This window comes from Marinomonas maritima, from assembly GCF_024435075.2.
In the GTDB taxonomy this organism is placed as follows: Bacteria; Pseudomonadota; Gammaproteobacteria; order Pseudomonadales; family Marinomonadaceae; genus Marinomonas; species Marinomonas maritima.
Genome location: NZ_JAMZEG020000003.1, coordinates 346029 through 403699 on the forward strand (window position 1 = coordinate 346029; position 57671 = coordinate 403699).

At 42.9% G+C, this 57671-nt stretch carries 58 protein-coding genes and 6 tRNA genes; 30 read left to right on the forward strand and 34 right to left on the reverse strand.

What is annotated here, in order from left to right; all coding sequences use genetic code 11:
* Window positions 1-249 precede the first annotated feature (249 nt).
* The 7 genes from M3I01_RS13800 to rlmE form a co-directional block, all read right to left on the reverse strand.
* Window positions 250-335 (reverse strand) — tRNA-Leu (locus tag M3I01_RS13800).
* Window positions 336-389: 54 nt separating this feature from the next.
* A complete protein-coding gene (gene secG / locus M3I01_RS13805) occupies window positions 390-749 on the reverse strand; it encodes a preprotein translocase subunit SecG (RefSeq protein ID WP_255896462.1) in 360 nt (119 codons plus the stop codon).
* A gap of 3 nt (window positions 750-752) precedes the next feature.
* Complete coding sequence (gene tpiA / locus M3I01_RS13810; protein ID WP_255896463.1) at window positions 753-1502, reverse strand: triose-phosphate isomerase; 750 nt, start codon at window positions 1500-1502, stop codon at window positions 753-755.
* 89 nt (window positions 1503-1591) lie between these two features.
* Window positions 1592-2938 carry a phosphoglucosamine mutase gene (gene glmM / locus M3I01_RS13815; protein ID WP_255896464.1) on the reverse strand — a complete coding sequence of 449 codons (1347 nt, stop codon included), beginning with the start codon at window positions 2936-2938 and terminating at the stop codon, window positions 1592-1594.
* The gene (gene folP / locus M3I01_RS13820; protein WP_255896466.1) at window positions 2938-3771 is read right to left on the reverse strand and encodes a dihydropteroate synthase; all 834 of its coding nucleotides are present in this window, start codon (window positions 3769-3771) and stop codon (window positions 2938-2940) included. Before folP ends, glmM begins: the two co-directional genes overlap by 1 nt.
* A gap of 32 nt (window positions 3772-3803) precedes the next feature.
* The gene (gene ftsH, locus M3I01_RS13825; protein ID WP_275565139.1) at window positions 3804-5768 is read right to left on the reverse strand and encodes an ATP-dependent zinc metalloprotease FtsH; all 1965 of its coding nucleotides are present in this window, start codon (window positions 5766-5768) and stop codon (window positions 3804-3806) included.
* 60 nt (window positions 5769-5828) lie between these two features.
* Window positions 5829-6449, reverse strand: coding sequence for a 23S rRNA (uridine(2552)-2'-O)-methyltransferase RlmE (gene rlmE, locus M3I01_RS13830; RefSeq protein ID WP_112136851.1), 621 nt, complete (start codon window positions 6447-6449; stop codon window positions 5829-5831).
* A 99-nt stretch (window positions 6450-6548) separates the two neighbouring features.
* Here rlmE and M3I01_RS13835 point away from each other — a divergent pair, with 99 nt between their 5' ends.
* Window positions 6549-6851, forward strand: a complete 303-nt coding sequence (locus tag M3I01_RS13835; RefSeq protein WP_255896467.1) for a YhbY family RNA-binding protein — start codon at window positions 6549-6551, stop codon at window positions 6849-6851.
* 101 nt (window positions 6852-6952) lie between these two features.
* Window positions 6953-7795, forward strand: coding sequence for a hypothetical protein (locus M3I01_RS13840; RefSeq protein WP_255896468.1), 843 nt, complete (start codon window positions 6953-6955; stop codon window positions 7793-7795).
* Window positions 7796-7883: 88 nt separating this feature from the next.
* On the opposite strand, the gene erpA is transcribed toward M3I01_RS13840, so the two are convergent.
* The gene (erpA, locus tag M3I01_RS13845) at window positions 7884-8231 is read right to left on the reverse strand and encodes an iron-sulfur cluster insertion protein ErpA (protein ID WP_255896469.1); all 348 of its coding nucleotides are present in this window, start codon (window positions 8229-8231) and stop codon (window positions 7884-7886) included.
* Window positions 8232-8300: 69 nt separating this feature from the next.
* Window positions 8301-9887 carry a peptide chain release factor 3 gene (locus M3I01_RS13850; protein ID WP_275565140.1) on the reverse strand — a complete coding sequence of 529 codons (1587 nt, stop codon included), beginning with the start codon at window positions 9885-9887 and terminating at the stop codon, window positions 8301-8303.
* A gap of 486 nt (window positions 9888-10373) precedes the next feature.
* Between M3I01_RS13850 and M3I01_RS13855 the strand changes: the two genes are divergently transcribed.
* The 6 genes from M3I01_RS13855 (at window position 10374) to phnE (M3I01_RS13880) (ending at window position 17386) form a co-directional block, all read left to right on the forward strand.
* On the forward strand, window positions 10374-12266 hold the full coding sequence (locus M3I01_RS13855; RefSeq protein ID WP_275565141.1) for an ATP-binding protein: 1893 nt from the start codon (window positions 10374-10376) through the stop codon (window positions 12264-12266).
* The gene (locus M3I01_RS13860) at window positions 12267-13634 is read left to right on the forward strand and encodes a sigma-54-dependent transcriptional regulator (protein WP_255896472.1); all 1368 of its coding nucleotides are present in this window, start codon (window positions 12267-12269) and stop codon (window positions 13632-13634) included.
* 219 nt (window positions 13635-13853) lie between these two features.
* A complete protein-coding gene (gene phnD, locus M3I01_RS13865) occupies window positions 13854-14903 on the forward strand; it encodes a phosphate/phosphite/phosphonate ABC transporter substrate-binding protein (RefSeq protein ID WP_255896473.1) in 1050 nt (349 codons plus the stop codon).
* A 96-nt stretch (window positions 14904-14999) separates the two neighbouring features.
* Window positions 15000-15785: a phosphonate ABC transporter ATP-binding protein gene (gene phnC, locus M3I01_RS13870; RefSeq protein WP_255896474.1), complete on the forward strand. Its 786-nt coding sequence runs from the start codon at window positions 15000-15002 to the stop codon at window positions 15783-15785.
* A complete protein-coding gene (gene phnE / locus M3I01_RS13875; protein WP_255896475.1) occupies window positions 15773-16567 on the forward strand; it encodes a phosphonate ABC transporter, permease protein PhnE in 795 nt (264 codons plus the stop codon). Before phnC ends, phnE (M3I01_RS13875) begins: the two co-directional genes overlap by 13 nt.
* A 21-nt stretch (window positions 16568-16588) precedes the next feature.
* Window positions 16589-17386, forward strand: a complete 798-nt coding sequence (gene phnE / locus M3I01_RS13880; RefSeq protein ID WP_112136827.1) for a phosphonate ABC transporter, permease protein PhnE — start codon at window positions 16589-16591, stop codon at window positions 17384-17386.
* Window positions 17387-17653: 267 nt separating this feature from the next.
* On the opposite strand, the gene M3I01_RS18615 is transcribed toward phnE (M3I01_RS13880), so the two are convergent.
* The 8 genes from M3I01_RS18615 to lptM all read right to left on the reverse strand — a co-directional run bounded on the left by M3I01_RS18615 (window position 17654) and on the right by lptM (window position 22599).
* Window positions 17654-17953 carry a hypothetical protein gene (locus tag M3I01_RS18615; protein WP_449405573.1) on the reverse strand — a complete coding sequence of 100 codons (300 nt, stop codon included), beginning with the start codon at window positions 17951-17953 and terminating at the stop codon, window positions 17654-17656.
* 147 nt (window positions 17954-18100) lie between these two features.
* On the reverse strand, window positions 18101-18436 hold the full coding sequence (locus M3I01_RS18620) for a transposase domain-containing protein (RefSeq protein ID WP_449405574.1): 336 nt from the start codon (window positions 18434-18436) through the stop codon (window positions 18101-18103).
* A gap of 118 nt (window positions 18437-18554) precedes the next feature.
* Entirely contained in the window at window positions 18555-18881 is a 327-nt protein-coding gene (gene trxA / locus M3I01_RS13890; protein ID WP_255896476.1) for a thioredoxin TrxA, read from the reverse strand.
* Window positions 18882-18987: 106 nt separating this feature from the next.
* Window positions 18988-19701, reverse strand: a complete 714-nt coding sequence (locus M3I01_RS13895) for an HAD family hydrolase (protein ID WP_275565142.1) — start codon at window positions 19699-19701, stop codon at window positions 18988-18990.
* Window positions 19698-20363, reverse strand: coding sequence for a DUF484 family protein (locus M3I01_RS13900; RefSeq protein WP_255896478.1), 666 nt, complete (start codon window positions 20361-20363; stop codon window positions 19698-19700). Before M3I01_RS13900 ends, M3I01_RS13895 begins: the two co-directional genes overlap by 4 nt.
* Before the next feature lie 7 nt (window positions 20364-20370).
* On the reverse strand, window positions 20371-21201 hold the full coding sequence (dapF, locus tag M3I01_RS13905; protein ID WP_255896479.1) for a diaminopimelate epimerase: 831 nt from the start codon (window positions 21199-21201) through the stop codon (window positions 20371-20373).
* A gap of 10 nt (window positions 21202-21211) precedes the next feature.
* Window positions 21212-22465, reverse strand: coding sequence for a diaminopimelate decarboxylase (gene lysA / locus M3I01_RS13910; protein WP_255896480.1), 1254 nt, complete (start codon window positions 22463-22465; stop codon window positions 21212-21214).
* Between the two features lie 14 nt (window positions 22466-22479).
* Entirely contained in the window at window positions 22480-22599 is a 120-nt protein-coding gene (gene lptM, locus M3I01_RS13915) for an LPS translocon maturation chaperone LptM (protein WP_255896481.1), read from the reverse strand.
* Window positions 22600-22826: 227 nt separating this feature from the next.
* On the opposite strand from lptM, the gene M3I01_RS13920 reads away from it, so the two are divergent.
* A complete protein-coding gene (locus M3I01_RS13920; protein ID WP_255896482.1) occupies window positions 22827-23747 on the forward strand; it encodes a hypothetical protein in 921 nt (306 codons plus the stop codon).
* Window positions 23748-23816: 69 nt separating this feature from the next.
* On the opposite strand, the gene argH is transcribed toward M3I01_RS13920, so the two are convergent.
* The gene (argH, locus tag M3I01_RS13925) at window positions 23817-25223 is read right to left on the reverse strand and encodes an argininosuccinate lyase (protein WP_255896483.1); all 1407 of its coding nucleotides are present in this window, start codon (window positions 25221-25223) and stop codon (window positions 23817-23819) included.
* Between the two features lie 156 nt (window positions 25224-25379).
* Between argH and hemC the strand changes: the two genes are divergently transcribed.
* The 4 genes from hemC to M3I01_RS13945 are packed head-to-tail and all read left to right on the forward strand — an operon-like array spanning window position 25380 to window position 29547.
* Complete coding sequence (gene hemC, locus M3I01_RS13930; protein WP_255896485.1) at window positions 25380-26303, forward strand: hydroxymethylbilane synthase; 924 nt, start codon at window positions 25380-25382, stop codon at window positions 26301-26303.
* 28 nt (window positions 26304-26331) lie between these two features.
* A complete protein-coding gene (locus M3I01_RS13935; RefSeq protein WP_255896487.1) occupies window positions 26332-27084 on the forward strand; it encodes a uroporphyrinogen-III synthase in 753 nt (250 codons plus the stop codon).
* 1 nt (window position 27085) lies between these two features.
* Window positions 27086-28321: a uroporphyrinogen-III C-methyltransferase gene (locus M3I01_RS13940; protein WP_255896488.1), complete on the forward strand. Its 1236-nt coding sequence runs from the start codon at window positions 27086-27088 to the stop codon at window positions 28319-28321.
* Window positions 28318-29547, forward strand: a complete 1230-nt coding sequence (locus tag M3I01_RS13945) for a heme biosynthesis HemY N-terminal domain-containing protein (protein ID WP_255896489.1) — start codon at window positions 28318-28320, stop codon at window positions 29545-29547. The genes M3I01_RS13940 and M3I01_RS13945 overlap by 4 nt, the downstream gene beginning before the upstream one ends.
* 81 nt (window positions 29548-29628) lie before the next feature.
* Here M3I01_RS13945 and M3I01_RS13950 read toward each other — a convergent pair whose 3' ends face one another.
* The 3 genes from M3I01_RS13950 to M3I01_RS13960 all read right to left on the reverse strand — a co-directional run bounded on the left by M3I01_RS13950 (window position 29629) and on the right by M3I01_RS13960 (window position 32429).
* Window positions 29629-31176, reverse strand: coding sequence for a methyl-accepting chemotaxis protein (locus tag M3I01_RS13950; RefSeq protein WP_255896490.1), 1548 nt, complete (start codon window positions 31174-31176; stop codon window positions 29629-29631).
* Window positions 31177-31278: 102 nt separating this feature from the next.
* A complete protein-coding gene (locus M3I01_RS13955; RefSeq protein WP_255896491.1) occupies window positions 31279-32190 on the reverse strand; it encodes a hypothetical protein in 912 nt (303 codons plus the stop codon).
* A gap of 53 nt (window positions 32191-32243) precedes the next feature.
* A complete protein-coding gene (locus tag M3I01_RS13960) occupies window positions 32244-32429 on the reverse strand; it encodes a hypothetical protein (RefSeq protein WP_255896492.1) in 186 nt (61 codons plus the stop codon).
* A 91-nt stretch (window positions 32430-32520) separates the two neighbouring features.
* On the opposite strand from M3I01_RS13960, the gene yaaA reads away from it, so the two are divergent.
* Window positions 32521-33303, forward strand: coding sequence for a peroxide stress protein YaaA (gene yaaA, locus M3I01_RS13965; protein WP_255896493.1), 783 nt, complete (start codon window positions 32521-32523; stop codon window positions 33301-33303).
* 74 nt (window positions 33304-33377) lie between these two features.
* Here the strand turns inward: yaaA and prmC are convergent, their stop codons facing one another.
* The 3 genes from prmC to hemA are packed head-to-tail and all read right to left on the reverse strand — an operon-like array spanning window position 33378 to window position 36618.
* Complete coding sequence (gene prmC, locus M3I01_RS13970) at window positions 33378-34220, reverse strand: peptide chain release factor N(5)-glutamine methyltransferase (RefSeq protein WP_255896494.1); 843 nt, start codon at window positions 34218-34220, stop codon at window positions 33378-33380.
* 37 nt (window positions 34221-34257) lie between these two features.
* Entirely contained in the window at window positions 34258-35346 is a 1089-nt protein-coding gene (prfA, locus tag M3I01_RS13975; protein WP_255896495.1) for a peptide chain release factor 1, read from the reverse strand.
* 3 nt (window positions 35347-35349) lie between these two features.
* The gene (hemA, locus tag M3I01_RS13980; RefSeq protein ID WP_275565143.1) at window positions 35350-36618 is read right to left on the reverse strand and encodes a glutamyl-tRNA reductase; all 1269 of its coding nucleotides are present in this window, start codon (window positions 36616-36618) and stop codon (window positions 35350-35352) included.
* Window positions 36619-36839: 221 nt separating this feature from the next.
* Between hemA and M3I01_RS13985 the strand changes: the two genes are divergently transcribed.
* The 13 genes from M3I01_RS13985 to M3I01_RS14045 all read left to right on the forward strand — a co-directional run bounded on the left by M3I01_RS13985 (window position 36840) and on the right by M3I01_RS14045 (window position 44713).
* A complete protein-coding gene (locus M3I01_RS13985) occupies window positions 36840-38624 on the forward strand; it encodes a tetratricopeptide repeat protein (protein WP_275565144.1) in 1785 nt (594 codons plus the stop codon).
* Window positions 38621-39202, forward strand: coding sequence for a lipoprotein insertase outer membrane protein LolB (gene lolB, locus M3I01_RS13990; RefSeq protein ID WP_275565145.1), 582 nt, complete (start codon window positions 38621-38623; stop codon window positions 39200-39202). Before M3I01_RS13985 ends, lolB begins: the two co-directional genes overlap by 4 nt.
* Window positions 39187-40074: a 4-(cytidine 5'-diphospho)-2-C-methyl-D-erythritol kinase gene (gene ispE / locus M3I01_RS13995; RefSeq protein WP_255896500.1), complete on the forward strand. Its 888-nt coding sequence runs from the start codon at window positions 39187-39189 to the stop codon at window positions 40072-40074. Before lolB ends, ispE begins: the two co-directional genes overlap by 16 nt.
* A 58-nt stretch (window positions 40075-40132) precedes the next feature.
* Entirely contained in the window at window positions 40133-41080 is a 948-nt protein-coding gene (locus M3I01_RS14000; protein WP_255896501.1) for a ribose-phosphate diphosphokinase, read from the forward strand.
* Window positions 41081-41150: 70 nt separating this feature from the next.
* Entirely contained in the window at window positions 41151-41729 is a 579-nt protein-coding gene (locus M3I01_RS14005) for a 50S ribosomal protein L25/general stress protein Ctc (RefSeq protein ID WP_255896503.1), read from the forward strand.
* A gap of 19 nt (window positions 41730-41748) precedes the next feature.
* Window positions 41749-42333: an aminoacyl-tRNA hydrolase gene (gene pth / locus M3I01_RS14010; protein WP_255896504.1), complete on the forward strand. Its 585-nt coding sequence runs from the start codon at window positions 41749-41751 to the stop codon at window positions 42331-42333.
* 27 nt (window positions 42334-42360) lie between these two features.
* The gene (gene ychF, locus M3I01_RS14015; protein ID WP_255896505.1) at window positions 42361-43452 is read left to right on the forward strand and encodes a redox-regulated ATPase YchF; all 1092 of its coding nucleotides are present in this window, start codon (window positions 42361-42363) and stop codon (window positions 43450-43452) included.
* Window positions 43453-43566: 114 nt separating this feature from the next.
* Window positions 43567-43641: transfer RNA gene (locus tag M3I01_RS14020), tRNA-Gln, on the forward strand.
* An 8-nt stretch (window positions 43642-43649) separates the two neighbouring features.
* Window positions 43650-43726 (forward strand) — tRNA-Met (locus M3I01_RS14025).
* A gap of 11 nt (window positions 43727-43737) precedes the next feature.
* A tRNA-Gln gene (locus M3I01_RS14030) sits at window positions 43738-43812 on the forward strand.
* 35 nt (window positions 43813-43847) lie between these two features.
* Window positions 43848-43924: transfer RNA gene (locus M3I01_RS14035), tRNA-Met, on the forward strand.
* Window positions 43925-43944: 20 nt separating this feature from the next.
* Window positions 43945-44019 (forward strand) — tRNA-Gln (locus M3I01_RS14040).
* Between the two features lie 115 nt (window positions 44020-44134).
* Window positions 44135-44713: a porin family protein gene (locus M3I01_RS14045; protein ID WP_255896506.1), complete on the forward strand. Its 579-nt coding sequence runs from the start codon at window positions 44135-44137 to the stop codon at window positions 44711-44713.
* A 63-nt stretch (window positions 44714-44776) separates the two neighbouring features.
* Here M3I01_RS14045 and M3I01_RS14050 read toward each other — a convergent pair whose 3' ends face one another.
* The 5 genes from M3I01_RS14050 to rluD form a co-directional block, all read right to left on the reverse strand.
* Window positions 44777-45703, reverse strand: coding sequence for an IS3 family transposase (locus M3I01_RS14050; RefSeq protein WP_317133930.1), 927 nt, complete (start codon window positions 45701-45703; stop codon window positions 44777-44779).
* On the reverse strand, window positions 45604-46131 hold the full coding sequence (locus tag M3I01_RS14055) for a transposase (protein ID WP_255896507.1): 528 nt from the start codon (window positions 46129-46131) through the stop codon (window positions 45604-45606). The genes M3I01_RS14050 and M3I01_RS14055 overlap by 100 nt, the downstream gene beginning before the upstream one ends.
* Before the next feature lie 86 nt (window positions 46132-46217).
* Window positions 46218-48800, reverse strand: coding sequence for an ATP-dependent chaperone ClpB (gene clpB / locus M3I01_RS14060; protein ID WP_255896508.1), 2583 nt, complete (start codon window positions 48798-48800; stop codon window positions 46218-46220).
* A 124-nt stretch (window positions 48801-48924) separates the two neighbouring features.
* Window positions 48925-49671 (reverse strand): peptidoglycan editing factor PgeF, encoded by a 747-nt coding sequence (pgeF, locus tag M3I01_RS14065; protein WP_255896509.1) that lies wholly within the window; start codon window positions 49669-49671, stop codon window positions 48925-48927.
* Window positions 49672-49729: 58 nt separating this feature from the next.
* A complete protein-coding gene (gene rluD / locus M3I01_RS14070; RefSeq protein WP_255896510.1) occupies window positions 49730-50713 on the reverse strand; it encodes a 23S rRNA pseudouridine(1911/1915/1917) synthase RluD in 984 nt (327 codons plus the stop codon).
* A 161-nt stretch (window positions 50714-50874) separates the two neighbouring features.
* On the opposite strand from rluD, the gene M3I01_RS14075 reads away from it, so the two are divergent.
* Window positions 50875-51717, forward strand: a complete 843-nt coding sequence (locus tag M3I01_RS14075; RefSeq protein ID WP_255896511.1) for an outer membrane protein assembly factor BamD — start codon at window positions 50875-50877, stop codon at window positions 51715-51717.
* 21 nt (window positions 51718-51738) lie between these two features.
* On the opposite strand, the gene M3I01_RS14080 is transcribed toward M3I01_RS14075, so the two are convergent.
* Both M3I01_RS14080 and M3I01_RS14085 read right to left on the reverse strand, forming a co-directional pair.
* Window positions 51739-52416 (reverse strand): glutathione S-transferase, encoded by a 678-nt coding sequence (locus M3I01_RS14080; protein ID WP_255896512.1) that lies wholly within the window; start codon window positions 52414-52416, stop codon window positions 51739-51741.
* Between the two features lie 82 nt (window positions 52417-52498).
* Complete coding sequence (locus M3I01_RS14085) at window positions 52499-52711, reverse strand: cold-shock protein (RefSeq protein ID WP_112140838.1); 213 nt, start codon at window positions 52709-52711, stop codon at window positions 52499-52501.
* Between the two features lie 445 nt (window positions 52712-53156).
* On the opposite strand from M3I01_RS14085, the gene M3I01_RS14090 reads away from it, so the two are divergent.
* Together M3I01_RS14090 and M3I01_RS14095 are read left to right on the forward strand one after the other, a co-directional pair.
* Complete coding sequence (locus M3I01_RS14090) at window positions 53157-54368, forward strand: ammonium transporter (RefSeq protein ID WP_275565146.1); 1212 nt, start codon at window positions 53157-53159, stop codon at window positions 54366-54368.
* Window positions 54369-54502: 134 nt separating this feature from the next.
* Window positions 54503-54961, forward strand: coding sequence for a tRNA-uridine aminocarboxypropyltransferase (locus M3I01_RS14095; RefSeq protein WP_255896513.1), 459 nt, complete (start codon window positions 54503-54505; stop codon window positions 54959-54961).
* Here M3I01_RS14095 and M3I01_RS14100 read toward each other — a convergent pair.
* From M3I01_RS14100 to M3I01_RS14110, 3 genes are all read right to left on the reverse strand, one after another.
* Window positions 54951-55658 (reverse strand): fumarylacetoacetate hydrolase family protein, encoded by a 708-nt coding sequence (locus tag M3I01_RS14100; protein WP_255896514.1) that lies wholly within the window; start codon window positions 55656-55658, stop codon window positions 54951-54953. The two genes, M3I01_RS14095 and M3I01_RS14100, sit on opposite strands and share 11 nt — an antisense overlap.
* A 30-nt stretch (window positions 55659-55688) precedes the next feature.
* Window positions 55689-56327 (reverse strand): cupin domain-containing protein, encoded by a 639-nt coding sequence (locus tag M3I01_RS14105; protein WP_255896515.1) that lies wholly within the window; start codon window positions 56325-56327, stop codon window positions 55689-55691.
* A gap of 258 nt (window positions 56328-56585) precedes the next feature.
* The gene (locus M3I01_RS14110) at window positions 56586-57515 is read right to left on the reverse strand and encodes a porin (RefSeq protein ID WP_255896517.1); all 930 of its coding nucleotides are present in this window, start codon (window positions 57513-57515) and stop codon (window positions 56586-56588) included.
* Window positions 57516-57671: the final 156 nt, after the last annotated feature.

A 57671-nucleotide genomic window follows, 5' to 3' on the forward strand; every position in this document is an offset into this window, starting at 1 on the left:
TAACAGTGTAGATAACAAAAAACCCCATATAGGGGTTCTCAGCACTCGACCCAATAAAAATTGAGAGAGCATCCTTCAATAATGAAGGTCGTCAATCCTGACACTTAACACTAAGAACAAACTGGTGCGGATACCTAAAAAGGAAAACCATGAGAAAAGTTTCTATACAGAAGCTTAAAACTCGACAAACCAGATTGCCCTACATCAATATGTCGACATCATACACAAAATACAATATCAATTCAAGATTGGTGCGGATGGGGGGACTCGAACCCCCACGAGCAAAGCTCACCACCCCCTCAAGGTGGCGCGTCTACCAATTCCGCCACATCCGCAAAACACTTTTATCAAACAATAAAACGATTATCCAAATACACCAAAGTCAAAGACTATTCAGTTACTGGAATATCCGATGTTGCTTTTTTACTGCTGCCACCCAACTCAGGCAACCCTACCGTTTCTTCGACTTGAGGAGCCGAAGGAACATAATCAAGCGCACCAGAAACATTTTTTGCTTGCTGGCTGGCATAAAAAGCCAAACCAAAGCTCGTCAAAAAGAAAACCAATGCAAAAAGCGCAGTCATCTTTCCAAAAAAACTACTACCACCTTGACTCCCAAATACTGTCTGGGACGCACCGCCACCACCAAAAGAGGCACCAGCGTCTGCACCTTTACCTTGCTGTAACAAAACCAACGCGATAATAGCTACCGCCGCTAGTACATGCAAAACTAAAATAAGTGCTTCCATCAATTAACCCGCTGCCTTTACTATCGCTATAAATTCTTTCGCATCAAGAGATGCACCACCAACAAGAGCACCATCCACGTCAGGCATTTTGAATAAAGCCGAGCTGGTTGATGCTTTAACACTTCCACCATACAAAATTTGCACTTTTTGAGATACAGACTCTGATGATTTAGCCAAAAAGGCTCTAATTGATTGATGTATTTCTTGCGCCTGCTCAGCACTTGCTGACAAACCAGTCCCTATTGCCCAAACTGGCTCATAGGCAATTGCCATCTGTTCAAAAGCGGCAATACCAACCACATCAATAACAGCTTGAATCTGACGTTCGCAAACATCTAGTGTCTTACCTGATTCGCGTTCGACTAACGTCTCACCGATACACAACATTGGCACAAAACCAAAATCCAGCACCGTTTTCACTTTGGAGGCAACAATGTCATCGGTTTCGCCATAAAGTGAACGTCGCTCCGAGTGACCAAGCAATACATACTTGACCCCAAAGTCACCCAACATAGAAGCAGATACTTCTCCTGTGTAGGCACCTTTTAACTCATGACTAACATTTTGGGCAGCCAACATAACACTACCGCCACTTATTAAGTCGTTAACCTGAGATAAATAAGGAAAAGAAGGAGCAACAACCACCTCAGAGCTAGAACCGTCCATCTCAAGCAAGCCGCCAATCAGTGAAAGAATAGACTCTTTTGAGCCATTCATTTTCCAGTTACCAGCCACAATCTTTTGACGAATCATATCCTAACCCCTAAATTCGAGGCGCCCATTCTATGAAAAGCCCTCTTTGGTTTCAAGTATTTATTATTATTCAGCACATAAAGTTTGCTTTATACACTCATTTTTTTGGAAACAACCGATTTAACTTCTTCAACCAGATAATCAACAAGCTCATCAACCGTCTCATCATCTCTACCTTCAACCATAACTCGAATCAAAGGCTCGGTTCCGGAGGCCCTTAGCAGAACACGCCCCAAACCATTCAAACGCTCATTAGCAACCGCTATAGCTTTCTGTAATGCGGGCTCTTCATTTGGTACAAAACGCTTTGCCACACGAATGTTTTTTAATTTCTGAGGAAACTTAACTAAACCGACAAGAAGCTCATCTAAATCTTTATCTTCTTCGATCATAGCCCTAAGCACTTGAAGCGCGGCAATAATACCATCGCCAGTTGTCGTAATAGACTTACACACAATATGACCCGATGGCTCGCCACCTAACAACCAACCATGCTGCTCTAACTTTTCATTAACATAGCGATCACCAACAGCAGCACGACTAAAGCCAATTCCCGTTTCAGAGAACGCTAGCTCTAAACCGAAATTACTCATCAAGGTACCAACAACTCCTCCACTAAAGCGCCCAGTTCGCATCAGGTGATTCGCAATAATATAAAGAATATCATCACCATCACGAACCACACCATGTCGGTCAACTAATATTAATCGATCTCCATCACCGTCTAGAGCAATTCCAAGATCAGCCTCTTCAGCCAAAACATTTTTACGTAACAACTCAGGTTTTGTTGCACCACTGAATTCATTGATATTCAATCCATCCGGATTAACACCAATAGAAATCACTTCTGCGCCCAATTCCGAAAACACACGAGGCGCAACGTGGTATGTTGCACCATCCGCGCAATCAACCACTATTTTTAAGCCACTTAACTGCAAGCCAATGGGAAAAGTACCCTTACAGTATTCAATGTAACGCCCTGCTGCATCTTCGATGCGCTTCGCTCGCCCAATAAGACTAGATTCAACAACAACCATAGACTGCTCAAGAAAGTATTCTATCCGCTCTTCCACTTCGTCGGAAATTTTGCCACCTTGCGCAGAGAAAAACTTAATACCATTATCGGTGTAAGGATTATGAGATGCACTAATAACAATCCCCGCACTAGCACGAAAAGTACGCGTCAAGTACGCAATTGCAGGTGTTGGCATTGGACCAACCAAACGAACATCAGCCCCTGCCGCGACAATACCAGCCTCAAGCGCAGACTCGAACATATAACCAGAAATACGCGTATCTTTACCGATTAGAATTTTCTTATCGTTTTCTTTAAAAACTTGCCCTGCTGCCCAGCCTAACTTAAGCATAAACTCTGGCGTAATGGGCGCCGTACCCACTTTCCCACGAATTCCATCTGTACCAAAATATTTACGCATTAAACTTCTCTCTCAATACGAGACATTAGTGCCAGCATTTCAACATGTGGCCTAACATCATGAACCCTAAAGATACGAGCACCCTTTGAATAGGCAGAAGCATTTGCTCCCATCGTGCCATACAGACGCTCTTCAACTGGTAGATTTAATACATCCCCGATCATGGTCTTTCTAGAAAGACCAATAAGAACGTCAAATCCTAGTTTTTTAATTTTTTCGATATGATTTAGCAATGATAAATTATGGGAAAGCACTTTACCAAATCCAATGCCTGGATCCAAAATCAAATGAGAACGAGCAATACCAACGGACTCACACTCTATGACTCGTGACATTAAATAATCCGCAACATCATCCAGCACTTGCACATACTCAGGAGCATCTTGCATCGTTTTTGGCATACCTTTCATATGCATCAAACAAATTGGTAAATGAGCCTTTGCAGCTGCAAGCAACGCCCCTTCTCGCTCAAGCGCTCGAACATCATTAATTAGACCTGCACCTAATTCCGCAGCCCCTCGAATCACCTCAGCCGTACTGGTATCAACCGACACAATAATATCGAACCGCCGCTTAATTGCATCAATAACAGGCAAAACACGATCAAGCTCTTGCTGAGTACCAACAGAGACAGCCCCTGGGCGAGTTGACTCCCCTCCAACATCAATAATACTAGCGCCTTCTTGAATCATTTTTTCAGATTGCCGCAAAGCACTATCCAAGGAATTAAAAACACCTCCATCGGAAAAGGAATCAGGAGTAATATTTAGTATCCCCATAACATGAGGAAGGGACAAGTCTAACGACTTGTCCCCAAAGGACATTAACGACATGAAAAGACCACATCAAAAATCAACAACACAAGTTATTCACTCGCAGGTTTAGGTGTTTGATTTGGAGTTTCATCTTGATCATCCGAACCCACTTCTGATGAAGACGTCTCATCAGTTGATTCAGTTTCATCGCCTTTTGGTGAGTTAGCCCCTGGATCAGACCAACCTTCAGGCGCGGAAGGCTTTTTACCATCCATAATCTCTTTGATTTGCTTAGCATCTATCGTTTCATACTGCATCAAAGCTTCAGCCATCACTTCCAGCTTAGAGCGATGTTCATGCAGTATTTCTGTCGCTTTCACGTAACAACGGCTAATAATATCTTGGACTTCAGCGTCAATTATTTTCCCTGTTTCAGGTGAGAAATAATTGGCTTTACTGCCCGTTGGCCCAGCAATATAACCGCCACTATTATTATCGTCTTCTTCATAAGCAAATGGACCAAGCTTCGCAGACAAGCCCCACTTAGTTACCATGTTACGAGCAATACTCGTAGCACGTTCAATATCATTTGACGCTCCGGTAGATACACCATCGAAACCGTGCACAATCTCTTCCGCAATACGACCGCCATAAAGACTACAAACCTGACTCTCAAGCCCTGTTTTACTCACGCTGTATTTATCTTCTTCTGGCAAATACATAGTGACACCAAGAGCGCGTCCACGAGGAATAATAGAGACTTTATACACAGGATCATGCTCTGGCATTAAGTAACCAACAATAGTATGACCCGCTTCATGGTAAGCCGTGTTTAATTTTTCTTTATCACTCATCACCATGGTTTTGCGCTCGGCACCCATGAGGATTTTATCTTTTGCCAGTTCAAGCTGCTCCATATTCACCAAACGGCGATTTGAGCGCGCTGCAAATAACGCAGCTTCGTTAACCAAGTTAGCTAAATCCGCACCAGAGAAACCAGGCGTACCGCGAGCGATGTTTTTTGGCTCAACATCATCATCACAAGGCACTTTACGCAAATGCACCTTCAAAATCTGTTCGCGACCACGAATATCCGGCAAACCAACTTGTACCTGACGATCAAAACGACCAGGACGCAACAATGCCGGATCCAATACATCTGGACGGTTAGTCGCTGCAATAACGATAATACCTTCGTTACCTTCAAAACCATCCATTTCAACCAACAGTTGGTTTAACGTTTGCTCACGCTCATCATTACCGCCGCCCATACCGGAACCACGATTACGACCTACCGCATCAATTTCATCAATGAAAATTATGCATGGCGCATGCTTTTTCGCTTGTTCAAACATATCACGAACACGCGACGCACCCACACCAACAAACATTTCGACGAAGTCAGAACCAGATATGGTAAAAAACGGCACTTTCGCTTCACCTGCGATCGCTTTAGCAAGCAAGGTTTTACCAGTACCCGGAGGACCACACATCAAAATACCGCGAGGTATTTTACCGCCTAGGCGTTGATATTTACTTGGCTCACGAAGAAAGTCCACCAACTCTGATGTATCTTCTTTCGCTTCATCACAACCAGCGACATCTGCAAAAGTAGTTTTAATCTGATCCTCTGGTAAAAGACGCGCTTTAGACTTACCAAAAGACATTGGTCCACCTTTACCGCCACCGCCACCCTGCATCTGGCGCATGAAAAACATGAAAATCGCAAGAATAAGAAGAATAGGAAAACTAGCGACCAGCAATTGGGTCCAAATACTTTGCTGTTCAGGTAAACGACCCTCTACAACAACATTATTAGTAAGCAGATCATCCATTATTTTAGGGTCTGCTGCGGCAGGACGAACCGTATCAAACGTGTCGCCGCTAGTACGGGTACCACTAATGGTATAGCCCTCAACAACGACTTTCGCTATTCGTCCATCCTGAACCTCTTTCACAAATTCAGAATAAGTGATTCGATTGGTATCAGCTGTCGTATTAAAATTATTAAAAACTGTCAGTAGCACAGCAGCAATCACCAACCACAACAGTATATTTTTCATCATATCGTTCAAGAGCACACCTCTAAACGGTTATTTTTAATGTCTCTGGTCATAATACCAGAACATCTCTCATTAACCTTTATATTGTCTTCCTAATAAGTAAACTTCGCGACTTCTGGCTCGCGACGCATCCGGCTTACGCGTTATAACGGAATCAAATTGAGCCCGCATGGTTTTGAGGTATTCTTCAAACCCTTCACCCTGAAACACTTTCACCAAAAAATTCCCACCTGGACGCAACACTTGAGCCGCCATGTCCAACGCAAGCTCTACAAGATACATGGCTTGTGGCTGATCTGCAGAACTGTTACCACTCATATTGGGGGCCATATCTGAAATTACAAGATCCGCTTTCTCATCTCCAATCTCAGCCAAGATTGCCTCGTATACTTCTTGTTCAGTAAAATCCCCTTGAACAAAACTTACACCAGCCAAAGGTGACATTTCCAAAATATCCGAGGCCACAACAGTGCCCTTATCACCCACCAATTTCGCCGCCACTTGAGACCATCCACCCGGCGCCGCACCTAAGTCAACAACACGCATAGCAGGTCTAAACAATTTATCTTTATCGTTAATCTCCATCAGTTTATAACTGGCCCTAGAGCGATAACCATCTTGTTGGGATTTTTTGACATACGGATCGTCAAAATGTTCCTTCATCCAACTATTACTACTTTTTGATCTTGCCACGTTTTCATCATACCTAAATCAGTCAATATTCCGCTATAATATCGCTTAACCTCTAAAGCCTCCAATAAAGAGGGTCAACTAATATGAGAAAATTTTACTATGAGCATTACAAACGCCCAAAAAAAGCAATATCGCCTAATTGGTCACGCACTTAACCCAGTGGTCATGATAGCAGGCAACGGCTTAACAGAAACCGTATTAACAGAAATTGACCGCGCACTTGAAGACCACGAACTCATTAAAGTACGCATCAGCATCATGGATCGTGAAGTCCGTAGCGCACTTATTGCAGAAATCAGCAAAATAATGAAATGCGAAACAGTTCAAACCATTGGCAAAGTCGCACTTTTTTACCGCGCAGCGTTAGAAGCAAACCCAAAACTGTCTAACCTACTACGCTAAAACCGAAACTGAGATAGTCTTTTTGTACGAAAAACAGACTATCTCTAAACTCTTCAAAATAACGGCCGATACCTTTGACAGCTAACAAAGGAGCCGTACTAATGCTATTTATAGAGGCGCTCAATAGGGCCAGTACTCAGTCGAATGAGAAAAAGTTGATTTCTAGAGCCAAATATCGCCCTACAATCAGCAATAAAGACTCTGTTGATCTAAGCTCTGCAGCGCATCAAGTAAAGGAAATACACCTAGATAGCCAAGCTAAAACACAACTCACCGCCTCAACAAGCGTTTTCGCCAACCTTATTGAGCACACATTACAACATATAATAAACGCTAACCTTCACCTACACTCTCCAGAAGAGCTCAATCTAGACTTAAAGAGTTGGCAATTATTTTTACAAGTCCCTCCTATAAACGCAGAGAAGGACAAAAAAGTAGTTGGCTACATAACACCAGAAATACATCAGCGCCCACCAGCAAAGCAGCTGATATTTCATATTCCAGTCAAACCTTCCTATGGAATTCCTGTTGAAATGACATTACTTGTGTCACCTCACAACGGATCACCAGAAGCCCCCGACTTCTTTCGTACGTTCCAAAAAGAAAGCTGGTTACCTGTTTTGCGCACACCTTATCCACCAGAATTCCTTAGCCAACAAATAACCCATCATCACATCATGCTTGACCAAGATGGTGAACCAGATCAACTATCGCCGCTTTACGCTCACATAAATCAAAGCCGAATAATAAATGAAAAAAATATTCCCCCTCAAACTTTCGGACTAAGAATATGGAAAGCGAAAAACAACGCCCTAACACCGATCGTTTTAGGGGACAAACAAATCGGCTTATTGTTTGTCGGTCATCACAAGCCATTAGAAGGGAGCATTATTAGTGAAAAAGAAAGAGCCAAACACGCAAGTAAGCTCTACACAAAGGCATAAGTGAAAATTTACGCAATAAAAAGCCCTTCACACTATTCGCATGAAGGGCCTATTTATTATCCGTCGATTGGCAACAAGAATACAAAAACTAGATACTGAAACTCGCGCCACAACCACAGGTAGATGTGGCATTAGGGTTTTGCACAACAAACCGCGAGCCTTCTAAGTTTTCTTTATAGTCCACTTCTGACCCAACGAGGTATTGAAAACTCAAAGGATCAACAACCAAAGTCACTCCGTTACGCACCACTTCAGTATCGTCTTCTTGATGCTCTTCATCGAAGGTAAAACCATACTGGAAACCAGAGCAACCACCTCCTGTCACATAAACACGCAACATAAGTCGATCATTCTCTTCTTCTTTAATCAAAGCTTGCAACTTCGCCGCTGCCGATTCTGTAAACTCGATAGGGTCAACCGATTCAACCATGCTCATTCTGACACCACTAAAACTGTTCTAATGAATGAATTATCCTCTTAACCTAGTAAATTAGTCAAGTATTGATCAATGTTCACGCGTCGAGCGGAAACGAACCTGAGGCCATTTCTCTTCTGCCATCATCAAATTCACCCGCGTTGGTGCCAGATACGTTAAATGCCCACCACCATCAATCGCTAGATTATCTCGGCACTTATTTTTAAATTCGTCAAATTTCTTAGGGTCATCACATTCAACCCAACGTGCTGTATTAACGTTAACCGCTTCGTAAATACATTCCACTTTATATTCGTCTTTCAAACGATAGGCTACCACTTCGTATTGCAACTGACCAACCGCACCAACAATCAGCTCATTGTTTCGCTGCGGCATAAATAGCTGGGTCGAGCCTTCTTCAGAAAGTTGCTGCAACCCCTTTTGTAATGCTTTCATCTTCATTGGGTCTTTTAAGCGAACGCGACGAAAGAGCTCTGGCGCAAAGTGAGGAATACCCGTAAATTTCAGATCTTCGCCTTCGGTAAAAGTGTCGCCTATCTGGATGGTGCCGTGGTTATGTAAACCAATAATATCGCCTGAAAAAGCCTCTTCAACACCTTCACGATCACCTGCTGTGAAAGAAACAGCATCAGTGACCTTGATATCCTTACCAATACGGCAATGTCGCATTTTCATGCCACGGCTATACGTTCCTGAACACACCCTCATAAAGGCAATGCGATCACGATGTTTCGGATCCATATTGGCTTGTATTTTAAAAATAAATCCAGAAAATTTCTCTTCTACTGCTGGCACGGTACGGCCGTTTGTTTCACGGTCAATGGGAGATGGTGCCCACTCAACAAAGCCATCTAACATTTCACGAACGCCGAAGTTAGACAGTGCGGTACCAAAAAACACAGGGGTCAATTTACCCGCTAAATACGCTTCTAGGTTGAACTCATGACTAGCGCCACGCACCAACTCAATTTCATCCACATACGCATCCCAATCATCACCCAGCAATTCTTTGGCGGCATCAGATTGTAAGCCTTCAATACGAATATCATCCATTAAGGTATGACCTCGACCACGCACAAAGACGTGAATCGTATCCGTATAAAGGTTGTATACCCCTTTAAAGAAATGACTCATACCAATAGGCCAGGTGATTGGCGCAGCCACAATCTTTAAGACCGCTTCCACCTCATCCAACAAATCAATTGGATCACGAATATCGCGGTCCATTTTATTAATGAAAGTCAAAATCGGCGTATCGCGCAAACGACACACCTCCATCAATTTAATGGTGCGATCCTCTACCCCTTTTGCGCCGTCGATGATCATCAGCACAGAGTCAACCGCCGTTAACGTCCGGTAGGTGTCTTCTGAGAAATCTTCGTGCCCGGGTGTATCAAGCAAGTTAACCGTGCAATCTTTATAAGGAAACTGCATCACTGACGATGTAATGGATATACCGCGCTGCTTCTCCATCGCCATCCAGTCAGAGGTAGCGTGTTTATCACCTTTACGCCCCTTCACAGACCCTGCCGTTTGAATAAGTTGCCCAAGCAACAAAAGCTTTTCGGTGATGGTTGTTTTACCCGCATCAGGGTGCGATATGATCGCGAAAGTTCTTCGTTTACTTACTTCGTTAAGAAAGTTCTGGTCTGCCATTAAAAAATTCTTTTAGGTTCTGCGTGGTTTTTACATTTTCTATAAAAGGCCAACGTTACGTCGTCTTTATCAAAAACCCCGTCATGTTAATCGTAGTTGTATACGGCCATTTTCGCTGATATGGCACTTTTAAACAATCAATGGCTGAGTAATAAATGGCTATTTAGGCTTATAGCATCACCCCTTTTCCATATTCTATGTGGATCTGCTCACCAGATTCATATATCACGCTCAACAATCAAGACACTCAGTAACGTTAAAACACTGAGTGCGACAACAAGACTGAAACACTTTCGGTCTGCATACAGCCTTCATTAGTATTATAAATGCCAATAAGTCACATCGCCGATTAGTGTGCTATTTAAAGCTTGTGATGGGACATTTTTGTCCTCACTATAGGCAGAAACGCAATAAAAATCAGGCCTCATAGTTGGCATAGAATTTTCATTGTGGAATCTAATTATAAAAATAACAGGACGAACATAGATGGGGATTCCCACGCTTTTTTGGCTTCGCAACATTGGTATTGGCGGTAGGTTATTTTTGGCTTTCGTGCTTATTTCATCCATTACTATTGTGGCCAGCGGATTGGCAACGAACACCTACCTACAACTAAGTGACCGTCTTCTTTTACTAAAACTCCAAGACATTCCAGGTCTCGATGCGGCCGCTCGACTCAACGATAAAAGTCGGCTCATTGTGGCTACCGCCCCCCTCCTCGTCACCAGTGATGCCTCCATATCCAGAGAAAACACCATGAACGCGCTGAGCGCTGCCATTAGTGAAATGGATGCACTGATGCGAAATCTGCCCGATTATAATCGTTACTTCCTTGAACTCATTACACAAATCAAAAACAGCCTCACGCTATTAAATCAAAGCGTAGAACGACGAGAAGTCATCAGACTTGAACTCACAAAACAGTCTTCATTCGTCTTTCCGCTATTTGAAGGCTTGATTGCCCAAGTGGATCAACTAGATCGCACACCTGAATTAGAGCAAGTCATGCGTCGCCTCTATTACTTTTCAGGCTTAATCGAAAAAGTCAGCAACGACGCCTCTTTCAATGAACTGGATTACACCTTTTTACGTCTAGAAAGGTTAGGAGATGAAATAACTCAGTACTTGAACGAGTTACCTCAAGTTCCTCAAGAATTGCACCAGTCATTACTCCATTTGATTATGATGAGCTCACGTCAAGGCGCTCTATTTCAACTGAAAAATGAAGAGCTAGACCTGCTGTATCAGCAGAGCTTTCTGCTAGAAAATAGTCAACAACACATTCAGCAGTTAGCGGCGCAGATTAACCAATATACCAATTACACCAACACCAGTATTCGTGGCTCATTAGAAGGTGCAATCAAGTCCATCAACAGCAGTATTCGTAATATTCTACTGCTGTCTCTGATTAGCTTAAGTGTCGCCTGCGCCATCTCTTGGTTTTACGTGCGCCGCAACGTGCTACAACGAATCATTGAGTTACAACAAAACATGCGAGCCATTGCCAGCTCTCAATTAGACACACAAATACGCATTGTTGGTCACGATGAAGTCTCCAGTATGGCCAGAGACCTCCAGTACTTTCAGCAAACCGCCAGAGAAGTGGAGCGAACCAACCAAATACTCGCAGCGCAAATAGAGGAAAGAGTCGCTGCAGAAGCACAATTAAAAGCGGCGCAAAACGAATTAGTACAAGCGGGAAAACTCGCTGCCTTAGGACAACTTGGTGTTGGTATTACTCACGAAATAAACCAGCCCCTGACAGCCATTGCCAGCCACTTACACACAGCAGGGCGTCATATGGAGCAAGGCCAAATAGACAAGGCTCAAAATAGCTTAGAAAAAATTCGGCAATTATTAACAAAAATCACTCGCATCACTAAGCACCTTAAAGCGTTTGCACGCGTTGCCGGCACTGAACTCACACCCGTTTGTTTAGAAATGGTCATTCAAGATGCTATCGAGTTGATGTCTAATCAAATTCAAGAACAACACTGCACGCTCAGTTATCAACCTACCGACTCAAAGATCTTCGTTCTTGCCGAACCCATTCGCTTAGAACAAGTCATGGTAAACCTAATCAGCAACGCCGTGGATGCCTTATCCAGCTCACCATTAAAGCAGCTTTCAATTATCGTCTATGAACACGATGACAAAATAATGATAGATGTGAAAGACACTGGCATAGGAATAGAGGAAGACAATTTAGATCAGATATTCGATCCCTTCTTCACGCAAAAAGAAGTCGGTCAAGGGCTCGGCTTAGGCCTATCCATTAGCTACAACATCGTCCAGGACTTTGGTGGCCAAATTCGAGTCACCTCAACACCAGAAGACGGCAGCCGCTTCACCTTAGAATTAAAAAAGGCAGAGAAATAAATGCACCATACCATAAAAATAATTATCATCGATGACGACCAAACCATTATTGAAGCCTTGACTGAAATGCTAGAAATTGAAGGCTTTCAAGTCGAAAGTCATCTAAGAGCAGACAAAGCCATTGCTTCGCTAAACAAGCAGAGTTCCGCTGTGATTTTAAGCGATGTGCGAATGCCAAAAATGGATGGACTAAGTCTATTGGCTCGCCTTCAAGAATTGGATAATGAACTGCCTGTTTTACTGATGAGTGGCCATGGCGACATCCCCATGGCAATAGAAGCCATGAAAGAAGGTGCATACGATTTTCTAGAAAAACCCCTGCAGCCCGCTCAACTCATCAACCAACTGCAACGTGCAGCAGAAAAAAGACACTTGGTCTTAGAGAACCGCAAACTCAAAGAAAACATTGCAGCACAGACAGGATTAGAAGCACTGATTATTGGCGAATCAGCGGACATTAAAAATATTCGTCAGCACATATCATCATTAGCGCAAGCGAATGTCGACACCATTATTTATGGAGAAACCGGTTGTGGTAAAGATGTGGTTGCACGCGCGTTGCATCAATTTAGTCTTCGCAACAAAGGACGATTTATCGCCATAAACTGTGGTGGGATCAGTGAAAGCCTGATTGAAAGCGAACTTTTTGGCCACGAAGTGGGTTCTTTTACTGGGGCTAACAAGCGACATATTGGAAAAATAGAAGCGGCAAATGGCGGCACTCTATTTTTAGACGAAATCGAAACCATGCCACTTCCGGTGCAAATAAAGCTATTGCGTGTTTTACAAGAGCGCACCATTGAGCGTGTTGGCAGTACAACGCCGATTGCCGTCGAACTTACCGTCATTGCGGCCAGTAAGGACAATCTTGCCCTATTAGGTGAACAAGGCAAATTCCGTAAAGATTTATTCTATCGATTAAACGTCGCGAGCCTGACAATTTCACCACTCAGGGATCGCCCTGAGGATATTTTACCGCTCTTTCATCATTATGCCTGCAAAGCCTCAGAGCATTTTTCCAAACCGTTACCAACCATGACTCCCGCTTATTTGGATCATTTAATGCAGCATCCATGGCCAGGCAATGTGCGAGAGCTAAAAAATGCAGCAGATCGATTTGTACTAGGCATCAACGAAACCTCCCTTGCGTCCATTAAGCGCGAAGACGACATGAATGGCAGCTATGAAGATCGCATGGAGCAATTTGAACGACATATACTAGGAGAAGGACTCAGAGCCACCAATGGGCAACTAAACGAAGCGGCAGAATTGCTGGATATGTCACGTAAAACACTGTATCGAAAAATGAAAAAGCACCAACTAGACAAACAACAGTTTAAATCTCACGAAGCCATAGGACAGGAATGACCCATCCACCCCTTAAGAATGAGACCTTAGCGTCCCAAACCACAACCTGAAAAATCAAGAATACAACTAAGCTATTGTTTTTTAATGACTTTACATTATTGGCATCGCCTTTGCTCTAGATGAGCCAATCCTTCATTAATGCAGGATTGGCTCATCCCCGACTACGGAACCTCCCGACCGGTGATAACAATAAAAAAATACATCACGAGGAAAACAATAATGCCTATTAAATTACTGACTGGTTTAGTGCTCTCAAGCTCACTGCTTTTAGGAGCCAGTACCGCCCTAGCTGATGATTGCAGTTATCGAGGCGTCTTAGACGATAAGTTCTGTGATGAAAACTACGACCTAGTCGCCGACTTACCAAAAGACTCAAGCCAATGGCGCGATCCAAGCACACTCGTCTTTACATACACTCCTGTAGAAGATCCGGCCGTCTATAAAGACGCATTCAGCGACTTCCAAAAATACCTAAGTGAAATGACGGGTAAAAAAGTGGTTTACTACACAGTTCATTCTAACGCCGCAGAGGTAGAGGCATTGCGTTCTGGTCGTCTACACATTGCTGGTTTCTCAACAGGACCAACAGGCTACGCGGTTAATCTAGGTGGCTTAGTACCGATTGCAGTAAAAGGCACTGAAGAATCCTTTCAGGGTTACAACCTAATCACTATCGTCCGTAGCGATAGTAGCATCCAAAAAATGACAGATTTAAAAGGCAAGGTAGTTGCTCATACTTCCGCGTCTTCAAACTCTGGCAACTTAGCACCTCGCGCGATTTTCCCTGCTTTAGGTCTAACACCAGATAAAGACTACGAAGTAAAGTATTCAGGCAAACATGACCAATCCGTTATGGGTGTACTGTCCGGTGACTACGATGCAGCGCCTGTTGCTTCAGACGTTTTCAAACGTATGGTCGATGCTCAACGCGTGAGTAAAGATGATTTCCGTATCATTTATACCAGCCCTCGCTTTCCAACTTCCTCTTTTGGCTATGCTCATGACCTCAATCCAGAGTTAGTCGAAAAAATCAAAAAGGCCTTTTTTACTTTCCGCTTCCCAGCTGAAATGCAAAAAACCTTTGGTGGTGCTGACCGTTTCTTCCCGATCACCTACAAGGAAGAATGGCAAGTCATCCGTGATATTGCACACGCATCAGGAACGGCTTACACAAAAGCAGGGCTTAAGCAGCTAGCCGAAGCGGATGCAGCCAAAGCCGCCGCAAAGCGAGAAAAAGCAGCTAAAGCAGCAGCAAGCAAAAACCAATAATCTGTTCTTTTTCTAAAACACTCTCATTTAAATAAATACTAACCAGCAACCTGAATAATCAGGTTGCTCGGGCCTCTTTGTCTGTAGGAAAACACCATGTCTGTCACTCATAACACAGCTGAGCGTTCAAATTTTCTTGAAATTCGAAACTTAAAAAAAGAATACACAGCGGGTAATCCCATTTTAAAAGGGATAAATATCAACATTACCGAACCCGGCATCATTGCTATCATCGGGCCTTCTGGTACTGGTAAAAGTACCTTACTCCGTTGCATCAACCGCTTAATCGACCCAACAGACGGGCAAATATTGTTTGACGATGCTGACCTATGCTTAGCCGAAGGCTCTCAACTGCGTAAACTTCGTCGTCAAGTAGGCATGGTTTTTCAGGAATACAATCTTGTTGAACGCTTAACGGTTATTGAAAACGTCCTAACAGGTCGTCTTGGTTATATGTCTGCTTGGAGCGCTTGGCGTAGAAAATTCAGCCAAGAAGACATCAACACGGCATTTGAATTACTAGACGCTGTTGGTTTAACAGAACACGCAAAGAAACGCGCAGATAGCCTGTCTGGTGGTCAACGTCAACGTGTTGGTATTGCGAGAGCCGTTATGCAAAACCCACGGGTTTTGTTAGCCGACGAGCCAACGTCCTCTCTTGATCCAAAAACAGCGGTCGAAATTATGGAACTGCTAGAGCGTTTCTCTGAAGAAAAAAACATTCCAGCGCTGGTTAATATTCATGACGTAAAACTAGCAAGTCGTTTTGCCAAACGCATGATTGGCATGAGTAATGGAGTTGTTGTGTACGACGGTCCTCCTGAAAACATTACCGATGAGCACCTAAAACAAATTTATGGAGGTGAATCATGGCTGGTATAAATTCAACTCAAAACAGAGAGAATCCATTCAAACACAACTGGTTTGTCAGCGCGATTTGGCTGCTTGTGGTTTTCTATGTCGCTTATACATTTAATGCAATGGATCTAAGTTGGGAACGTATTTACGAAGGATTTGGACACGCCGGCAATCTGTTGGATCGTATGATACCGCCTAACTTTAGTCGCTGGTCGTTACTGTTAAGCGGTTTGATAGAAAGTCTTGAGATTGCCGTTATTTCTAGCATCTGTGGCATTTTTATCTCCCTATTTTTAGGGTTATTCGCCGCTCGTAATATGATGCCTAGCTGGATCAGTACGCCAGTTCGAACACTGATCGCTCTTTGCCGTACTTTTCATCCGGTAATCATTGCCATCTTATTTGTTAAGAGTGTGGGGTTTGGTGCTTTAGCCGGGATTCTAACCTTGATTGTTGCTTCCATTGGCTTTATTGCCAAGCTTTTTGCCGAAGCGATTGAAGAAATTTCATTGAAGCAAGTTGAAGCCATTCGCGCCACGGGCGCAGGCTTTACCAGCATCATCTTATTCTCGGTTATGCCACAGGTGTTTGCTCGTTTTATTGGTTTCTCGACCTACCAGCTAGACTCGAATCTACGTAACTCAACCATGGTGGGAATTGTTGGTGCAGGCGGCCTAGGTGGCACACTTTTCTCTGCCTTTCAGCGTTTTGATTACGACTTTGTCGCGGCGATTCTAATCGTCATTATTGCTCTGATCATGTTTGGTGAATTTCTCTCCAACATCGTTCGTCGCATTTTTCGCTAGTTTGACCTAGGAGCCTACTTTATGAATACGATAGATCATCACTGGCAGCGTTTTACCTTAAAACAAAAATTATCTCGCTATGCCGTTTACTTAGTTCTTGTTATGGCTTTTGTTCAGTCCATACAATCTGTTGAGGTCATTCCTGAGTTTTTGTTGGATGCGCCAGAACAAATGGGCGATATGTTTTCTCGCATGTGGCCGATTGATTTTGCTTATTATCCAGTAGCGGTCCATGACGCTATGGTTGAGACATTGAACATCGCTACACTGGGCACGCTAATCACATTGATTTTTGCCATTCCTTTGGCGCTGATGAACGCCAGCAATATTGTGAATTCAGTGTGGTGCCATTGGATTTCTCGCTTTTTTCTCGTGTCTTCTCGTTCTGTAAACTCTTTGGTTTGGGCACTGCTTTTCGTGTCTATATTTGGCCCGGGCATCATTGCTGGCGTCTTGGCGATTGCCTTTCGTTCGATTGGTTTTGTCGGTAAGTTGCTTGGTGAAGCCATCGAAGAAGTGAACATGGGATCGATAGAAGCCTTGAAGGCCACTGGCGCCTCTTGGATGTCTATCTTAATAAAAGGTTACTGGCCTCAAGTCTTGCCGGCTTTCTTTAGTATCGTATTGTTTCGTTGGGACATTAATGTCCGAGAATCTGCGGTATTGGGCTTGGTCGGCGCAGGCGGCATCGGCGTGGTGCTTGATGACTCGATGAATTTATTCCAATGGGATCGTGTTGCTATGTCTCTTTTGGCTATTTTTATCATCGTTATTTTGGCTGAAATTGTAGTGGTCAATATTCGCAAACGCTTAATCTAATAGTGATAGCAAGTATTAACACTTAAAACAAAAAAGGAGCCGCAATGGCTAATGCTGCTCACTTAAGCAGAACAGCATTACGAGATACCGGATATCTCGCCTTTGATTGCTTGACCAAGCGAGGCCTACTAGACCTCGCTTTCTTTCGCTCCAAAAACAAATTACACACCCCAGACCTTAGCTCCTTAAGACGCATTCCTGTCTTCGATTCTGGCTTAGCGGCTGCCATCACGATCACGTTGGAAGCAATAAAAGTAAACGCCATTTTTAAACGCACATCGCTCGCTGACCATGTGATGCCGCCGCATGACTCGCCTCTCGACGCACAATGTTGTAGGCAAGCAACATCTCCCCACATTTCTTGGTAGATTTGATGTCACGAAACCCTAGTTCAATTTCCCAGCACTGATGGTACAGCAGAGCAATTTTATCAGCTGGGTAGTCGCTGATAGGAAGTGATGTCAGCACCGTCTTGGCTTTACCTTGAACGTCATAGTTTATGGCTCGTACATCCCAATATTCGGGCAGATTAGAGCCCTTCTTGCGTGCTTGTAGAAAGACTTTCATCGTCATATTCTTCAATGACCTCATACATAGTATTACAGCGTTTTGGGGGTTAAGCAATGTCGTTCATCTCCCCCATTCATCAATGCATACATGAGATTGGCACTCCAAAAATTTCGGTCTAAGCGTGTAATACTGCGATCTGGAATCTTATCTAACAATGCGCTGAAGCATAGAATCAGAACCTAGGCACTGCCTCGCTTGAGAGACGCCACTTTTGGCAAAAAACTGTTCCGATGCCAATCCTTCCGAACAAACATTTAAGCGTCTAGCCACTTCTTCGATCGCTTCATTTCGAAAAAGAGCCATACCTAATACCAGCCAAAGAACTTGATCTTCAGGTAAGCGTCGTCGCCTGATGTTGGCTTTTGAAGAAAGAGTTAATGCGGACTCAATCCACTCAACTGGAATATTCTGAGTGAAGGTTGAATGATCTGAGAATGAGTGGAGCTCATCGATACTAAGAAGTAACTGCTGAATAGACAAAAAAATCCGATTAAGAAAACTTAATCGGATTTTCTGAGGCTATTCAATTAAATTCAACCTAAAGTGAACAGCATTAGCCGCAATGGCTGCTTTTTTTAAATCACGACACAATATCAAATTAGATAGCGCCGTTCACAAACTCTACTAGTTGAGATTTGGATACTGCACCAACTTTAGTAGCAACCACTTCACCACCTTTAATGATAAGCAAAGTAGGAATACCACGAACATTGTATTTCGGAGCGGTTTCTTGGTTATCATCGACATTAAGCTTTACAACTTTTACTTTACCCACGTATTCAGCAGCGATATCTTCCAAAACTGGCGCAATCATCTTACATGGTCCGCACCATGGAGCCCAAAAATCAATAATAACTGGAATGTCTGAATTCAGCACTTCTTCTGCAAATTGAGCATCTGTGATTTGGATTGTATTTTCACTCATAATAAGTTCCTCAAAATCTATGTTGTAACCAATGAATATGACCTAGTATACCACTAAATGATTAGGGTAAAAATGTGTTATCTCTAATTAAGCCAATAGCAGAATGCTATAACATCAAGGAACGAATAACCGTTGGAAGTTCAAGTAAAGAATGTACTTCTGCATTTGAACGCCCCCCCCATTCATCTCCCCAGCGCTGCGCACCATGGCGATTAAACCAAACACTTCTTGCCCCAGCATTGGATGCTCCAAACACATCATCTATCGGATGATCGCCAATATGAATGAGTTGTGTTAAATTCACCCCCGCAGTCTTGGCAGCAAAAGAAAATAGATCAACCGAAGGTTTTGCAATACCAATCTGATCCGCTCGAACCGCAAAATCAAAATACTGACCTAGCCCGACATAAGGATGATACACATCGGCATTACCATTCGTTATGACTGCCAAGGCATAATCCTGATGTAACTCCTCCAACACATCGACAACATGAGGATAAAGATCTACTTTCTGACGCCATTCATAAAAATGGGCCAATGCCGCTTCCGCAACCAAATTCCCTTCTTCAGAAGGCAAACCAAACTGCTTTAGCGCCAATTTATAAATTGACAGACGCAAAGCCGTTAAATTCGCGGACATTGCTGGATTTTCAGCTAATACTTTTTGCTTTAATCTTTCTTGGGCGGACAAAGAGTACTGTTGTGAGAAACCAGGAAAACGCTCTTCAAACCAAGACTCCATGGCATATTCTGCACGCATAATAACAGGCGCAACATCCCATAATGTATTGTCTAAGTCAAAGGTGATAAGGACACTCACGGCAGTAACCTCAATAAAATCGCACTCAATAGATCGGCAATATATTGAAGAAACATGGCGCCTTTGTCTTTATTGAACGCCGACTCACTTTCAGCCCCCAAGACCAAAACACCGCACTTTTTAATTTCTCCACCTTCACGTGAAAGAAGAGGAAGAACAGCAACGGAACGAATCGAATCAATATCATCAGAAAAGAGAAAACGCATTTCATTGGCAGGCAGGACACCACAAAAACAATCAACAAAGCCTGCCGCATGAGACAAAAACACGTCATCATCCACCAGCAAATGACTTCTAACCGCACTGTCTGGAAACTCACCGAACAAAACTAAAGCATGATGAGACACTTCAAAGTCATCTCTCACCATATCATCCACAACAACTGCGAGATCATCCAAAGAACTACACGTAAGTCCCGCCAATACTAAACGGCGGCTCTTTTGCATTGTGGATTCGTTTTCACGAGCCACTTCGACTAGGCGCTCAAACTGCCCTCTATAATCCGCTGTAGACTGCCTTAATAAATTCACTTGGTATTCAAGTAATGAGACCACCTTCCCATTTATAGGATGAGGAAGTGTCAGACTCTCCAACAAATCAGAATGCCGACTAAAAAAATCCGGCGTTTTTGACAAATATTGAATTACTTCCTCTTCTCTCATAATCCCTCTATAGGTAAATTTGACCTTCAAACACTTTTTCAGCAGGTCCAGTCATAAAAATAGACTGGTTTTCACCCTGCCATTCAATATGTAAATCACCGCCACGTAAATGTGCCGTCACTTTAGGTGACAACCAGCCCTGTTTAATGCCTGCCACAACAGCCGCACACGCACCCGTTCCACAAGCCTGAGTTTCACCGACACCGCGCTCGTACACACGCAAGTTAACCTCTGATGAATTAATTACCTGCATAAAACCAACGTTCACGTTTTTAGGAAAACGTTCATGACATTCAATAAGCGCGCCAACCGTTGCAACTAGCTCATCAGACAGCTGATCCACTTTAATAACCGCATGGGGGTTGCCCACCGACACTGGCGTCATTAAATAATCATTTTCTCCAGCGGTAATGCTATAGAGTCCCTCGCAAGAGTCAGCTGTAAATGGTAAATCTTTTGGCTTAAAACTTGGCGACCCCATGTCCACAGTGACCAATCCATCATCTAGCACACGTAATTGAATCGCTCCGCATTTTGTTTCAACATTAATAATGCGCTTATTCGTTAATTCTCTATCAAGTACAAATTTAGCGAAACAGCGGGCACCGTTACCACAATGCTCGACTTCACAGCCGTCAGAGTTATAAATTCGATAACGAAAATCCATATCTGGGTGTAAAGGCGGTTCAACCACTAAAAGTTGATCAAAACCAATTCCCCAGTTTCGATTACTCAAGCGCTCAATTTGTTGCTTATTAAAAAACACTTTACGAGACACCGCGTCAACAACAACAAAATCATTGCCTAAACCATGCATTTTGGTAAATTTCAACAACACGACGAACTCCTTAGTCTGGCAAAATTTGCTCACCAGCTAACTGATGCTCAATCGTTTCACGGGCACGAATCAAATACGTTTTATCACCGTCAACCATGACTTCCGCCGCACGGTTACGACTGTTGTAATTTGAGGACATAGTAAAACCATAAGCGCCAGCCGAACGAACCGCTAAAAGATCACCTGCTTGAATATCCAACTCACGATCTTTGCCTAAAAAATCACCCGTTTCACAAATCGGTCCGACTAAATCATAAGCACGCTTACCTTCCGGCGTCGGTAACAAGGATACTGGAACAATATTCATCCAAGCCCCATACAAAGCAGGACGAATAAGGTCGTTCATCGCCCCGTCAATGATAGCGAAGTTTTTATGCGGATTGCATTTTAAAAACTCAACCTGAGTCAGTAAAACGCCTGCATTGGCTGCAATCGAACGGCCTGGTTCAAATGCTAATTCCAAATCCATACCTTTTACTTTATCTAATAAAAGCTTTGCATATTCCGCAGGCTCTGGTGGCACTTCATCACGATAACGAACCCCTAAACCGCCCCCCAGATCAAGATGTTTAATTTTAATACCTTTTTCCGACAGCTGATCTACCAAGCCAATCAAACGATCAAACGTGTCTAGAAAAGGCTTAAGTTCAGTCAACTGCGAACCTATATGGCAATCCACTCCCATTACATTCAAATTAGGCAGACTATGGGCAATTTGATAAATACGAACAGCGTCCTTAATATCAATACCAAACTTATTTTCTTTCAAGCCAGTTGAAATGTAGGGGTGTGTTTTAGCATCTACATCTGGATTAACCCGTAAGGATACAGGCGCTACTTTACCCATATCTTCGGCCACTTGATCTAAGCGATACAATTCTGCTTCAGACTCAACATTGAAACAGTGAATCCCTACTTCCAAAGCACGACGCATCTCAACAGCCTGTTTACCCAAACCAGAAAACATGACCTTGTCAGGATCACCTCCCGCTTTTAGGACTCGCTCTAACTCCCCCAGAGAAACGATATCAAACCCTGCGCCCAAACGAGCCAGCACGTTCAAAATTGCAATGTTAGAGCACGCCTTTACTGCATAACAAATTCGCGTTGGATGTGATGCAAAAGCATCAGCATAAGCGTTGTAATGACGCTCTAGAGTCGCACGAGAATAAACGTAACACGGTGTACCGTATTGATTAGCAATATCTGATAAAGCTACATCCTCTGCATGCAGAGTTTGATTAGAATAATTAAAAAAATCCAAAAGGGAATCCTCAGCTATAAAGACGATTCTTGTTGTATAGCAGCAGTATTATTATCCGGTAAATAAAGCGCACCTTTATTCCCACAAGCCGTTAGAAAAACAGCCAAAACACATACTGAAAACAACTTAAACATCGTCTTATCTCTTCTATTTTTGATTAAGACAGTATACCTTGCAGCCTGTTCGTTTCCCAACCCTAGCGAGTCAATTACATGGATATTCTTTCGTTAGAATTCTTTACCTAGAATAGCAATGTCCGCCGGCTTGAATTTGCTATAGTTACCACAAGCTATATAGTCTTCCACACGACTTGGATTAGAGCATCAACATTTTCAGTAAAACGAAACACTTAAGTGACACTATGAAAAGCAAAATTGCCCCATGGGCGGCTGCACTTTTTTGCGCCATACTCATACACATACTGATTATTGAAATATCAGAAAACCAACATTGGTTCGATATCACCCCACCTACGTCCAATTTCGAGTTGTTTTTATTACCAACGACAATACAGTCTGCAGAATTACCAACGACAATACAGCCTGCGGAAGAGCAAGAGGACGTGGCTGTATTTAACGAAAAACAAGAAAAACAAGCATCTTCTAAAGAGAGTCTATCTCAACAAATTGAACAACCAAGTACACCAATTGAAGCGCTAAACGGAAAACAATTAAGCGAAAAAACCAACACAGTCGATGCTGATATGATTGAGCTCAATCAGCCTAACCCAAATACCTTAGAGCCAACTATATTAGAACCAAATGCCTTAGAATCAGATACATTGGATTCAAGTTCATTCAATCAAAATATACTCTCCCCCGATGCAAACAACCGCACTCAAGACACTAAAACCACATCAGAAAATTTGTTTGGACACGAAATTGAAGCGTCAAGTCCCAACGAGAAACCTCTGAATACGGACAAACCAGACTTACTCGATTTGTCTAAAATATCCTTATCATCAGATTCAAGTGATGACGCATTGGAAGGTGTTTTTTCGGAAGAGCTAAGAGATAAAATCGCAGTTTCAAAAAATGCTCAACAAGAGTACCTAAAAGGACAAATCAAAGAGATAAGTTATCCGATCACAAAAGATTCAGATGGAACACGCTATGTCAATATCAAAGGGGTTTGCTGGCGCCTTCCAGAGCCAGGAAGCAAAGAGGCATGGGTCATCGTATTTGCAGGCTGCAGTGGACAAACTAAGTCATTTCACTTTGAACTAAATATCACACCCAGTACGCTGCTGGGCCCAGAGTCGCCATTCTCCATTGGCCGCTAGATTTTAGGTAAAAAAAACGACAATTTAATTGCCGTTTTTTCTATGCAAGAAAGCATCACACTAAGGTCATTACGCTAAACGAGTATTTAATTCCGCTTTAGCTCGTTCTACCGCTTTCAGTACTTGAGCCGGTGCAGTGCCGCCAATATGATTACGCGCCGCAACCGACCCTTCCAATGTCAAAACATCGAACACATCCGCTTCGATCATACTACCGAAAGATTGAAGTTCTTCTAGCGTCATCTCAGATAAATCCTTACCTTCCTTCACACCATAACCAACCGCTTTGCCAACGACTTCGTGCGCATCACGAAAAGCGACACCATGGCGGACCAAATAGTCAGCTAAATCCGTCGCGGTAGAAAACCCTCGACGCGCCGCTTCGTACATATGTTCTTTACGAGATTCGATAGCAGGAATCATATCTGCGAAAGCACGTAATGACCCTTTTAACGTATCTACCGTATCAAACAAAGGCTCTTTGTCTTCTTGGTTGTCTTTATTGTAAGCCAAACATTGGGATTTCATCAGAGTTAACAACCCCATCAAATGGCCGTACACTCGCCCCGTTTTACCACGTACCAGTTCAGGCACATCAGGATTTTTCTTTTGCGGCATAATAGAAGAACCCGTACAAAAGCGGTCAGGTAGATAAATAAAGTTAAATTGAGCCGATACCCACATCACCATCTCTTCAGCCCAACGAGACATGTGCATCATAATAATGGAAGCGGTTGCCGTAAACTCAATCGCAAAATCACGATCACTTACCGAGTCCAAAGAGTTATAAGTCGGACGCTCAAAACCCAATAACTCTGCCGTCATATGGCGATCAATTGGGTAGGTTGTTCCAGCAAGTGCAGCAGCACCAAGTGGTAAAATATTAATACGCTTACGACAATCCACTAAGCGTTCATAGTCACGCTGCATCATTTCGTACCATGCCATTAAATGATGGCCAAATGTCACTGGTTGAGCCGTTTGCAGATGCGTAAAGCCTGGCATAATGGTATTGGCTTCTTTTTCAGCCAAACTCAAAATACCTTGTTGTAGGCGTGTCACTTCCTCAAGAAGAAAATCCACTTCGTCGCGCAAGTAAAGGCGAATGTCCGTTGCTACTTGATCGTTACGAGAACGGCCGGTATGAAGTTTCTTACCAGAAATACCAATTTTTTGAGTCAATCGCGCTTCGATATTCATATGAACATCTTCTAACTCAATCGACCATTTAAACTCACCACGGGCGATTTCACCCTCGATTTCAGTCAAACCCTGAATAATCTGATCACGTTCTTCTTCGGTCAATACGCCAATACTAGCGAGCATTTTACCATGGGCAATTGACCCTTGAATATCCTGCTTTGCCATACGCTGATCAAACTCAACAGACGCGGTAAAACGCGCCACAAAAGCATCCACAGGCTCAGAAAAACGACCACCCCATTGCTGGTTAGTGGTTTTAGTAGTATCAGTCATTCGGTTGGTTCCCACACAGATTCAAACAGCTGCCAAGAGTACATTAAGCGCCTCGACTTATAAAGCATTGAAAGATGACGGACTCTTGCTTAGCGAGTATCATTGTGGCACAAGATTTAAAGGTATTTGTCCGCCAACAACTCATTAGGAGATGAAGTGAAAGATAAAATTGTGATCGCAACCAGAGAAAGTAAATTAGCCCTTTGGCAAGCTAATAATGTCAAAGTGCAACTTGAAACGCTCTATCCAGATATGACCGTTGAATTGCTTGGCATGACAACAAAAGGCGATCAGATTTTAGACTCACCGCTTTCTAAAATAGGCGGCAAAGGGCTGTTTGTTAAAGAATTAGAAGCGGCTCTTATAGAAGGCAGAGCTGACATTGCGGTGCACTCAATGAAAGACGTCCCAATGGCCTTTCCAGCAGGCTTGGGATTGGCCGTCATTTGTGAACGCGAAGACCCAAGTGATGCCTTTGTTTCTAACCGTTTTGATTCACTCAACACACTTCCAAATGGTGCGATTGTTGGCACTTCAAGTTTGCGTCGTTCGTGCCAATTAAAAATGCAACGCCCCGATTTGATCATCAAAGATTTACGCGGCAACGTGAACACGCGCTTAAGAAAAATGGACGATGGCGAGTATGACGCCATTATTCTTGCAACCGCGGGCTTAGTTCGCCTAGAGATGCAAGATCGAATCCGACAAAAAATTCCCGCCGAAACCAGCTTACCCGCAGGTGGACAAGGTGCAATGGGGATAGAATGTCGCTCAGATGACGTACAAATGATTGAGTTACTCGCACCATTACAACATGAAGAGACTGCGATCCGAGTCACCGCTGAACGCGCCGTCAATGAGCGCCTTAATGGCGGCTGCCAAGCACCCATCGCTTGTTTTGCGATATTAACAGACGACACTCTTTGGCTAAGAGGCTTAGTTGGCAGCCCTGATGGAAAAAGCATCATTGAAGGTGACATTCGCGGCCATAAGGACAATGCTAAATCCCTTGGCGTTCAATTGGCTGACGAGTTACTTGCTCGCGGCGCCGATGTCATTCTTGACGCTTTATACAAATAAAACAGCAAATATAATAGGCGAAATATTGGTGCAAGACTGTCGTATCTTAATTACTCGACCCGAACCGGAAAATACCCTTAGCTGTGAACGCATTTGCGATCACGGCTGGGATGCCGTTGCGTTACCAATGCTTGAAATTTCACCAATAAAAGACTCAAAGCAAAGAGATGCTATTCGCTCACAAGTGTTTAATATCGACACTTTCGACTACGTTATATTTGTGAGCAAAAATGCCGCTCGGCTGGCCTGTGACTGGTTAGACACTTGCTGGCCAATGTTACCCGTCGGTATTCATTGGATTGGAATAGGCCAAGGTACCACTCAAGCATTACAGGATGAAGGCATCCCTGCTTTATCCAACCCTGGACACACGACAGAAACATTACTCGATTGGTTAAAGCCTGCGAAAATGACCAATCAAAAAATACTGATTGTGCGAGGACTGGGCGGACGGCCAGAATTAGGCAAAAAATTGGAAGAAAGAGGCGCAAAAATCAGCTACCTTTCACTCTATGAAAGGAAAAAACCCGACTATTCTGCTCAAACTTTCTTTATGTTGCCCGATATCAATTTAATATGGGTAACCAGTGGCGAAAGCCTAGACAACCTTTCAGAATACGTGACACAACATAAACCAGAATGGAAAACGCTCCCTATACTTACCCCTAGTATTAGAGTAAACCAGCAAGCAAAAGAAATGGGTTGGATTAATGCCTCGTGCGCAAATGGCGCTGACGATAACAGCTTGATCAAAGCGACTGAATTTCACACAGGAAAATAGAATGACAGAGAATAATAAACAAGAGCGACATTCAGACGATGCTATCGAAGCAACTTCTACTGCAACTAATCATGCAGAAAGCCACCCCGATCAATCTAAAAAACAGCCTACCCAGACGACACCACCAACAACAAAACTGTTTGCCTCTGTTTCATTTGGGCTTTCTGCCATTGCCATCGCAACAAGTGGCTGGCTTTATTTCCAAAGTACACAAAGCACAGTGAACCAAGATATTAAACAAGTCGCTGTTCAACAAGCGAATATTGACAGAAAAATTAACGTTAGCATGCTAAACCAATCTCAGCTCAACCAGCTGATTGAGCAAGTTAAACAGTCAGAACAAACCATTCAAACGCAAAAAGATCAGCTTCTCGCACATCAATCCCAACAAAGTGAAAAATTGTTATCGTTTGAATCAAAACTTAATCGACTCAGCAGTACCACCAAAGAAGATTGGAAGCTTGCTGAAGCGGAGTACCTCATTCGCCTTGCTAATCAGCGCTTATTGCTTGAATCTGACAACATCGGTGCTGCTACGCTTCTTAGTAACGCTGATGACATCCTGAACGAATTAGAAGATCCCATCGTGTTTACGACACGTAAAGCGCTTGCCAAAGACATTCAAGCGCTAAAGTCCATTAGCCCATTTGATCTAGAAGGCGCTTACCTAAAATTAAACGCTTTATACGATAGTGTGCAAACCCTCCCACAAAGGGAGCCATCAAAAGAATGGCAAGCCAACACGACAGCAAAACCAACAATTAGCACAACAAATCAGCTGACATCAGCATTAGAGAGTTTCTGGCAATCACTTAGATCTTTGGTTGTGATCAACTACAACCACAAACCGATCAAAGCCTTGTTACCTCCAGCAGAATACCAAGAACTCATCACCGGTCTTCAGCTTCAACTAGAAATAGCGCAAGTCGCGCTAATTAAAGGCGAGCCCGTTATCTATCAAACAGCTCTATCTCGTGTTGCAAATGCCACAACGACGCATTTTGAAACGCAATCAAACCGCGTCACTTCATTTTTGGCGAGTTTAACCGCCTTGCAACAGTTGAATCCATCGCCAGACTTGCCGCTGCCTAGAGAATCATTGATAGCGATGAAGTCCTTAATGAAAGAGTGGACAACTCGTGGTGATAACGCCCCAGTCACTAGCACTACAGAGCAACCACCAGCGAAAGAAGAAAACCTCGACGCACATCAAACAGATTTAGGAGATGACCTATGAGAAAACTCCTCTTTTTGCTTGTCATCATGATGGCCGTTGGTGGCGTTTTAGGGTTACTAATGCGCCAAGACAGCGGTTATGTTTTATTGGCTTATAACGGCGTCACTATAGAAACCAGCTTATGGGTTTTGGCTACCGCTATGGTTATCGCTTTATTTGTAATGAGCTGGATAAAACGCATTTTATTTATTGCGCTCAGCCCCAGTAATTCTTTGGCAAAAGTAACGGGGAATCTAGCGCAAAAAAGAGCCTCTCGAAACACAATAAGAGGAATGTTGGAACTCGTCGGAGGCAACTGGAATAAAGCAGAAAAGCTGCTGACGAACAGCGCCGAGAAAGTCCCTTACCCTTTGATAAACTACATTAGCGCAGCATACGCGGCCAGTGAACAAGACGAGCATGAACGATCAAAGGCATTATTACGTTCCGCTCATAAATCAACACCAGAAGCAGAATTCGCCATTGGTTTCGCTCAAAGCCAAATTCAAATAAAACAACAGCATTATGAAGGTGCTTTAGCCTCTCTTTTGCGTCTTCAAAAGCTAAAACCAAAGCACAAACAAGTGTTAAAAATGCTGGTCACCGTTTATACACAACTAAAAGATTGGGATGCCCTACTAACACTCACTCCAACCCTTAAAAAAGACGGCATATTTGACGACGACAACATGCTCGAGCTAGAACGTAATGCTTTTTTAGCCTTGCTCGATAAAATCAAGTTCCGCAATAAACTCGGACAAAACAAAAAAGAGTTGGTTGCTGAAGTAGAAAGTCTATGGAATAAATTAGATACACTTTCTCAAGATGACAGAATGAGACAGCTATACGCTCAAACACTCATTCATTTTGGTGACGATGCCAAAGCAGAAAGTTTTATTCGCCATAGTTTGAATCAGAAATGGTCTGATATTCTGGTTTATGAATATGGCAACATCAAACAAGACAATATCAAAAAGTTATTAACCAATAGCGAGAACTGGCTTAAGAAAGAACCTGCCAGTGCAAATCTATACCTCATCTGTGGCCGTCTAAGTCAATCGATGATGCTATGGGGGAAAGCCAGAGACTATTATGAACAAGCGCTAGCACTTGATACACAGAACGAAGCCCTTGCTGAACTAAGTCGTCTACTCAAAGCAATGGGTGACACCAAAGCAAGCCAAGAACTGATGATGATTCACCTAAACCACGCGAGTAACCAATTAAAAAGCTTACCACTTCCTTAGCAGTCAAAACAAAAATCGATCCAAAAAAAACGCCGTTATTTTCATAACCGCGTTTTTTTTTCAAACTCGCTTAATGGACCTTTATTTAAATCGCACCACTAGCTCGTGCATATCATCCGCGACATTCTGCAGCGCTCGGATGCTATCGCTCGATAAGTTAGATTTTTCTGAGCTCTCTACTGACAAATCTGAAATACGCACCACTTGTCGATTAATATCTTCAGCAACATGAGCCTGTTCTTCTACTGCGGCTGACATTTGCATCGCCATATCAGAGATATTCGACACCGCACCGACGATGTTAACAAACGCATTTTCCAATTCAACGATTTTATCTAAGCCTTTTTCAGCATCTTGTTTACCTTGGTTGGCAATCGTCACAGAATTTTGAGAACCGCTTCGCAACGTCCCTATAATATTATGGATATCCTGCGTAGACCCCTGCGTCCTTTGAGCCAGTTGACGAACTTCATCCGCAACAACCGCAAAACCGCGTCCGTACTCACCCGCGCGCGCGGCTTCTATTGCGGCATTTAATGCCAAAAGATTAGTCTGCTCTGCAATTTGATCGATCATTTGCGCAACTTGAGCTATTTTTTCAGAGTGGTCCGCTAATTCCTGAACGGTAGCGCTAATATCGCTCACAGTGTCGCTTAACTGGCGTATTGAATTGCGTGTTTCTTTGACTATTTTTTGACCGCTCTCAGCAGACTCAAAAGAGGATTTAGCGCTGTCTGCCGTCATCTGTACATGCTGAGCAACGTCATTAATTGTTGTGGTCATTTGCTGCATCGCAGTGGCAACATCTTGAGTCTCGTGCTGCTGGCTCACCATGCCTTTTGTTGTCTCAATAGTAAGTTCCAGACCTACCTTAGATTGCTGAGATACCTTCAAAGATTCATCTTCAAATCGAGTTAATACCGCATCCATTCTCGACAAAAGACTTTTCACACCAACATCTAAAGTGGCAATATCCAAAGCAGCATCTGAATAGGTTACTCCTGCTAATGGGTGCAAAAAAGCCGCCGATAGGCGCTTTTTTAATGTCGCTTGCAGCGTTGCATGATTTAGCCAAAACAAACCATTTGCCAATAAACTTGCCACTGCCAGCACCCCAGCAGCGTAAAGTATATTGACGCTACCCGCTGCGATGGCCATGACAACACTTACCACAGGCAATACAATTTTCCACGATAGAAAAGCACGGGGGGACACCCTCTTCCCACTCACAATTTTCCGATATATTTTTTCAGCCCGCAGCACATCTTCTCGATTTGGAACGGTTCGAACCGATTCATAGCCGACCACTTTTCCTACTTCTAGAACGGGGGTCACATAGGCATCTACCCAATAATAATCACCGTTCTTACAGCGATTCTTAACCAATCCCATCCAGGCTTTACCTTGCTTTATCGTCTCCCACATAATTTGGAAGGCTTCTTGAGGCATGTCTGGATGTCGAACAATATTATGAGGGCTGCCGATTAATTCACTTTTATCAAAGCCACTAATTTTCACAAAGGCATCATTACAATGAATAATATTGCCTTTTAGATCGGTGGTTGAAATTAATTTTTCGCTTTTTTCGAAGGTTTTTTCTTGAGCGGTAATTGGTGTGTTGTGACGCATGGTGCAATCATCCTTAAAATAGTATGGGTATCCCCCATCACTCTTTCTTTGTAAAACTGAATTATTTGAATACCAAAATAAGTCTAAATAAAATATATAAAATTACTTTAGTAAGATTCGGCTAAGCCAGCGAGTAAAAACAGGCAGTAAATATGTAGGGATTTGTAAGGCGCCGGCTAACGGCAAAAAGGCTGGACCTAATAGTACTCCGGCAATACTGTATGTCAGTAATACATTTCGGTTTCCGGACGTAATCGCCGCCGTCAGCGCAATGGCCTTACCTTGTTTTCGATAAAAAAAGTAAGACAGCACAAAAAACAAACAACACAATCCAGTAGCAATCATAAAATATTTCAATGCCATCATTGGGTCTTGATCAAACAAAACTCGAAAGCTTCCAACCAATCCAAACGGAAAAGCAAACACTAATAAAATAGTATAAGGCGATATTTTTATTAAGAAGCGACTTAACGATTCTTCAGGAAAAAAACGATGAACTAGAAAGGAAAAAAGCATAGGCCCGAATATAAAAACAAGTAAACGAATAAAATAACTAATCCAGTCAAGCTCAACTCGCTCCGTTTGATACAGCACTAAAACAAGAAAAATAGAAATCGGTAAAACCAACGTGGTGGCAATGGTCATTGCCATCGCCTGCAGACTATCAAAACCTAATGCACGAACAATAGCGGGCGTCGCAAACAATGACCCTGTCGCAGCTACAGCAACCACAGCCAATAAAAGATTCTGGTCGAAAGACAACCACCAGCCAATAACACCGACCACGACCATAAAGACAGCAGAATGCAAAGCAGCGTATAACCATATTTCTTTACTGCTTAAACGCTTAATCAATTCATTTTGCTTCATACCCAGTAACGTCAATGTCATCAGTGTAAACAAAACAAAGGGAAGAAATGGGAAAAATGCTAATGAGACAGAGGGAATCAAAAAGCCGAGTATGGCAAACGCGAACATAAAAAGAAGTGAATGACGCACAAGAAAAAGCAACATGGGTTTTATACCTTAATAGGCGACCCAAAAGAAAACAATGAAGGATAATTCGATTATTTTTTTGAGCCACAACGCATTTTATTATTTTCAGGTAACTCAGCAAGCTCTATTACCCAATCAGCACGAGCTTGATCAAACGCCGCACGAAGCGCAGTAAGTTCATTGCTAGACGCAAGAGGGGTTTTTGTTTGCTGATCAGACTGACGAGACTGAGGGAATGGTATCAGATTATTCTTCATAAATTATCTCTATTAAAGCATTGTCTGGATATTTATCGACACTCTATGGATAATCTTTAGGGAACGCAATGATCAAGCAGATGGAATAACTATGAAGTTTTTAATCTCACCAGCTAAGACACTGGACCTAACATCAAAGCCTAACAATGAGTCATTCAGCTTACCAGAGCTGCTGGATGACTCTCAGCAACTCATTAATACAATTAAACCTTGTACACCGGCCGATATCGCCTCATTAATGAAGTTAAGCGATAAACTTGCCACACTTAATGTATCTCGCTATCAAGAATGGCAAAACACACACACACAGCTCAATAGTCGGCCAGCGATTTATACCTTTATGGGTGATGTTTATACCGGATTAGACGCTTATTCGTTAAATGAAAGCGATATCAATTATGCCCAAAAGTCCCTACGCATTTTAAGTGGTTTATATGGCTTACTAAAGCCGCTTGACCTGATGCAAGCCTACCGACTTGAAATGGGGACAAGGCTGAAAAACGACAGAGGAAGTAATCTCTATCAGTTTTGGGGGGACATCATTGTTGATAAAATCAATGAATCACTGCTAGAAGACGAGCTATTGGTCAATTTGGCGTCTAATGAGTATTTCAAAGCGGTTAACAAGAAAAAGCTAACCTCGACGCTCATCAGCCCAAATTTTCTCGACGAAAAAAACGGTCAATTCAAAGTGATTAGCTTCTATGCAAAAAAAGCTCGCGGCTTAATGGCTCGATACCTTATAGAAAACCGTTGCGAGACGTTAGACGAAATTAAAGCGTTCAATCTAGCAGGCTATCGCTATGATCCTCAGCAATCGACAAAAGACAACCCTGTGTTTATTCGCCCTGAAAGCGCCCAGCCAAAAAAATAAATAACACAGGACACAATGAAGAAAGTACTCGTTTTAGTACTTTCTTCATTGATTTAGTTGATGAACGGCTTAAGTTAGTCAATCCACTGCCCAATTGTTACACGATCGTTGCCACCCAGGTCTTGAAAACTTTCAACAAAAGAATAACCCGTCAAATTAAATCGCTCTCGAATCGCTTCCGCTTGATCATAACCATGTTCGAACATCAAATACGCGTTTGACGCCATAAAACCATGCGCCACACTGATGATATGCTCAATGTCTGCCAAGCCATGATTCTCTGCCACCAACGCACTTTTAGGCTCAAAGCGCACATCCCCTTTCGACAAATGCTCATCATTAGGGTCAATATAGGGTGGATTAGAGACAATTAAATCGAACTTTTCAGTACCTTTTAACGCATCAAACCAACTACTGTGCATAAACGTCACATTACAAAGTTGATTTCGTAAAGCATTGCGCTTAGCCAACGCTACCGCCCCCTCAACAAGATCCACTCCAATTACATTCGCACGAGGCCGCTCTGCCGCAAGTGCCAGCGCAATGGCGCCTGTTCCAGTGCCAAGATCTAAAATGCGATGCGCTTTACTAACATCAAGTCTAGACAAAGCAACTTCCACAAGTCGCTCCGTATCAGCTCGTGGAATTAAGGTACAAGGTGAGACTTCAATATCCAAGCTCCAAAATGCTTGATGCCCCAATAAATAAGCAATGGGTTCACCAAGCACTCGACGAGCCAACAGTAAATTGAATCGCTCAAGATCAGCCTCACCAACTACCTTTTCAGGCCAAGTATAAAAGTAAGACGTCGATACGGCTAAAACATGCGCAAGTAAAAGCCGGACATCTAGCTGAGCCGTATCAGAGACAAAAGTAAGGCGCTCGGAAGCGCCTTTTAATAGTTCATCAATTCGCATACACGATGATTACCTTATCCTAGTATTCAATTATAGATTAATTGTCGCCGCTAAGCGCTGCAAGCTGTTCAGCCTGGAACTCATTCACTAACGGATTAATCAATACATCCAATTCACCTGTTACAATTTCGTCTAATTTATACAAGGTTAAATTAATACGGTGATCCGTAACACGACCTTGTGGATAATTATAGGTACGAATACGTTCTGAGCGGTCACCACTACCAACCAAAGACTTACGTGCTTCGGATTGTTCGCTTGCGGCTTTATCTTGCTCGGCGGCTAACAAGCGCGACGCCAATAAAGACATAGCTTTAGCACGGTTCTTATGCTGAGAACGCTCTTCCTGACACTCAACCACCACACCCGTTGGAATGTGAGTAAGACGAATTGCTGAATCTGTTTTGTTTACGTGCTGACCACCCGCGCCTGACGCTCGGAAAGTATCAATACGTAAATCCCCTTTATTGATAATAATGTCGTCTACTTCATCCATTTCTGGCATTACGGCAACAGTACAAGCCGAGGTATGAATACGTCCTTGAGATTCCGTAGCGGGCACTCGTTGCACTCGATGCACTCCAGATTCAAACTTCAATTTAGAATAAGCACCTTCACCTACTACTCGCGCAATGACTTCTTTGTAACCACCATGTTCACCATCACTTGCGCTGACAATTTCAACTTTCCAGCGCTGAGTCTCTGCATAACGTGAATACATGCGGAATAAGTCGCCAGAGAAAATAGATGCTTCATCACCACCAGTACCCGCTCGAACTTCTAAAAACACGTTTCTCGAATCGTTAGGGTCTTTGGGTAAAAGTAACTTTTGCAACACAAGCTGAAGCGCTTCTTTCTGCGCTTGTCCTGCTTTGTACTCTTCAACACCCATTTCTTTAATATCGGGATCTGAGTCCGTCATCATGAGTTCAGATTCAGCAATATTTTCGTCAATTTGCTGAAACTCATTAAAACACTTAACCACTGGCTCTAGTTCGGCGTACTCTTTTGAATAAGAACGAAACAGATCCTGATTCATAATGACTTCAGCAACACTTAACAGTACAGCCAATTCATCATAGCGATCAGACAAACTTTCTAACTTTAACTTTATGGATTCTTTCATTTTTTAGTTATCTTTTTCTTCATAAATGCCTAATACATTTGAGGCAATGGTTAATGCATTTTGATCTGCATCTGCACCAGCATCACGCAAATAACGCGTCGGCGAGTGAATGAGTTTATTCATTAAGCCATGAGCCAGCTTATTGAGCACCTGCTCCGGAGACTGCCCTCTCTCAAGTCCTTTAAGTGCTTTTTCCAGTTCTGCATTTTTAATAAGCTCAGCAGATTTTCTGAACGTAACGATAATGTCTGAGACTTTTCTTGATTCGACTACCCGTCGATAAGAACTAACCCCTTCTTCGATCATTTCCTCTGCCGCTTTCGCAGCATCTTGCCTTGCGCGGACATTTTCTTCAATCACTGAATGAAGATCATCTACGGTATAAAGGTATGCATCGTTTACTTCTTCGACTTCCGGCTCTATATCGCGAGGCACAGCAATATCAATCAATAACATGGGAGAATGCCGGCGCTGCGACGTAGCACGCTCAACCATGCCCTTCCCTATAATCGGTAATTGGCTGGCCGTAGACGAAATGACAATATCTGCTTGCGATAAGTAGTCGCCTATTTCGCCTAACATAATGGCTTCCGCATTTAGCTCATTTGCCAATGCTTCGGCTCGAGCCAAAGTTCGGTTGGCGACTATAATTCGTTTAATTCCATTTTCTTTAAGGTGTCTAGCCACCAATTCAATCGTCTGTCCTGCACCAATAAGCAACGCGGTGCTATTTCTAATATCGGCAAAAATACGTTGTGCCAGACTCACGGCAGCAAACGCGATCGACACCGGGTTTTCACCGATGGCCGTATCGGTACGGACACGTTTAGCGACAGAAAAAGCACGCTGAAATAAGGAATCTAATTCAGGACCAATGCAAGACCCTTCTTGCGAAACCGCGTAGGCTGACTTTACCTGCCCGAGGATTTGAGGCTCGCCTAAAATTAAAGAATCTAATCCAGAAGCCACTCGCATAATGTGACGCACACTATCATCGTTAGAGTACGTGTAGCAATATTGCTTTAATTCCGACAGAGCGATACCGTGATATTGCCCAAGCCACGCAATAACGTCGTCCACCCTATTGAAATCTTCAACTGAACAATACAATTCAGTTCGATTACAGGTGGACACTATGACAGCTTCATTGGCTTTTTTCTCAGATATAAGAGAAGACAAGGCATCTATCATTTTTTCAGGGGCAAACGCCACACGCTCACGGATCGAAACCGGCGCAGTTTTGTGATTTACACCTACAGTAATTAGCGGCATTCAGGACTCTTCTCAAAGATCGAGATTTAAGGTAATGACAGGAGCAGGCATTGCTCCAACACGACTCTTTACATAAAGAAGACACATTATACGAGAAATTAGCTTTTTTTCGCACCCCATATGATCAATAAAAGTAATAGGATTAGTTTATAGTTATGCCTGACATAAAGAGTGGCTAGCGATACCATAAGGGTTATATGAATTTAACGTCGAGAAAGCACATGTCGTCTGTTTTAGACCTCATACACAAAAACCACATAAGAAAGCCTCAGACAAAAAAGTTTTTGGTGCTGCTTACCATTCTTTGGGGGGCATTATTATTAAGCGCCTGCACCTATAACACGACTCGACCCGATATCGCACCATTGAGCAAAGAAACACCTCTCGAGCAGAAAGTGTCTCATAGCAACATTGCAGAGCTTCTCAACGCCGAATTTACGCTACAAAGAGAAGGTCCAAATAAAGCATTTGACTCGTTTTATAAGCTAGCTAGCCAATCCGAAAATCTTGCACTGATAGAGCGACTCACACACATTGCAGTCGTTTCACAAAACCGCCTTTACATAGAAAAAAGTACGAATTTATGGTTGTCCGTTGACCCAACGTCGGAGCAAGCTTACTCACTTAAACTGCAAGTCCTCGTCAAAGGGGATCGTCCGGACGAAGTGACAACGCTGCTGACCAGCGCAATTCGACACAAGACGTCGCTACGCTTTTTGCCGCTTTATCTTGAAGAAGTTGTCCGTGACAGCGATCAAGTTAATACCATAGAAGAAGCGATAGCAGCACTATCTCCTGAATCAAAACGCGATCAATACGTGCAGCTGAGCCATGCGCACCTTTTATTGCTTTCAGGAAAGTATCAGTCCGCAATTAATGCATCCAAGCAACTTCTAGCTCAGCCTAACACCGAAAAAAGCGAAGCTCTTTACCTCATTTTGGCTTTTAGTCAAAAAAACCTTGATCGATTCGAAGATGCCATAAAAACATTACAGACAGCGTCCCAGCGCGCCCCAAAAAACGTACGATTACTAACGCCTTTGATTGACTTTCTTGTCGAAAATAAGCAATCCGAACGCGCAGCAACGGTATTTCAAAGTACGAACTTAGAAACACCTGAAAAACTTCAAATCGGCATCAATTTCATGCGTACCTTGCTAGAGCACGAACAACCAACACTGGCACTTGAGACTGCTAACCTCCTGCCCAAAAAACAACTGGGCTTATCAGATCAAATTCAATATTTGACCGCCATTGCGCTTGCTCAACTAGGCAAAAAAACAGAAGCCATCAAAACAATGGATACGGTGGACGGTGCTTTACGCGCTAATGCCACCAGCCAAATGGCATTATGGCTTTATGACGCAGGCAAAGAGAGCGACGTCAACGACATGATTCTCAACCGTACTCTACGGGAAAATATGCCGGAGCAGGTCTCTGCTATCAGCCGACTTCATGAGGAAAAAGGGAATATCGATTTATCCTATGAATTACTAAACCACGCCTTAATCGCGTTACCGGAGTCCGACGTTTTGCGCTATCGAAAAGCGTTACTCGCTGAAACGCTAGGAAACTGGACGGTAACGGAAATTGAACTCAAAATACTACTCGAAAAAGATCCAGATAACCCACAGTACCTCAATGCACTTGGCTACACACTGCTCACCCGAACTGCCCGTATTGATGAAGCAATGAACTACATAGAATCCGCCTACGAGAAAGCAGACAATGACCCAGCTGTTATTGATAGTTTAGGATGGGGGTTCTTTATGAAAGGAGAGTTAGAGAAGTCTTCTTATTATTTAAAAAAAGCCTGGTCAATTCTACCCGATGCTGAGATTGCGGCCCATTACGGCGAGTCTCTCTGGCAACAACGCCACTACAAAGAAGCAATAGATATATGGAAAGCGGCCTTAAAAACATCGCCAGGTACGCCATTATTACTTGAAACTATAAAACGACTTTCACCGTCGCTGATGGATGAACTAGAACAGGATAAACCATGATGAACTACCGTATCCTCTGCCTACTTACTTTGACCGCACTTATCAGTGCCTGTAGTACGCAACCAACAGGGCCAATCACACCACCACCCACCAGTGTTGGCGCCATTTCAAAATGGGAAACATCTGGTCGAGTTGGCATTCGCACACCAAAAGACGCAGTTTCTGGCAATTTTAACTGGCAAAAAGATCCAACGACCTTCGCTCTTAATATTGTTGGCCCTTTTGGTCAAGGCGCAACCAAGCTAGATAAATCTCAAGATGGCGTTGTCACATTGGCTTATGATGACACCGTGATAACCGGCAACGACCCAGCCACACTGCTGCAACAAGAGCTTGGTTGGGAATTCCCAGTAGAACAGGTTTCTTATTGGATAAGAGGCTTGGCGGACCCGCACTCAGCCGCACGAATCACCCACGACACAGACAGCAAACTGCCAAGAAAAATAGAACAAGATGGCTGGCTGGTGACTTACAACAGCTTTACAACAGTAAATGGCCTATCCTTGCCTCAAAAAATGCAAGTATCTAACCCCCCTTTTAAAGTAAACTTGATTATCAACCAATGGACCATTCAGTAACCAGCATGCAACTACCTTCTCCTGCAAAATTAAATTTATTTTTACACATCACCGGCCGACGAGAAGACGGTTACCACGAACTGCAAACACTGTTTCAATTTATCGATTTATGCGACACGCTTGATTTCTCGCTTACTAGAGATAACAACATCACTATCTCACCTGCTATTGAGCAACTTCCAACAGAAGAAAACCTCATTTATAAAGCGGCAAAATTACTTATTCCCTTTAAGCAAAACCCCCACGCCGGCATAGATATTATCCTAAAAAAACAACTACCTATGGGTGGAGGAATCGGCGGAGGAAGTTCCAATGCCGCCACGACTTTGTTGGCTCTAAACACCCTATGGGAATGTCATCTTTCTTTAGAAAAACTGGCTAAACTGGGAGTCCAATTAGGCGCGGATGTTCCCGTTTTTGTCATGGGTTTTGCAGCCTTTGCGGAAGGTGTTGGAGAGAAGCTTCAAAAAGTCACATTAGATACACCGTATTTTTTACTCCTTAAGCCCAATTGTCACGTCTCAACGGGTCAAATCTTTACCGATAAATATTTGACAAGAGACACCCCTCCGATCAGAATATCGCACGCCTTGAAGCTGGGTGGCCATAACGACTGTTTAGATGTGGTTAGAAAGCACAATCCTGAAGTGAATGAAGCGTATTTATGGCTTAAAAACCATGGCGATGCAAAGTTAACTGGGACGGGGGCTTGTCTATTTTTAGCATTCGATAATGTGCGTGACGCTGAGCGAGTAAGATTGTCTACACCAAAAAAATGGCAGAGTTGGGTTTGTCATGGGTGTAACACATCACCAACTCACGACGCACTAAACCAGTGGATTAAGCAAAATAAGGATAAGTGTCCCAAATAAACAAACCACTTCCCTGGCCAGTCTATTTTATCGCTACAAAATACAAAGGGTATACACAGTGTCCAAGTTGATGGTTTTTACCGGTAATGCAAACCCTGAACTCGCTCGCAGGGTGGTACGCCGCCTAGGGCTACCTATCGGAAACGCAACCGTAGGTAAGTTTAGTGACGGAGAAATTACGGTCGAGATCAATGAGAATGTCCGTGGAAAAGACGTTTTTATTATCCAATCCACCTGCGCCCCTACTAATGACAATCTAATGGAACTGATCGTCATGGCAGACGCTCTACGTCGAGCATCTGCCACACGAGTGACGGCTGTTATTCCCTATTTTGGTTATGCCCGACAAGATCGTCGTGTACGCTCAGCCCGCGTACCTATTACAGCGAAAGTGGTGGCCGATATGATTTCGGCTGTTGGCATCAACCGTGTATTAACCGTTGATCTTCATGCAGACCAAATCCAAGGGTTCTTCGATATCCCTGTTGATAACGTCTACGCAACACCTCTACTACTTGAAGATTTACAACGCCAAGGTCATAAGAACATAACCATTGTCTCTCCAGATGTAGGTGGTGTTGTTCGAGCACGCGCCTTCGCAAAACTACTTGATGACGCAGACCTAGCTATTATAGACAAACGTCGTCCTCGCGCTAACGAAGCTCAAATCATGCATTTGATTGGTGATGTCGCTGGAAAAACATGCGTCCTAGTGGATGACATGTGCGACACTGGCGGCACCTTGTGTGCCGCTGCAAAAGCCCTAAAAGATCACGGTGCTGAAAAAGTAATCGCCTACTGCACTCATCCAGTGCTATCAGGCAAAGCCATTGAGAACATTACAAATTCCGTGCTTGATGAGTTGGTCGTGACTGATACCATCCCATTGACACAAGAGGCGCTTAATTGCCCTCAAATACGCCAATTGTCGATGTCTGACATTATGGCGGAGGCTGTTCGTCGTGTATGCAACGAAGAGTCTATCAGTGCCATGTTTGGGGCCTAAGCCAAACACTAACGCTCGGAACGGGTCGCAGTTCTGGGCACAAACTTTGATTAATTATTAGGAAAATACCATGTCATTATCTATTAATGCCGTAGCACGTAATGAAGAAGGCAAGGGTGCGAGCCGCCGCCTTCGTAACACTGGTCTAGTACCAGCGGTTATCTATGGTGGTGAAACTGCACCACAATCTGTTTCTTTTAAAGACAACGAGATTCTTAAATCTGTTTCTACTCCAGGTTTCTTGACTGGTCTAGTTGAAGTATCTGTAGACGGTAAAGCAGAGAAAGTACTTGTAAAAGCGCTACAACGTCACCCAGCAACAGGCCTTGTTATGCACATGGACCTTCAGCGCGTTCAAGAAGACAAGCCAATCACTACTCGCGTTCCTTTAAGCTTCATCAACGCGGCTCAAAGTGAAGGCGTTAAAGGCCAAGGTGGTCGCTTGACAGTTGAATCTAAACTGGCTGAAGTTCGTTGCCTACCAGCTAACCTACCTGAAGTATTGATAGTAGACGCGATCAATGGTCAACTTGATCAAATTTACCACCTATCTGATGTTATTCTTCCAGAAGGCGTTGAATTGATTTCTTTGTTGAAAGGCGAAGATCACAACCAACCTATCGGTCGTATCGGCAAAGCTAAACGTTAAGACTATTGAAGGCAGTATTGTGGCAGGTTTCAGATTATTAGTCGGCTTGGGGAACCCAGGCAACGAATACGAGAACACTCGTCACAATGCAGGCGCTCAGTGGATTGAGGCATTGGCTCGTCAGAGCCAATGCCTTCTTCGCGCCGAGAAAAAGTTTTCCGGCCAATTTGGCAAAGTTTCTATAGCTGGTGAAGAATGTTACCTCCTTATTCCCACCACCTATATGAATTTAAGCGGCAAAGCCGTTCAGGCTGTTTGTCAGTTCTATAAAATTCCCCCTGAAGAAGTCCTTGTTATTCACGATGAGCTTGATATTCCACCCGGTACAGCTAAATTAAAAAAAGGTGGTGGGCATGGTGGTCACAACGGATTAAAAGACATTATTGCTAAGCTTGCGAACAACCGTGACTTTGGCCGCCTAAGAATAGGTATTGGCCACCCAGGTCACGCAAGTCAAGTCGCCAATTACGTTCTTAAAAAAGCGTCTCCTGACGACTATGCAAAAATAGAACAAACAATCGACGAATCATTGCGCTATGTTGACGACATAATAAAAGGCAACTTGAACCCTGTAATGAATCAACTTCACAGCTTCAAAGCGTAACAACTTAATTATTTTAGGAATCTCACTATGGGTTTTAATTGCGGCATCGTTGGGTTACCTAACGTCGGTAAATCAACTTTATTCAATGCGTTAACCAAAGCAGGTATTGGCGCGGAGAACTTTCCATTCTGTACAATCGAGCCGAATGCTGGCGTTGTTGCCATGCCCGACCCACGCCTAGACGCACTAGCAGCCATCGTAAAACCAGAACGTGTTTTAGCCACGACAATGGAATTTGTTGATATTGCAGGCCTTGTAGAAGGCGCATCAAAAGGTGAAGGACTTGGTAATAAATTCCTAGCCAATATTCGTGAAACGGACGCAATTGCTCACGTTGTTCGTTGCTTCGAAGATGAAAACGTCATCCATGTTTCAAACCATGTAAACCCAAAACTAGACATTGAAGTAATCAACCTAGAATTGATCTTTGCGGATATCGAGTCCATTGATAAACAAATTTTTCGCACCGCAAAAAATGCAAAAAGTGGTAACAAAGACGCTATTGCCCACAAAGCACTATTAGAAAGCATTAAAGAACACTTAGAAAATGGCCTTCCTGTACGAGCTATGACACTGTCTGATGACCAAAGAAAAGAAGTCCGTGCCCTACATCTATTAACAACCAAACCAACCATGTACATTGCAAACGTCTCTGAAGATGGCTTTGAAAACAATCCTCACCTAGATCAAGTACGAGAAATTGCTGAAGCAGAAGGCGCAATGGTGGTTCCTATATGTAACCAGCTTGAGGCAGAAATATCCGAGCTAGATGCAGAAGAAATGCAAGAATTTCTTGATGAGATGGGCATGGAAGAACCAGGACTGGATCGAGTGATTCGTGCAGGCTATGAACTTCTAGGCCTTCAGACCTACTTTACAGCGGGTGTAAAAGAAGTACGTGCATGGACAGTCAAACAGGGCGCAACCGGCCCACAAGCTGCTGGAGTGATCCACACAGACTTTGAAAAAGGCTTTATTCGCGCCGAAGTGGTCAGCTATAACGATTTCATCCAATACAAGGGTGAAAGTGGTGCAAAAGAAGCTGGAAAATGGCGCCTAGAAGGAAAAGAGTACATCGTAAAAGATGGTGACGTAATGCATTTTCGCTTTAATGTTTAACCTATTGTAAAACATTTTTAGGAAAACACTTGACCCATTAACCGGATATATGAATAATATCGCGCCACAGAGGCAGTAGATCATTTTATGTAAGCGGCTTTTGTGTCAGTCTGTTGGGGTATAGCCAAGCGGTAAGGCAACAGGTTTTGATCCTGTCATGCGTAGGTTCGAATCCTTCTACCCCAGCCAACAGACAAGGCTATGTAGCTCAGTTGGTTAGAGCACATCACTCATAATGATGGGGTCACTAGTTCGAATCTAGTCATAGCCACCACAATTCGATATTGGGGTATAGCCAAGCGGTAAGGCAACAGGTTTTGATCCTGTCATGCGTAGGTTCGAATCCTTCTACCCCAGCCATCGATAGTTTTTATTAGTAGTTAATATACAGTTTAGGCTATGTAGCTCAGTTGGTTAGAGCACATCACTCATAATGATGGGGTCACTAGTTCGAATCTAGTCATAGCCACCAGCGAAAAGAAAATCAGTTATTGGGGTATAGCCAAGCGGTAAGGCAACAGGTTTTGATCCTGTCATGCGTAGGTTCGAATCCTTCTACCCCAGCCATCTATGTAAATAATCTTCACAGTACATCATCCCTTTTCCTTATTTCATTGGATTTTACTTCTCTTCAATCTATAATTAGACAAAATTTATCCAACTTGATATATGGACGCTAATTATGAAATCAACAAAGATTGCTTTTACTCTATCAACACTATTGCTAGCAGGTGCTGCCAATGCCGACATTCTTGGCGCTAACGCAGAAGCTGGTCTTTTTGACGGTGATGATGGATCTGCAACCTATGTAAGTCTTGATGTACAACACCCTATCCCACTAATTCCAAATCTGCGCTTAGATGTATGGGACTTTGAATCAGACCCTTCTGGAATAGACATTAGCCACTTAGATTTCACTGGTTATTATGGCGTGGGGATATTATGGGCTAGCATTGAAGGCGGCGTTACATTTCGCAGTCTAGACATGGATAGAGGTGCATCTAGCGATAGCGAATCAGTTCCCATGCTTTTCTTAGCCGCTTCTCTGGCGATTCCAGGCACGGGTGTCACACTGGCAGCGGAATCTAAAAGCATTTCTTCATTTGATGATGTCACTATTACTGACCAATCATTCAAAATACAGTACCAGCCTTTACCCGTTCTTGGCTTGGAAGTCGGTTATCGTTCAATCGATCAAGAAACTAATTTCCTTAATAAAGATTACGATGGTTATTTCATCGGTGTAACTCTCGATATTTAATTGCCTAAGCTTTACTCATAAAAAACTCTAATCTGAAGTGACCCCATAAAGTTGGACACTTTATTAACCTGCTAACAATGCCTGATTTCGGTACTCTACCGGAGTCAGGCCATTTAACCCCATTATTATTCGTTTTGTATTGTAGTAATCAATATACTCTTCAAGTTTTTGGATCAGATCATCTGCATCCTCGAAGGTTTCACCATGGAACATTTCCGTTTTTAGTAATGCAAAAAAGTTCTCAGCCATAGCATTGTCCAAGCAATTTCCTTTTCGTGACATACTTTGTTGTAGTCCATGTTTCTCCAAAAGATGCCGTGTTTGCTTTTGCTGGTACTGCCAACCCTGATCACTGTGTAATATCGGTGTTTCTCCTTCTTTTAGGCCACTCATAGCTTCTTTTAGCATGTCAGTCACGAGCGGTAAATGCGCTGTTTTTTTAATCTGGTAGGCAATCACCTCTTGATTAAACAGATCAATCACGGGAGATAAGTATACTTTTTGCCCTTTAATATTAAACTCTGTCACGTCGGTGACCCACTTCTCGCTCGGCCTGTCCGCTTTGAAGTTTCGGCATAAGAGATTGTCAGCGATACGTCCTATTTCGCCTCGATAAGAGCGATAGCGTTTAGGACGTACTTTAGATTTAAGCCCCAATAATTTCATCAGCTTTTGCACTTTTTTATGATTCAGTTCTATTTTTGCTTTACGAAGCTCTGTGGTGATACGTCGATAACCATAACGGCCTTTATGTTCATGGAAGATCTCTTGTATCTTTTTCTTCGCTTCAGCATACGAATCAGGCTGTGCTAATCGTTGACAGTGGTAATAAAACACACTTCTCGGCAATGACAACGATCGAAGTAAATTCGGTAACTTAAACCGATCTCTTAACCCTTGGACGATTGACGCTTTTTCTTGGCTTGTTGGCGTTTCATCTCGTCCAAGGCTTCTAACTTTTTTAAAACAGCTACCTCCGTTCGACGATATTCCAGCTCCTCACGAAGCTCTTCTACGGTCATTTCATCAATAGATTTATCATTTGATTCTTGGCTCTGTTTTTTCATAGAAGTGCACCCTCGCTGTTTAGGTTGGAGGCCTTGGAATCCTGATTGATCAAACTCACGTAGCCATACCCAAAGCGTACCGGGAGAGGAAAGATTGTAAAAGGCACTTGTGTAATGTAATGACCAATTTTCTGACCACATTCTTTTAAGAATATCGGCTTTATCTTTAGCGGTACGAGGAGATTTTGGTGGTAGAAAGGATTTTTTACCATTGAAGCTATAGACCTTGCTCCAATAGCGAATCTGACTGTGTGGAATAGACAGCTGTTTTCCAAGCGCCTTTGGTGATGAAACACCATTAAGACATTGTTGAGCTAATGCGACTTTAAAAGTACGACTGTATTTTGACATAAAAAAGAACCCCCAATATTGGTTGTCCAACTATTGGGGGTCACTTCAATCTTTTTAAAAGACTAGAGTTTTTTATGCCTAGTTATTCACTGGCTTTTAGTAAAAACCAGCGTACCATCGACAACGTCCGCCACAATACGATCACCGATAACAAAGTGACCAGACAGTAGTTCATTTGCCAATGGATTCTCTATCCACTTCTGTATCGCTCGTTTCAACGGCCGAGCACCATAAACCGGATCATACCCAACCTCAACCAGCTGATCAGAGGCCGCATCGGTTAACACTAACGACATCCCCATCTCCGCCAATCGTTCGTTCAAATGAGACAGTTGCACCGTTGCTATTCCCTTGATCTGCGATTTCATCAAAGGATGAAACACAACGGTTTCATCAATCCGATTAATGAACTCTGGACGAAAATGCATTCCTACCACTTCCATCACTTTAGATTTGATTTCTTCATACTGGTCAGCAGATTTATACTCTTGAATCAAATCAGAACCTAAATTCGATGTCATAACAATAACCGTATTTCTAAAATCCACGGTACGTCCTTGACCATCCGTCAATCGACCATCGTCCAAAACCTGCAAAAGAATGTTAAAAACATCTGGGTGTGCTTTTTCAACCTCATCAAGCAATAGCACAGAGTAAGGTCGGCGTCTGACAGCTTCAGTCAAATACCCCCCTTCTTCGTAACCAACGTAACCTGGAGGCGCACCAATCAAGCGAGCCACCGAGTGTTTCTCCATAAACTCAGACATATCAACTCGAACCATTGCCTGCTCAGTGTCAAACAAGAATTTCGCTAACGACTTACAAAGCTCCGTTTTACCCACCCCTGTCGGCCCCAGGAAGAGGAAAGACCCGTTAGGACGGTTAGGATCTGCTAAACCTGATCGAGAACGCCTAACCGCATTAGACACCGCTGAGACCGCTTCATTTTGCCCCATCACAGATTCATGCAATGCACCTTCCATACGCAACAACTTATCTCGCTCTCCCTCAAGCATTTTATCAACCGGAATACCCGTCCATCGAGAAACAACAGTCGCAATCTCTTCTTCCGTCACGCGTCTTTTCAGTAACCGCGTCTCTGTATTTTCCTCTGCTTGACTGGCCTTTTCGATTTCAGTCTCAAGCATTGGAATCACGCCATACTGAAGCTCGGACATTTTCGCTAAATTACCACTACGGCGAGCCTCTTCCATCTCATGACGAACCGCTTCTAATTCTTCTTTCAGCTTTTGCGCCCCCTGAACCGCAGCTTTCTCAGCGTTCCAGATCTCTTCTAAATCAGAAAATTGTTTCTGCAAACCATCAATTTCACTATCCAACTCCGCCAGTCTCAGCTTAGAAGCTTTGTCTTTTTCCTTCTTAAGTGCCTCTCTTTCAATTTTCAACTGGATTAAGCGGCGCTCCAAACGATCCATATCCTCGGGCTTAGAATCCATTTCCATCCGGATGCGACTACCGGCTTCATCAATCAAATCAATGGCTTTATCTGGTAATTGACGGTCGGTAATGTAGCGCTGGGAAAGCTTAGCCGCCGCAATGATCGCAGAGTCTGTAATATCAACGCCGTGGTGTACTTCGTAACGCTCCTTCAAGCCTCGCAAAATAGCGATGGTATCCAATACACTCGGCTCTTCCACTAGCATTTTTTGGAAGCGTCGCTCCAACGCGGCGTCTTTCTCAATATATTGACGATATTCATTCAACGTCGTTGCACCGACACAATGGAGTTCCCCCCGTGCCAAAGCAGGTTTGAGCATATTGCCGGCGTCCATCGAGCCTTCTGACTTACCCGCTCCTACCATGGTATGAATTTCATCTATAAATAAAATGATCTGCCCTTCTTGTTTGGACAATTCATTAAGTAAAGCTTTTAAGCGCTCTTCAAATTCTCCGCGGTACTTAGCGCCGGCAATTAACGCCGCCATATCAAGCGACAACACACGTTTGTTTTTTAGACCTTCAGGTACTTCACCATTTATAATGCGCTGCGCTAAGCCTTCAACAATCGCGGTCTTACCTACTCCAGGTTCACCAATTAAAACGGGGTTATTCTTACGGCGACGCTGCAAAACTTGTATCGTACGGCGAATTTCATCATCTCGTCCGATCACTGGGTCAAGCTTGCCCTCTGCCGCCCTTGCGGTAAGGTCTACCGTATATTTATCTAAAGCTTGACGGTTTTCTTCTGCATCAGGATCATTAATAGAATCACCACCGCGAATGCTGTCAATGACAGTGGCAATGTCCGCCTTCGTGACACCACTTGCTTTTAGGCTTTTGGCAAGATCATCTTTGCCATCAAACATCGCCATCAATACCAATTCAGAAGAGATAAACTGATCTTTTCTCTTTTGTGCTTCTTTGTCCGCTAAATTCATTAGCCGACCTAGCTCAGGTGACATCTGAACATTCCCATCATGATCCTGAACCTTAGGAAGACGAGACAGCAACTCATTTAAACTTTCACGAAATTTAGCAACGGGAATGCCCGCTTGCTGTAAAATAGGGCGAGTACTTCCCCCTTGCTGATCCAGCAAGGCAATCATCAAATGAAGCGACTCGATATAAGAATGATCCTGCCCCAAGGCAACGGACTGAGCATCGGAAAGCGCCAACTGCAATTTACTGGTTAAACGATCTATACGCATGATCTGACATCCTTTGAAAAATAAGATGGAATATTACGATTAAGAACTTAATAGTTCTCAAAAATGACTTTTCAAGATCTTCAGTGTCATTTTTTTGACACCCATCAATAAAACAGAGGATTATTTAGCTATCTATCCAAATAACAGAGGCCATTCGCCCCGTTTTACCATCACGTCTGTACGAATAAAAATTCGCCTTGTCTGAAAAAGTACAATGATCACCACCATAAACTTGGGTAACGCCAGCGGCATGCAAGCGCTGTCTCGCTAACAAATAAAGGTCGCCCAACCATTTATCCGACGCTTGCGTCGCTTTAAAAGCCTCTTCCGCCTCAGGATACAATGTCATAAAGGCCTGTCTCACTTCGCCACCAACCTCAAAGGCTGTCGCTCCAATCGCAGGCCCCAACCACGCCATGACACTACTTTTATTATCAAATTGCGCCAGTGTCGACTCTAAAACACCAGCGCATAGGCCACGCCAACCAGCATGAGCAACCGCTACCTGTGTGCCCGATTGATTACAAAAAAACACGGGGAGGCAATCCGCTGTTAATACTGCACAAACTTGATTTAAAGCATCAGAAAAAGCCGCATCGGCGCTTTTAGGTAAAAAGTCGCAAGGCAATTTCACAACGTCTGTGCCATGCACTTGATTTAGCCAAACAACCGAATCAGGCATGTTGATAAAGGACGCAAACAAATGTCGATTTTGAATGACTGCTTCAGGATTGTCCTGTACGTGAACGCCTAGGTTCAGTCCATCAAACGGTGTACAACTGACCCCGCCAATACGAGTAGAAACATAAGCACAAACAGAAGAGGGAGCGGGCCAATTAGGCTGAATAAAAGAAGATTTATGAGAAGACATCAGTCTCTCCAAACAAAACCAGTAGTAAGTAATAAAGGCAGCCGAAGCTGCCTTATTTTTAGAAATATTCTGAGTCGCTGCTATCAGATTCTAGCGTATCGGCTTTAAGCGCTTCCAATAATCGCTTCATATCATCAGGCAAATCGACTTCCCACTCCATCCATTCACCAGTAACGGGATGAGAGAGCTCCAACCTTTTAGCATGCAATGCCTGTCGACGAAAACTACGCAATTGTCTCTGCAATTCCGGCGTACAAGCTTTTGGCATCTTCAGACGACCACCATACTGAGGGTCTCCAATCAATGGATACTGAATAAACGCCATGTGAACACGAATCTGATGGGTACGTCCTGTTTCGAGCTTCAAGCGAATATGCGTATGATTCTTAAAGCGCTCAACAAGTCTATAATGCGTGACAGCATCTTTACCATGTAAAGGCTCCACCGCTTGTTTCTGACGATTATGAGGATGGCGGCCAATGGGCTCATTCACCGCGCCCCCACCCGTCATGACACCGATGGATATAGCCTCATATTCACGTCCCATACTGCGCTCTTGTAGCTGGGAAACTAAATCAGTCTGCGCTACTAACGTTTTCGCAACAACCATTAAACCGGTAGTCTCTTTATCAAGCCGATGTACGATGCCTGCACGCGGTATATGTGCAGTTTCAGGAGCATGGTGAAGAATCGCGTTCATTAAAGTGCCGTCACGATTACCAACAGCCGGATGCACAACCAAACCCGCGGGCTTGTTCACAATCATAATTGAACTGTCTTCATAAACGATATCGAGCGCCATTTCCTGCGCTTCATGGTCCTCTTGAGCCTCGATAACAATATCAAGTGTAACCATCTCACCACCAAACAACTTTTCTTTTGGTTTAATGATTTGACCATCTACTTTCAAGGCACCTTCTTTAATCCAGCTTTGGATACGTGAACGTGAATAGTCGTTAAACAATTCCGTCGCGATCTGATCAAACCGATTACCACCCAAATCGAAAGGAACTTGGGCTTCTTTTACTATGCGCTCTGCCATACAATGTACTTAAGTCTGTTGTTTTCAGTTCATTGATTTTATCATTGAGTCTGAAAGTGAAAAAAACGTGTAGCGCCTTGCACTTCATCATCTTTCGCAATATAACGCTACAAAATGCCGATTTAGGCTAATCTACTACCATATCAAGGTTTTGATTATACATGGGATTTCATCACTCGTTGCTCCGATTCTCTGGAATAGTTAGTTTTTCTTTATTCATTGTTGCTTGCTCCAGCAAACAAGTACAAGAACCAGACCTGCCTGAACGTACTTATTACGATAAAGCTCAGCAAGCACTGGAAGAAAACCTTCCTTCCACCGCCATAAAACACCTAAAAGATTTAGACTCTCGCTACCCATTTGGTGAGTTCAGTGCTCGTGCAGAACTGGATTTAATTTATGCCCAAATTGAAGCCAGTGACTTCATAGCCGCCCACGCGACCGCCGATAGGTTCATCAAAAATCACCCGGAACATGACTCCGTCGATTACGCCTATTACATGCGTGCACTTTCTACTTACAAAGGTGCCGAGAGCTTAATGTCTCGCTATCTAAACTTAGACCCAAGCGAAAGAGACTCAAAAGAACTGGCAAAGGCATTTAATGAACTTGCAGACTTTACCTCTCGCTACCCGAACAGCACCTTTGCTCCTGATGCAAAAGCACGGATGTATTATTTACGTGAAATGGTGTCACGCCATGAATTGCAAGTGGCTCACTATTATCTAAAAAGAAAAGCACCTCTTTCTGCTTTACGTCGCAGCCAAGAAGTCATTCAGCATTACCCAAGCACTCGGTCTGTCGAAGAAGCTCTGGCGATTTCAGTCCAATCTTATAATGATCTAGAACAGACAGATCTAGCGCAAATAAATCTTGCCGTGTTGAAGCAAAGCTTCCCCAATTCTTCGCATATTGACAGTGAAGGTAACTTCATTGCCCTTGAACTTCCAAACGACGCTGACCCAAGCTTTTTATATTGGGTTACCTTTGGGCTAATCGATTAATATCCAGTAACCACGAACCGCTTAGCGAGCAGGGAAGAGGATTTCCTCTTGACCTGCTTCCCAAGCTGTATTTTTAACCATCACAACAGATTTAAACCTTTCAGAATTCAAAAACTTAGCCAACCACACTTTTACGTTGTGATATTCAGATAATTCAAACCATGCTTGATCAACAGCAGCAAATTGTCGCACAAATGGGAACACCGCAATATCTGCCACACTAACACTCTCACCAAATATAAATGCACTTTCCTTTAAACGTTTATCTAAACGCTGTAAAAAGACCTCTCCTTTACGACGGTAATAACCTTCACTAAATTCAGGGTATCGATCTGCGTATTTATAACGATCCAACCAATACTTAAAGAAGCGATCATTATATTTTATCCATGCTTTCACTTTATTTTGTTTAATAATTTGAAAGGGCCATAGAGTATCCAAAGAAATGTAACTATCTGCCTTCGAAAGCGCCCAAAAAATAATATCCAAGCTTTCTGGGTATCTAGCGCCATCGACATCTATAAGCTGAGGCACACTTGACCGACCGCCTAAGGATAATAAGGCAACAGGCTTTGACTTTAAGACAACCTCCCTTAAATACACAGGCACACCGAGAAGAGCAATAACGTATCTAGCTCTTATGGCATAAGGGCAACGCCTAAACGAATACAGCACTGGCAACACAATAACCTCCGACATTTAGCGTACATATTACAAATTATAAGCATAAAAAAGCCATGCTGTATAAAGCATGGCTTTTTGAAAATAATCAAAGGTTTAACTATACAATAGTTACATTCTCAGCCTGAGGACCTTTTTGCCCATCAGTGACTTCAAAAGTCACTTTTTGACCTTCTTGTAGAGTACGACGACCATCACCGTTTATAGAACGGAAATGAACAAAAACATCCGCCCCACCTTCACGTTCAATAAATCCAAACCCTTTTTCATCATTAAACCACTTAACAATACCTGATACTAACTGACCTGACATAACAACCTCATTTTTTATGTTGCCCTTAAATAAGCAATCTTTTAACTACGCTAAAAATAATTAGACTTTCAGCAACGATCTAACCGTTAAACATAATATAGAAAATTCGAACTAAATAAATACGCTAACACTTCGATAATATGTCGTAAAAAATAAAATAGAAACCAAGTATTGTTAAAAAAAGTAATAGTTAATACGTAACAACCATAGTGCAAATTCAAAACTCAAAGCGCACCTACGGAAATCAAACCACCAAAAATCCAAAACAGTGCATTTTCCAAAAGATAAAAAAGAAAGCACCAAAAAAATGCACAACTGGAATAATTATTGCTTAATTCCAGAACGATTTCAGATTGACAGAATAAAAAGCCCATAAAGCCCCATAAAAGAGCACCGGAAAGTGAGAAAATCCATTACGGTGCAATAAAAACATTAGGAGCCATCCGTGACAGCCACAAACAGTGCAGTAGAAATGCTCGTTTCTAGTTCAAATACTCTTTTCATACTACTTGGCGCGATCATGGTATTTGCCATGCATGCCGGATTTGCTTTTTTAGAAGTCGGTACAGTACGTCATAAAAATCAGGTCAATGCGCTCGTCAAAATCATGACAGATTTTGCAGTATCGGCACTTGTCTATTTCTTTGTCGGCTATCAAATTGCCTATGGTGTTAACTTCTTCGAAAGTGCAGCCACCCTGTCTCAGGAGAATGGCTACGCACTTGTAAAGTTCTTCTTTTTGATGACATTTGCCGCCGCAATACCAGCGATTATCTCAGGCGGTGTTGCTGAACGAGCAAAATTTTACCCTATGTTAATATCCGCCGCCGCTATTGTAGGTATCGCCTATCCATTTTTTGAAGGTATCGTATGGAATGGAAATTATGGAGTTCAAGGCTGGTTAGAAGAACAATATGGTGCTCCTTTTCATGACTTTGCAGGATCAGTTGTCGTTCACGCTTTTGGAGGCTGGGTTGCTCTTGCTGCTATTATTTTGCTCGGCACTCGTAATGGCCGTTTTAGGCATGGTAAATTAGTCGCCTTTGCACCATCAAACATTCCTTTTCTTGCATTAGGGGCTTGGATCCTTTGTATAGGCTGGTTTGGCTTTAACGTCATGTCAGCACAAACGCTAGATGGCATTAGCGGCTTGGTCGCCGTGAACTCTCTAATGGCCATGGTTGGAGGCATTATTGCTGCCATGATATTTGGCAAAAATGATCCGGGGTTTATTCATAATGGCCCATTGGCCGGGCTTGTTGCAATATGCGCGGGATCAGACATTATGCACCCCATTGGCGCATTGGCGACTGGCGCATTTGCTGGCGCCATTTTCACATTTTTATTCACCCATATTCAGCAAAAATTCAAACACACTGATGATGTTCTTGGTGTCTGGCCGTTGCATGGCGTTTGTGGTGCATGGGGAGGCGTTGCAGCAGGAATTTTCGGATCAGAGGCACTTGGAGGTTTAGGCGGCGTGAGCTTTATGTCTCAGCTTATAGGGAGCCTAGGTGGTATTATAGTTGCCACATTATCTGGATTTATTGTTTACGGCATGGTTAAAGTCGTCAGTGGATTACGCTTAAGCGAAGAGGATGAATTCAATGGCGCAGACTTATCCATCCATAAAATTGGTTCTATTGGTAAAGAGTAAAATACTCTAGCTCACTACGAACTAAAAGCCTAAGTTTGTTCTAACCACTTTTCATTAGATCAAACTTAGGCTTTTCTATTTTCACCATCCACTAAAGTTAAGTAAAATACACTTTTCCAAAGAGAATTTATTAAATGCAAATTTGGCTGCTAACACACAGTGAAGAATTCAAAAAAATAACTGGAACCGGAAAGCTAGTCAAAGAAATACTGAAAAATGAATGTGACATCATTGAGTGGTCTAGAGTCATGCCGAGCAAAACTATTTTGAATTTATCACCAGAAGATACTCTACTCATCTATCTGTGTGAAAATGAAGAACTCAAATACCATCACGACAGCGGAATAACGGTAAAAAACATAATAATCATTGATGGTACCTGGCAACAAGCTCGAAAAATTTACAACCAATCCCCCTACCTGAAACGATTCAAACATTATGAGATAGCAGACATAAAGTCCGTTTACAGCAAACGTCGCAACCAAAAAGTCGCAGGGTTATGTACAGCAGAAGTCGCAATTCACTTATTAGCAAAATATCAGCATCCAGCAATGCCGACTCTACTCGATAGGTTTACTGAATTTAATCGGTAACGCTCACTCTAATTTCGCCAAGATACTCAACCCAAGCCACCATTTCATCGCCAACAACAACAGCACCTACATTTTCAGGTGTACCTGTCATGATCAAATCACCCGGTCTTAATTCAAAAACCTCTGATAATTTACAAATAACCTCTGCAATAGACCAAGTTAAATTTGAAACACGACTAATCTGCTTAATATCACCGTTAACCTTTAAACCAATTTCCGCTTTTGCAATATCAACAGTAAGACGATCATTTTTTAAACGTATTGGACTTATTGGGGCAGACTCATCAAATGATTTCCCTACCTCCCAAGGACGACTCTTCTTTTTTGCTTGCGCCTGGAGATCACGTCGTGTCATATCCAAACCGACAGCGTAGCCAAGGATTGCATCAACTGCTTGTTCCGCGGTTAAATTACGACCCGCTTTACCTATAGCAATAACAAGTTCAACCTCATATTCGAACTGTGACGAAGCCATAGGATAGGAAATATCGGTCACGTCAGAAAAACCAGCAGGAACAACACATGACGCATCTTTCGCAAAAAAGAATGGAGGGTCTCTTTCAGGATCATCGCCCATTTCTTTTGAGTGCTCAGCGTAATTTCGACCAACGCAATACACTCGCCCAACTGGGAAAATCTGATCACTTTCCACAACAGGCAAAAATACACGCTTTTGTTCCGGTATAATATGTGTCACATAAACCTCAAAATAATAGGCAGACTAAATTTAAAAGTGCCCTGCTTTTAACCAAATAAAACAATTTGACACAACATTCCAACGGTCTAATGAAAACTCAGGCTCTCGTAGCCAACCGCCAGTAGTCATTAGATTACCACCGTATTGTGCCTGCCCAGATATAATGAATAACTCAACGGAAGAACATAAGTCCAATTGCCTTAATATATCGTCACCATTTCGAATACGAATAAGCCAAACTCTCTCTACACCAAACTGATAAAGTGACAAGATTTCTGACTGTCTAGATGACCAAATACTAGGTGTTTCGACATAGACCTGATTCAAGTCTGACACTTGAAACTGGTGCAACTTCACTAATAAGAAACAGCCATCAAAACTATGGGGAGCATGACTAGTACCTGGAGGGTTCCTGAAATAACTACCAGCCTTAAAATCGCCTTTTTCATCGGAAAAAATACCATTTAATACAAGTATTTCTTCACCCAATGGATGCGGGTGAGGACGAAAAACAGAACCAGCTTCGTAGCGTACCAAACTCGTCGCATGACCTCGCTCAGCCTCTTCTCTTGCCAAAGGTTTTCTATGAACGCCAGACATAGGACTGGCAATCCAATCAATTTTGCCCGTATCCATGAATACCGTTTCAGAAAAGTCCATGTTGAGCATAATTAACTGCCAGCCACCTTAAAAAATAAGTTTAACGGCTTGATTAAATAACAATCAAGTTATTCCTTATTTTTAAAATAAAACTGCACAATAAAAAAAGGCACCAGATGTTGCCATCTGGTGCCAAAATGTTCCAACAAATCCGCCTACAAGAGAAGAAATATGGAACCTTGAATGATCTTGCTTAACGTAAGGCTCCTACCTTAATTAGACAAATAGGAGCCTTAGAGTAAATAAAATCACCTATTAAAGAAGATCTTAGAAACCGTAGTAAACACCAACAGAAGTTTGAGTATCAGTATCGTTGTTAGAAGCATTCTCATACTTACCAACTTCACCGAACACATAAACGTTAGATGCAAGGCTGTAAGTTACACCAGCAGCGTATTCGTTAAAGTCATTAGAGCCAGCAGCATCAGGATCAACATTCTGATAAGAAGCGTACACATCACCAACACCGTAACCGTAACGGGCAGCTAGACCTAATACATCTTGAGTATCTTCAGTCGTTTCATACTTACCCGTAACAGACAAGTTAGCCATCGGCATAACTGTAACGGCTAAACCTGTAGTCGCTTTAGGATCAGTCGCTGAAGTATTTTCACGAGAATCATAACCCAATGCAACAGACACTAGATCAGTAGAGTATTTAACAACACCCATAACTGAAGTACCATCTGTATTAGATGCAGCTAATTCACTATTGTCACCTTTAACTTGGGCAGCAACTTGAACTTCAAACCCATTCATAGAAGGAGAGAAGTAAGCAATCGTATCGCCTTCAGTCGTTTTTGCAGCGTTTGTCATACCTAGATATTCAAACTGATCAACAGAGTCTTGAATAGCATTGTTGTAAATAGTGTCGAAAGAACCAACTTGTACTTTACCAAAGTTACCTTTCAAACCAACAAACGCTTGGTCAAGACCAACGCTAACGTCACCAGACTTTTGATCAGCGTCAGCTTCTAGCTCATACTTGAAGAAAGCAGTTAGATCATCATTAATTTTTGTTTCGCCTTTCAAGCCGATAGTCGACCCGTTATCTTCAAAATTACTTCCTGCATCTTTGTCTATGTACGCATATTGAATGTTACCGTAAACATCTACTGTAGAACCTTCAGCAGCTTGAACTGATACAGAAGCAAGTGCAGCACTGGACACAGCAATAGCAATAATCGATTTTTTCATTCTCGTTTCCCTTTAAAATATTTAGCTTTTTCTTGTAGGCGCTTGATATGTGCAAGCAACAGTCAAACAATTTAAACATTTCACAGAAATTGACAACCTTATGCGAGCTACTTGCATGCATTATCCATTTTATGATCTTTATTTATGAAATATATA

Bases quoted from the DNA above. Each gene is read 5' to 3' on its own strand.
- glmM (WP_255896464.1), bottom strand. From the start codon at position 2,938: ATGCGTAAATATTTTGGTACAGATGGAATTCGTGGGAAAGTGGGTACG.
- M3I01_RS14110 (WP_255896517.1), bottom strand. From the start codon at position 57,515: ATGAAAAAATCGATTATTGCTATTGCTGTGTCCAGTGCTGCACTTGCT.
- M3I01_RS13840 (WP_255896468.1), top strand. From the start codon at position 6,953: ATGCTATTTATAGAGGCGCTCAATAGGGCCAGTACTCAGTCGAATGAG.
- lptM (WP_255896481.1), bottom strand. From the start codon at position 22,599: ATGTTTAAGTTGTTTTCAGTATGTGTTTTGGCTGTTTTTCTAACGGCT.
- M3I01_RS14075 (WP_255896511.1), top strand. From the start codon at position 50,875: ATGGGATTTCATCACTCGTTGCTCCGATTCTCTGGAATAGTTAGTTTT.
- argH (WP_255896483.1), bottom strand. From the start codon at position 25,223: ATGACTGATACTACTAAAACCACTAACCAGCAATGGGGTGGTCGTTTT.
- M3I01_RS14085 (WP_112140838.1), bottom strand. From the start codon at position 52,711: ATGTCAGGTCAGTTAGTATCAGGTATTGTTAAGTGGTTTAATGATGAA.
- M3I01_RS14095 (WP_255896513.1), top strand. From the start codon at position 54,503: ATGCAAATTTGGCTGCTAACACACAGTGAAGAATTCAAAAAAATAACT.
- M3I01_RS13855 (WP_275565141.1), top strand. From the start codon at position 10,374: ATGGGGATTCCCACGCTTTTTTGGCTTCGCAACATTGGTATTGGCGGT.
- pgeF (WP_255896509.1), bottom strand. From the start codon at position 49,671: ATGTCTTCTCATAAATCTTCTTTTATTCAGCCTAATTGGCCCGCTCCC.
- M3I01_RS13860 (WP_255896472.1), top strand. From the start codon at position 12,267: ATGCACCATACCATAAAAATAATTATCATCGATGACGACCAAACCATT.
- phnC (WP_255896474.1), top strand. From the start codon at position 15,000: ATGTCTGTCACTCATAACACAGCTGAGCGTTCAAATTTTCTTGAAATT.
- M3I01_RS13835 (WP_255896467.1), top strand. From the start codon at position 6,549: ATGAGCATTACAAACGCCCAAAAAAAGCAATATCGCCTAATTGGTCAC.
- rluD (WP_255896510.1), bottom strand. From the start codon at position 50,713: ATGGCAGAGCGCATAGTAAAAGAAGCCCAAGTTCCTTTCGATTTGGGT.
- erpA (WP_255896469.1), bottom strand. From the start codon at position 8,231: ATGAGCATGGTTGAATCGGTTGACCCTATCGAGTTTACAGAATCGGCA.
- M3I01_RS14005 (WP_255896503.1), top strand. From the start codon at position 41,151: ATGTCATTATCTATTAATGCCGTAGCACGTAATGAAGAAGGCAAGGGT.
- M3I01_RS13955 (WP_255896491.1), bottom strand. From the start codon at position 32,190: ATGTTGCTTTTTCTTGTGCGTCATTCACTTCTTTTTATGTTCGCGTTT.
- lolB (WP_275565145.1), top strand. From the start codon at position 38,621: ATGATGAACTACCGTATCCTCTGCCTACTTACTTTGACCGCACTTATC.
- M3I01_RS13850 (WP_275565140.1), bottom strand. From the start codon at position 9,887: ATGGCAGACCAGAACTTTCTTAACGAAGTAAGTAAACGAAGAACTTTC.
- M3I01_RS13945 (WP_255896489.1), top strand. From the start codon at position 28,318: ATGAGAAAACTCCTCTTTTTGCTTGTCATCATGATGGCCGTTGGTGGC.
- M3I01_RS13900 (WP_255896478.1), bottom strand. From the start codon at position 20,363: ATGAGAGAAGAGGAAGTAATTCAATATTTGTCAAAAACGCCGGATTTT.
- M3I01_RS13960 (WP_255896492.1), bottom strand. From the start codon at position 32,429: ATGAAGAATAATCTGATACCATTCCCTCAGTCTCGTCAGTCTGATCAG.
- trxA (WP_255896476.1), bottom strand. From the start codon at position 18,881: ATGAGTGAAAATACAATCCAAATCACAGATGCTCAATTTGCAGAAGAA.
- M3I01_RS13950 (WP_255896490.1), bottom strand. From the start codon at position 31,176: ATGCGTCACAACACACCAATTACCGCTCAAGAAAAAACCTTCGAAAAA.
- M3I01_RS13985 (WP_275565144.1), top strand. From the start codon at position 36,840: ATGTCGTCTGTTTTAGACCTCATACACAAAAACCACATAAGAAAGCCT.
- folP (WP_255896466.1), bottom strand. From the start codon at position 3,771: ATGTCGTTAATGTCCTTTGGGGACAAGTCGTTAGACTTGTCCCTTCCT.
- M3I01_RS13920 (WP_255896482.1), top strand. From the start codon at position 22,827: ATGAAAAGCAAAATTGCCCCATGGGCGGCTGCACTTTTTTGCGCCATA.
- M3I01_RS18615 (WP_449405573.1), bottom strand. From the start codon at position 17,953: ATGAAAGTCTTTCTACAAGCACGCAAGAAGGGCTCTAATCTGCCCGAA.
- clpB (WP_255896508.1), bottom strand. From the start codon at position 48,800: ATGCGTATAGATCGTTTAACCAGTAAATTGCAGTTGGCGCTTTCCGAT.
- phnE (WP_112136827.1), top strand. From the start codon at position 16,589: ATGAATACGATAGATCATCACTGGCAGCGTTTTACCTTAAAACAAAAA.
- ychF (WP_255896505.1), top strand. From the start codon at position 42,361: ATGGGTTTTAATTGCGGCATCGTTGGGTTACCTAACGTCGGTAAATCA.
- tpiA (WP_255896463.1), bottom strand. From the start codon at position 1,502: ATGATTCGTCAAAAGATTGTGGCTGGTAACTGGAAAATGAATGGCTCA.
- M3I01_RS14105 (WP_255896515.1), bottom strand. From the start codon at position 56,327: ATGCTCAACATGGACTTTTCTGAAACGGTATTCATGGATACGGGCAAA.
- prmC (WP_255896494.1), bottom strand. From the start codon at position 34,220: ATGCGAATTGATGAACTATTAAAAGGCGCTTCCGAGCGCCTTACTTTT.
- phnD (WP_255896473.1), top strand. From the start codon at position 13,854: ATGCCTATTAAATTACTGACTGGTTTAGTGCTCTCAAGCTCACTGCTT.
- hemA (WP_275565143.1), bottom strand. From the start codon at position 36,618: ATGCCGCTAATTACTGTAGGTGTAAATCACAAAACTGCGCCGGTTTCG.
- secG (WP_255896462.1), bottom strand. From the start codon at position 749: ATGGAAGCACTTATTTTAGTTTTGCATGTACTAGCGGCGGTAGCTATT.
- M3I01_RS14055 (WP_255896507.1), bottom strand. From the start codon at position 46,131: ATGTCAAAATACAGTCGTACTTTTAAAGTCGCATTAGCTCAACAATGT.
- prfA (WP_255896495.1), bottom strand. From the start codon at position 35,346: ATGAAAGAATCCATAAAGTTAAAGTTAGAAAGTTTGTCTGATCGCTAT.
- M3I01_RS14080 (WP_255896512.1), bottom strand. From the start codon at position 52,416: ATGTCGGAGGTTATTGTGTTGCCAGTGCTGTATTCGTTTAGGCGTTGC.
- M3I01_RS14045 (WP_255896506.1), top strand. From the start codon at position 44,135: ATGAAATCAACAAAGATTGCTTTTACTCTATCAACACTATTGCTAGCA.
- phnE (WP_255896475.1), top strand. From the start codon at position 15,773: ATGGCTGGTATAAATTCAACTCAAAACAGAGAGAATCCATTCAAACAC.
- yaaA (WP_255896493.1), top strand. From the start codon at position 32,521: ATGAAGTTTTTAATCTCACCAGCTAAGACACTGGACCTAACATCAAAG.
- M3I01_RS13940 (WP_255896488.1), top strand. From the start codon at position 27,086: ATGACAGAGAATAATAAACAAGAGCGACATTCAGACGATGCTATCGAA.
- ispE (WP_255896500.1), top strand. From the start codon at position 39,187: ATGGACCATTCAGTAACCAGCATGCAACTACCTTCTCCTGCAAAATTA.